At 66.3% G+C, this 54,669-nt stretch carries 60 protein-coding genes and 2 tRNA genes (2 of these 62 running past the window's edge); 38 read left to right on the forward strand and 24 right to left on the reverse strand.

Translation table 11 applies throughout. The features are described 5' to 3' along the window. Nucleotides 1-180, forward strand: the 3' end of a protein-coding gene (locus I7X12_RS04345) for a LolA family protein (RefSeq protein WP_198062645.1). Its footprint begins 879 nt before the window's first position; the window shows 180 of its 1,059 coding nt (coding positions 880-1,059); its start codon lies beyond the left edge, outside the window; its stop codon occupies nt 178-180. Between the two features lie 141 nt (nt 181-321). Then, nucleotides 322-1,512 carry a LolA family protein gene (locus I7X12_RS04350; protein ID WP_198062646.1) on the forward strand — a complete coding sequence of 397 codons (1,191 nt, stop codon included), beginning with the start codon at nt 322-324 and terminating at the stop codon, nt 1,510-1,512. A gap of 40 nt (nt 1,513-1,552) precedes the next feature. Here I7X12_RS04350 and I7X12_RS04355 read toward each other — a convergent pair whose 3' ends face one another. From I7X12_RS04355 to I7X12_RS04370, 4 genes are all read right to left on the reverse strand, one after another. Beyond that, entirely contained in the window at nt 1,553-1,864 is a 312-nt protein-coding gene (locus I7X12_RS04355; protein WP_198063784.1) for a DUF7521 family protein, read from the reverse strand. Then, nucleotides 1,861-2,214, reverse strand: a complete 354-nt coding sequence (locus I7X12_RS04360) for an ArsR/SmtB family transcription factor (RefSeq protein ID WP_198062647.1) — start codon at nt 2,212-2,214, stop codon at nt 1,861-1,863. The genes I7X12_RS04355 and I7X12_RS04360 overlap by 4 nt, the downstream gene beginning before the upstream one ends. A 91-nt stretch (nt 2,215-2,305) precedes the next feature. Beyond that, entirely contained in the window at nt 2,306-2,674 is a 369-nt protein-coding gene (locus I7X12_RS04365; protein ID WP_198062648.1) for a DUF7521 family protein, read from the reverse strand. Then, on the reverse strand, nt 2,671-3,015 hold the full coding sequence (locus tag I7X12_RS04370) for an ArsR/SmtB family transcription factor (protein ID WP_198062649.1): 345 nt from the start codon (nt 3,013-3,015) through the stop codon (nt 2,671-2,673). The genes I7X12_RS04365 and I7X12_RS04370 overlap by 4 nt, the downstream gene beginning before the upstream one ends. A gap of 103 nt (nt 3,016-3,118) precedes the next feature. On the opposite strand from I7X12_RS04370, the gene I7X12_RS04375 reads away from it, so the two are divergent. After that, a complete protein-coding gene (locus tag I7X12_RS04375; RefSeq protein ID WP_198062650.1) occupies nt 3,119-3,277 on the forward strand; it encodes a hypothetical protein in 159 nt (52 codons plus the stop codon). Nucleotides 3,278-3,296: 19 nt separating this feature from the next. Here the strand turns inward: I7X12_RS04375 and I7X12_RS04380 are convergent, their stop codons facing one another. After that, nucleotides 3,297-4,172 (reverse strand): CbiX/SirB N-terminal domain-containing protein, encoded by an 876-nt coding sequence (locus I7X12_RS04380; RefSeq protein WP_198062651.1) that lies wholly within the window; start codon nt 4,170-4,172, stop codon nt 3,297-3,299. A gap of 112 nt (nt 4,173-4,284) precedes the next feature. Between I7X12_RS04380 and I7X12_RS04385 the strand changes: the two genes are divergently transcribed. The 5 genes from I7X12_RS04385 (at nt 4,285) to I7X12_RS04405 (ending at nt 8,144) form a co-directional block, all read left to right on the forward strand. Beyond that, complete coding sequence (locus I7X12_RS04385) at nt 4,285-4,839, forward strand: NUDIX domain-containing protein (RefSeq protein WP_198062652.1); 555 nt, start codon at nt 4,285-4,287, stop codon at nt 4,837-4,839. 59 nt (nt 4,840-4,898) lie between these two features. Beyond that, the gene (locus I7X12_RS04390) at nt 4,899-5,372 is read left to right on the forward strand and encodes a DUF7523 family protein (RefSeq protein ID WP_198062653.1); all 474 of its coding nucleotides are present in this window, start codon (nt 4,899-4,901) and stop codon (nt 5,370-5,372) included. A gap of 57 nt (nt 5,373-5,429) precedes the next feature. Further along, on the forward strand, nt 5,430-5,723 hold the full coding sequence (locus tag I7X12_RS04395) for a DUF433 domain-containing protein (RefSeq protein WP_198062654.1): 294 nt from the start codon (nt 5,430-5,432) through the stop codon (nt 5,721-5,723). A gap of 207 nt (nt 5,724-5,930) precedes the next feature. After that, nucleotides 5,931-7,415, forward strand: coding sequence for a cysteine--tRNA ligase (cysS, locus tag I7X12_RS04400; RefSeq protein ID WP_198062655.1), 1,485 nt, complete (start codon nt 5,931-5,933; stop codon nt 7,413-7,415). An 81-nt stretch (nt 7,416-7,496) separates the two neighbouring features. Beyond that, on the forward strand, nt 7,497-8,144 hold the full coding sequence (locus tag I7X12_RS04405; RefSeq protein ID WP_198062656.1) for a DUF6517 family protein: 648 nt from the start codon (nt 7,497-7,499) through the stop codon (nt 8,142-8,144). A gap of 42 nt (nt 8,145-8,186) precedes the next feature. On the opposite strand, the gene I7X12_RS04410 is transcribed toward I7X12_RS04405, so the two are convergent. Next, complete coding sequence (locus tag I7X12_RS04410; RefSeq protein ID WP_198062657.1) at nt 8,187-8,360, reverse strand: hypothetical protein; 174 nt, start codon at nt 8,358-8,360, stop codon at nt 8,187-8,189. A 122-nt stretch (nt 8,361-8,482) separates the two neighbouring features. On the opposite strand from I7X12_RS04410, the gene I7X12_RS04415 reads away from it, so the two are divergent. The 5 genes from I7X12_RS04415 to I7X12_RS04435 all read left to right on the forward strand — a co-directional run bounded on the left by I7X12_RS04415 (nt 8,483) and on the right by I7X12_RS04435 (nt 11,171). After that, a complete protein-coding gene (locus tag I7X12_RS04415) occupies nt 8,483-8,653 on the forward strand; it encodes a hypothetical protein (RefSeq protein ID WP_198062658.1) in 171 nt (56 codons plus the stop codon). Then, nucleotides 8,650-9,627: a magnesium/cobalt transporter CorA gene (corA, locus tag I7X12_RS04420; protein ID WP_198062659.1), complete on the forward strand. Its 978-nt coding sequence runs from the start codon at nt 8,650-8,652 to the stop codon at nt 9,625-9,627. The genes I7X12_RS04415 and corA overlap by 4 nt, the downstream gene beginning before the upstream one ends. A gap of 129 nt (nt 9,628-9,756) precedes the next feature. After that, nucleotides 9,757-10,338, forward strand: a complete 582-nt coding sequence (locus I7X12_RS04425) for an FxsA family protein (protein ID WP_198062660.1) — start codon at nt 9,757-9,759, stop codon at nt 10,336-10,338. A gap of 122 nt (nt 10,339-10,460) precedes the next feature. Then, nucleotides 10,461-10,534, forward strand: a tRNA-Ile gene (locus I7X12_RS04430). A gap of 424 nt (nt 10,535-10,958) precedes the next feature. Continuing rightward, on the forward strand, nt 10,959-11,171 hold the full coding sequence (locus I7X12_RS04435; protein WP_198062661.1) for a hypothetical protein: 213 nt from the start codon (nt 10,959-10,961) through the stop codon (nt 11,169-11,171). Nucleotides 11,172-12,068: 897 nt separating this feature from the next. Here the strand turns inward: I7X12_RS04435 and I7X12_RS04440 are convergent. Then, nucleotides 12,069-12,578 (reverse strand): hypothetical protein, encoded by a 510-nt coding sequence (locus I7X12_RS04440; RefSeq protein ID WP_198062662.1) that lies wholly within the window; start codon nt 12,576-12,578, stop codon nt 12,069-12,071. A gap of 152 nt (nt 12,579-12,730) precedes the next feature. Here I7X12_RS04440 and I7X12_RS20840 point away from each other — a divergent pair, with 152 nt between their 5' ends. After that, on the forward strand, nt 12,731-12,925 hold the full coding sequence (locus I7X12_RS20840; RefSeq protein WP_198062663.1) for a helix-turn-helix domain-containing protein: 195 nt from the start codon (nt 12,731-12,733) through the stop codon (nt 12,923-12,925). 13 nt (nt 12,926-12,938) lie between these two features. Here the strand turns inward: I7X12_RS20840 and I7X12_RS04450 are convergent, their stop codons facing one another. After that, entirely contained in the window at nt 12,939-13,235 is a 297-nt protein-coding gene (locus I7X12_RS04450) for a hypothetical protein (RefSeq protein ID WP_198062664.1), read from the reverse strand. A gap of 445 nt (nt 13,236-13,680) precedes the next feature. On the opposite strand from I7X12_RS04450, the gene I7X12_RS04455 reads away from it, so the two are divergent. After that, nucleotides 13,681-14,052: a hypothetical protein gene (locus tag I7X12_RS04455; protein ID WP_198062665.1), complete on the forward strand. Its 372-nt coding sequence runs from the start codon at nt 13,681-13,683 to the stop codon at nt 14,050-14,052. Between the two features lie 112 nt (nt 14,053-14,164). Here the strand turns inward: I7X12_RS04455 and I7X12_RS04460 are convergent, their stop codons facing one another. Genes I7X12_RS04460 through I7X12_RS04475 form a run of 4 tightly spaced genes read right to left on the reverse strand, consistent with a single transcriptional unit; the run spans nt 14,165 to nt 16,416 of the window. Continuing rightward, nucleotides 14,165-15,631, reverse strand: coding sequence for a hypothetical protein (locus I7X12_RS04460; RefSeq protein WP_198062666.1), 1,467 nt, complete (start codon nt 15,629-15,631; stop codon nt 14,165-14,167). Further along, nucleotides 15,628-15,936 (reverse strand): hypothetical protein, encoded by a 309-nt coding sequence (locus tag I7X12_RS04465; protein WP_198062667.1) that lies wholly within the window; start codon nt 15,934-15,936, stop codon nt 15,628-15,630. Before I7X12_RS04465 ends, I7X12_RS04460 begins: the two co-directional genes overlap by 4 nt. After that, on the reverse strand, nt 15,929-16,255 hold the full coding sequence (locus I7X12_RS04470; protein WP_198062668.1) for a hypothetical protein: 327 nt from the start codon (nt 16,253-16,255) through the stop codon (nt 15,929-15,931). Before I7X12_RS04470 ends, I7X12_RS04465 begins: the two co-directional genes overlap by 8 nt. After that, entirely contained in the window at nt 16,252-16,416 is a 165-nt protein-coding gene (locus I7X12_RS04475; RefSeq protein ID WP_198062669.1) for a hypothetical protein, read from the reverse strand. The genes I7X12_RS04470 and I7X12_RS04475 overlap by 4 nt, the downstream gene beginning before the upstream one ends. 437 nt (nt 16,417-16,853) lie before the next feature. Between I7X12_RS04475 and I7X12_RS04480 the strand changes: the two genes are divergently transcribed. After that, nucleotides 16,854-17,015, forward strand: coding sequence for a hypothetical protein (locus I7X12_RS04480; RefSeq protein WP_198062670.1), 162 nt, complete (start codon nt 16,854-16,856; stop codon nt 17,013-17,015). A gap of 1,570 nt (nt 17,016-18,585) precedes the next feature. On the opposite strand, the gene I7X12_RS04485 is transcribed toward I7X12_RS04480, so the two are convergent. The 3 genes from I7X12_RS04485 to I7X12_RS04495 form a co-directional block, all read right to left on the reverse strand. After that, on the reverse strand, nt 18,586-19,596 hold the full coding sequence (locus tag I7X12_RS04485; RefSeq protein WP_198062671.1) for a tyrosine-type recombinase/integrase: 1,011 nt from the start codon (nt 19,594-19,596) through the stop codon (nt 18,586-18,588). Nucleotides 19,597-19,907: 311 nt separating this feature from the next. Continuing rightward, entirely contained in the window at nt 19,908-20,453 is a 546-nt protein-coding gene (locus tag I7X12_RS04490) for a type IV pilin (protein ID WP_198062672.1), read from the reverse strand. Between the two features lie 215 nt (nt 20,454-20,668). After that, on the reverse strand, nt 20,669-21,217 hold the full coding sequence (locus I7X12_RS04495) for a type IV pilin (RefSeq protein WP_198062673.1): 549 nt from the start codon (nt 21,215-21,217) through the stop codon (nt 20,669-20,671). Between the two features lie 439 nt (nt 21,218-21,656). Here I7X12_RS04495 and I7X12_RS04500 point away from each other — a divergent pair, with 439 nt between their 5' ends. From I7X12_RS04500 to I7X12_RS04510, 3 genes are all read left to right on the forward strand, one after another. Further along, nucleotides 21,657-22,355, forward strand: coding sequence for a hypothetical protein (locus I7X12_RS04500; protein WP_198062674.1), 699 nt, complete (start codon nt 21,657-21,659; stop codon nt 22,353-22,355). A gap of 90 nt (nt 22,356-22,445) precedes the next feature. Then, complete coding sequence (locus I7X12_RS04505) at nt 22,446-22,691, forward strand: DUF7120 family protein (RefSeq protein ID WP_006885692.1); 246 nt, start codon at nt 22,446-22,448, stop codon at nt 22,689-22,691. A 204-nt stretch (nt 22,692-22,895) separates the two neighbouring features. After that, a tRNA-Val gene (locus I7X12_RS04510) sits at nt 22,896-22,970 on the forward strand. 179 nt (nt 22,971-23,149) lie between these two features. On the opposite strand, the gene I7X12_RS04515 is transcribed toward I7X12_RS04510, so the two are convergent. Beyond that, nucleotides 23,150-24,097, reverse strand: coding sequence for a nucleoside hydrolase (locus tag I7X12_RS04515; protein ID WP_198062675.1), 948 nt, complete (start codon nt 24,095-24,097; stop codon nt 23,150-23,152). Nucleotides 24,098-24,854: 757 nt separating this feature from the next. On the opposite strand from I7X12_RS04515, the gene I7X12_RS04520 reads away from it, so the two are divergent. The 3 genes from I7X12_RS04520 to I7X12_RS04530 all read left to right on the forward strand — a co-directional run bounded on the left by I7X12_RS04520 (nt 24,855) and on the right by I7X12_RS04530 (nt 27,217). Further along, nucleotides 24,855-25,073: a hypothetical protein gene (locus I7X12_RS04520; protein ID WP_198062676.1), complete on the forward strand. Its 219-nt coding sequence runs from the start codon at nt 24,855-24,857 to the stop codon at nt 25,071-25,073. 250 nt (nt 25,074-25,323) lie between these two features. Next, nucleotides 25,324-25,647: a hypothetical protein gene (locus I7X12_RS04525; protein WP_198062677.1), complete on the forward strand. Its 324-nt coding sequence runs from the start codon at nt 25,324-25,326 to the stop codon at nt 25,645-25,647. 292 nt (nt 25,648-25,939) lie between these two features. After that, complete coding sequence (locus I7X12_RS04530; RefSeq protein WP_198062678.1) at nt 25,940-27,217, forward strand: RNA-guided endonuclease TnpB family protein; 1,278 nt, start codon at nt 25,940-25,942, stop codon at nt 27,215-27,217. Between the two features lie 187 nt (nt 27,218-27,404). On the opposite strand, the gene I7X12_RS04535 is transcribed toward I7X12_RS04530, so the two are convergent. Continuing rightward, complete coding sequence (locus I7X12_RS04535; protein ID WP_198062679.1) at nt 27,405-29,282, reverse strand: acyl-CoA carboxylase subunit beta; 1,878 nt, start codon at nt 29,280-29,282, stop codon at nt 27,405-27,407. A gap of 112 nt (nt 29,283-29,394) precedes the next feature. Between I7X12_RS04535 and I7X12_RS04540 the strand changes: the two genes are divergently transcribed. Beyond that, nucleotides 29,395-31,839 carry a hypothetical protein gene (locus tag I7X12_RS04540; RefSeq protein ID WP_198062680.1) on the forward strand — a complete coding sequence of 815 codons (2,445 nt, stop codon included), beginning with the start codon at nt 29,395-29,397 and terminating at the stop codon, nt 31,837-31,839. Nucleotides 31,840-31,869: 30 nt separating this feature from the next. On the opposite strand, the gene I7X12_RS04545 is transcribed toward I7X12_RS04540, so the two are convergent. Continuing rightward, nucleotides 31,870-32,787, reverse strand: coding sequence for a class 1 fructose-bisphosphatase (locus I7X12_RS04545; RefSeq protein ID WP_198062681.1), 918 nt, complete (start codon nt 32,785-32,787; stop codon nt 31,870-31,872). Then, nucleotides 32,784-33,590, reverse strand: a complete 807-nt coding sequence (locus I7X12_RS04550) for a class I fructose-bisphosphate aldolase (RefSeq protein WP_198062682.1) — start codon at nt 33,588-33,590, stop codon at nt 32,784-32,786. The genes I7X12_RS04545 and I7X12_RS04550 overlap by 4 nt, the downstream gene beginning before the upstream one ends. Nucleotides 33,591-33,862: 272 nt before the next feature. On the opposite strand from I7X12_RS04550, the gene I7X12_RS04555 reads away from it, so the two are divergent. Further along, nucleotides 33,863-34,723 carry a 3-hydroxyacyl-CoA dehydrogenase family protein gene (locus I7X12_RS04555; RefSeq protein WP_198062683.1) on the forward strand — a complete coding sequence of 287 codons (861 nt, stop codon included), beginning with the start codon at nt 33,863-33,865 and terminating at the stop codon, nt 34,721-34,723. An 84-nt stretch (nt 34,724-34,807) separates the two neighbouring features. After that, nucleotides 34,808-36,160, forward strand: a complete 1,353-nt coding sequence (locus tag I7X12_RS04560) for a hypothetical protein (RefSeq protein ID WP_198062684.1) — start codon at nt 34,808-34,810, stop codon at nt 36,158-36,160. 230 nt (nt 36,161-36,390) lie between these two features. On the opposite strand, the gene I7X12_RS04565 is transcribed toward I7X12_RS04560, so the two are convergent. Continuing rightward, entirely contained in the window at nt 36,391-37,383 is a 993-nt protein-coding gene (locus I7X12_RS04565) for an aldo/keto reductase (protein ID WP_198062685.1), read from the reverse strand. A gap of 127 nt (nt 37,384-37,510) precedes the next feature. Between I7X12_RS04565 and I7X12_RS04570 the strand changes: the two genes are divergently transcribed. The 4 genes from I7X12_RS04570 to I7X12_RS04585 all read left to right on the forward strand — a co-directional run bounded on the left by I7X12_RS04570 (nt 37,511) and on the right by I7X12_RS04585 (nt 40,623). After that, nucleotides 37,511-38,404, forward strand: coding sequence for a winged helix-turn-helix domain-containing protein (locus I7X12_RS04570; RefSeq protein ID WP_198062686.1), 894 nt, complete (start codon nt 37,511-37,513; stop codon nt 38,402-38,404). 51 nt (nt 38,405-38,455) lie between these two features. Next, nucleotides 38,456-39,622 carry an acyl-CoA dehydrogenase family protein gene (locus I7X12_RS04575; RefSeq protein ID WP_198062687.1) on the forward strand — a complete coding sequence of 389 codons (1,167 nt, stop codon included), beginning with the start codon at nt 38,456-38,458 and terminating at the stop codon, nt 39,620-39,622. Between the two features lie 70 nt (nt 39,623-39,692). Further along, nucleotides 39,693-39,965 carry a type II toxin-antitoxin system HicB family antitoxin gene (locus tag I7X12_RS04580; protein WP_198062688.1) on the forward strand — a complete coding sequence of 91 codons (273 nt, stop codon included), beginning with the start codon at nt 39,693-39,695 and terminating at the stop codon, nt 39,963-39,965. A gap of 175 nt (nt 39,966-40,140) precedes the next feature. Further along, nucleotides 40,141-40,623, forward strand: coding sequence for a hypothetical protein (locus tag I7X12_RS04585; RefSeq protein WP_198062689.1), 483 nt, complete (start codon nt 40,141-40,143; stop codon nt 40,621-40,623). A 32-nt stretch (nt 40,624-40,655) separates the two neighbouring features. On the opposite strand, the gene I7X12_RS04590 is transcribed toward I7X12_RS04585, so the two are convergent. From I7X12_RS04590 to I7X12_RS04605, 4 genes are all read right to left on the reverse strand, one after another. Next, complete coding sequence (locus I7X12_RS04590; protein WP_198062690.1) at nt 40,656-41,081, reverse strand: universal stress protein; 426 nt, start codon at nt 41,079-41,081, stop codon at nt 40,656-40,658. Nucleotides 41,082-41,163: 82 nt separating this feature from the next. Continuing rightward, complete coding sequence (locus tag I7X12_RS04595) at nt 41,164-42,327, reverse strand: inorganic phosphate transporter (protein WP_198062691.1); 1,164 nt, start codon at nt 42,325-42,327, stop codon at nt 41,164-41,166. Between the two features lie 131 nt (nt 42,328-42,458). Beyond that, on the reverse strand, nt 42,459-42,749 hold the full coding sequence (locus tag I7X12_RS04600; protein WP_198062692.1) for a DUF5789 family protein: 291 nt from the start codon (nt 42,747-42,749) through the stop codon (nt 42,459-42,461). A gap of 69 nt (nt 42,750-42,818) precedes the next feature. Continuing rightward, the gene (locus tag I7X12_RS04605; protein ID WP_198062693.1) at nt 42,819-43,904 is read right to left on the reverse strand and encodes a tubulin/FtsZ family protein; all 1,086 of its coding nucleotides are present in this window, start codon (nt 43,902-43,904) and stop codon (nt 42,819-42,821) included. Nucleotides 43,905-43,984: 80 nt separating this feature from the next. On the opposite strand from I7X12_RS04605, the gene I7X12_RS04610 reads away from it, so the two are divergent. The 9 genes from I7X12_RS04610 to I7X12_RS04650 form a co-directional block, all read left to right on the forward strand. After that, a complete protein-coding gene (locus I7X12_RS04610; RefSeq protein WP_198062694.1) occupies nt 43,985-44,680 on the forward strand; it encodes a DUF7310 family coiled-coil domain-containing protein in 696 nt (231 codons plus the stop codon). A gap of 6 nt (nt 44,681-44,686) precedes the next feature. Continuing rightward, the gene (locus tag I7X12_RS04615; RefSeq protein WP_198062695.1) at nt 44,687-45,172 is read left to right on the forward strand and encodes a DUF7311 family protein; all 486 of its coding nucleotides are present in this window, start codon (nt 44,687-44,689) and stop codon (nt 45,170-45,172) included. Nucleotides 45,173-45,736: 564 nt separating this feature from the next. Continuing rightward, a complete protein-coding gene (locus I7X12_RS04620; protein WP_198062696.1) occupies nt 45,737-47,701 on the forward strand; it encodes an ATPase, T2SS/T4P/T4SS family in 1,965 nt (654 codons plus the stop codon). After that, nucleotides 47,698-49,485: a type II secretion system protein gene (locus I7X12_RS04625; RefSeq protein WP_198062697.1), complete on the forward strand. Its 1,788-nt coding sequence runs from the start codon at nt 47,698-47,700 to the stop codon at nt 49,483-49,485. Before I7X12_RS04620 ends, I7X12_RS04625 begins: the two co-directional genes overlap by 4 nt. Before the next feature lie 34 nt (nt 49,486-49,519). Beyond that, nucleotides 49,520-49,996: a DUF7283 family protein gene (locus I7X12_RS04630; protein WP_198062698.1), complete on the forward strand. Its 477-nt coding sequence runs from the start codon at nt 49,520-49,522 to the stop codon at nt 49,994-49,996. Beyond that, complete coding sequence (locus I7X12_RS04635) at nt 49,974-50,366, forward strand: DUF7285 family protein (protein ID WP_198062699.1); 393 nt, start codon at nt 49,974-49,976, stop codon at nt 50,364-50,366. The genes I7X12_RS04630 and I7X12_RS04635 overlap by 23 nt, the downstream gene beginning before the upstream one ends. Further along, nucleotides 50,357-51,244 (forward strand): DUF7284 family protein, encoded by an 888-nt coding sequence (locus tag I7X12_RS04640; protein ID WP_198062700.1) that lies wholly within the window; start codon nt 50,357-50,359, stop codon nt 51,242-51,244. Before I7X12_RS04635 ends, I7X12_RS04640 begins: the two co-directional genes overlap by 10 nt. Then, on the forward strand, nt 51,241-54,360 hold the full coding sequence (locus I7X12_RS04645; protein ID WP_198062701.1) for a DUF7286 family protein: 3,120 nt from the start codon (nt 51,241-51,243) through the stop codon (nt 54,358-54,360). The genes I7X12_RS04640 and I7X12_RS04645 overlap by 4 nt, the downstream gene beginning before the upstream one ends. 84 nt (nt 54,361-54,444) lie before the next feature. Continuing rightward, nucleotides 54,445-54,669 carry the 5' portion of a DUF5791 family protein gene (locus I7X12_RS04650; RefSeq protein WP_198062702.1) on the forward strand. It continues 198 nt past the right edge of the window, so 225 of the gene's 423 nt are visible here — the first part of the coding sequence; the start codon lies at nt 54,445-54,447; its stop codon lies beyond the right edge, outside the window.

Here is a 54,669-nt window from a genome sequence, read left to right on the forward strand (position 1 = left end):
GCGGGGCCGCCCTCCGACCGCGGCGAGTCCGTTTCCGTCGGCGACCACGACGGCCGATACGTCTCCATCGGCGAGACCGGCAGCGTTCAGTGGACCTGCGACGACGGTCGTCTGAGCGTCACCGGCGACGTCGACCGCGGGACGCTGCTGACGGTCGCCGAGTCGATCGGTTGCCCCTGACGCCCCGGCTACCCGGCGTCGGCGCCCCGTGACCGTCACCACCGCCCCTCGGATCGACCCGACGACCATCGACCCGGTCCCCACTGGCGCCAGTTGCCCTCCCGAACGTTTTACCACCGGACGTGCGGATAGCCCGATACGATGCGTACGCCCTCCATCTCCGAGCGCTCCGTCCACCGTCTCGCGCTGCTGGCAGTCGTCGCGCTCGCGGCGGTGTCGGCGGGGTGCGCCGTGACGGGCGGTGGCGACGGTCTCCCCGACGGAGCAGCGGTCGAACAGCGACTCGAATCACTGGACGCGCTCGAGGCGACGGTCGTCTACGACCTGAACGGCAGCAGCGACGTGAACGCTTCGCGCAGCCACACGATCGCTCGCCTCGACACCGGCGAATCGAGAAGCCGAGTCGTATCCGGGTCGGACGAGACGCTGACGGTCTCGAACGGCTCTCGGACCTGGCTGTACAACCGGTCGGCGAACCGGGTTCGGATCCTCGACCTGAACACCTCGGCAGAGAGTCGGAACAGTTCGTTCGAGTCCTACGTGACCGTCTTCGAACGATTACGGGCGAGTGCTACCGACGAGTCGACGCCGGCCGAGATCTCTCAGCTGCCGGTCGTCCCTGCGGCCGGCGGAGGCGGTTCTTCGCCGGTCGCCGGGTCGCTGTCGTTCTACGGTAACGTCTCGCTGACGTACAACGGCACCGAGACCGTGGCCGGTCGGGAGACCTACGCAGTCACGATCGAACCACTGAGAAACGACTCCGCTATCGGCACCGTCGAGCTGTGGTTCGACACCGAGTGGTACTATCCGATCCGGTCCACGACTTCGGTATCAGTCGGCGACGACCGGACCGTCGTTACGACTACCTACCGCAACGTCACGTTCAACCCGGACGTCCCACCGGGCACCTTCGAGTTCGACCCACCGGCGAACGCGACCGTCGTCGAGTCGACCTACGAGAGTCGGTCCTTCGAGTCCCGCGAGTCGCTCGCGGCGGCGACCGACATCGAGGTTCCCGACCCGAACGTTCCGGCACGGTACCGCTTCGAGAGCGGGAGTCTGACCACTTACCGCGGCAACGAGACGGTCTCGATCCGGTACACGAACGGCTCGGCGATGCTGCTGGTCAGCAAAGAGCCGGACGCTATTCCGCCGACGCCGGCGAACGAGAGCGGCGAACGCGTCGACATCGCGGGTCGCGAGGGACGGATTAGCGAGGTGCTCGACGAGCGGCTGCTCACCTGGCGCTGCGAGGGAGTGACGTACAGGGTTGTCGGCCCCGCGTCGCGCGAGACGCTCGTCGAGATCGCCGTCTCGATGACCTGCGAGTGACGGGGGTCCGGTGAGCGTTCCGACCACGAGTGCCAGTGGCCTACGGTCGGCTGTACAGCGAGTAGGTGATGAACGCGAGGCCGGCGAACTGGAGGAGCCTGACCACGAGTCTGAGCGGGTCGCCGACCGCGGCCGGGAGGACCTGCAACCGGAGCAGGAGCGTCCCGAAGAAGGCGAGCGAGAACGACACGGCGGTCAGCAGGACGAGACCGACCGAGAGGTAGCGCATCGATCGGCTGTCGTTGCGACGAAAGCCCCGGTAGGCCTGGTAGCCGACGACGAGGCCCAGTACGGTGGAGCCGAGCGAGACCAGCACTGCGCCGAACTGCGCGGCAGTGTACCCCCAGATCATAGGTCCTGCCACATCCTGGTGAAGCGGTCGGCGACGTCTTCCTCGGACGCCGGACGGCGGTCCAGTTCGACCGACCACTCGCCGTCTTCGAAGGTGACGTTGACGCCTCTGAGTCGAGAGGCGTAGACGCTGTAGTGGTGGCCGCCGGGGTCGAACTCCGTCTGTTCCTCGACGAGGTCGTGTTCTTTCAGACGGTCGACGCGCCGATATATCGTCGACTCGGACGCGTCGCACCGGTCGCTGAGCGTATCTACTGGCATGGGTTTGGCACTCGTGGCTGCGAGGATCGCGCGGGCGTACTCGTCTTCGAGGAGCGCGAGTAACTCCGCCTCGTCGCGATCGTCGCTCACACCGGCCCGTGGACCGTCGGCGGCTTAAAAACCCGCCGTCGGTCGCAGAGTCTGGGACCGTGCCGGAGTCGCCCCGTCGGTATCCCGTCGCTCACCGCCGGGGCATCCACAGCCCGTAGAGGATGCAACAGAGGCCGACGATCGTCGCGAGGTCGGCGGCCAGCGCGAGCGCGGTGCGGACGGTCGACCGCAGTCCGGGTGCGAACGTCGCGACCGCGTCGAGGGCGGCGAACCCGCCGAACAGGACGCCCGGCGTCCAGAACGCGAGGAAGAAGCCCGCGGCGACGAACAGCATGGGGAGGCTCTCGTTGCGGCGGTACCCGCGGTAGGCGACGTAGCCGACGGCGAACCCGAGGATCGCGATGACGGCGGTCGTGATCCCTGGGATCAGCCCCTCGGCGGTCGCCGCGAAGTGCAGCGGTGCGACCGGTTCGGGCGCATCGGGCAGTGGAACGCTCATCTCAGGTCCTCCACGAACTCGGTGAACCGGTCGGCCATCCGCCCGCGGCGGGTGAGCCGTATCTCGAACCCGTCCTCCGTGAGGTCGACGACGGCGCGGTCGAGGGTCGCCGTGTACACCTTGTAGTGGTGGCCGTCCTCGCCGGCGCGGGTCTGCTCGGCGACCAGCTCTTCCTCGCGCAGTGTCTCCAGTCGGCGGTAGACCGTCGGGCCGGACACCGAACAGCGCTCGGCGAGTTCCGTCGCCGAGAGCGCCTCTGCGGCCGTGGCTTCGAGGATCGTCCGAGCGCAGTCGTCGCCCAGCAGCGACGCCACGGTGTCGATATCGGTGTCCTCATCCACACGTAATCACCGTCCGCTCGGAGCGTCAAACCGGGCGTTGGACTTCACTCGGTGAAGCCGCGGCTACCATCTTAATTGGTTCGGCGCGGTAGGGTCGAGTGCAATGGTCGCAATCGACGAAACCACCCTCGGCCTCGCGTTCGCCGTGCTCGGCGTCGTGTTCTCGATCGCGTGGATCGCGCTCGGGCTGTACGGCATCAACTCCCTCCGGGAGATCCGAGCGGCGCTCGCCGACGACGACACGGACGGCAACGGTTCCTGACCGGTCGGCCTCGCCCTGCTCAGTCGTCGGCCGGCTCCGCGCTTCCGGTCTCCGCTCGCACGCGCTCGACGGCGTCGGCCACGTCGGCGCCCGCGTCGGCGGCCCGTTCGAGCACCACGTCGGCCATCAGCGGCTCGGTCCCCACCGCGCCGGAGTACCAGATCCGGTGGCCGTCGACCTCGGCGGGCGTGTCCCACCCCTCGCGGTAATCCTCCGTGAGCCCCATGTCCTCGGGGATGTCCTCCTGGGTGTGGTAGCCGTCGGCGACGAACAGGGGCACGACGACCACGTCCTCGCTGTCGAAGAAGTCGGTCACGTCGTCGACCTCGGGGTCCTCGTCCATGAACAGCGCCTCTACCTCGTCGAACCGGTCCATCTCGCGGATGCGGTCGGCGTGGTACTCGATAGCTTTCGCGGAGTTCTCGTTGCGCTCGGTGCCGTGACCGACGACGGCGAGGCCGAACCCCTCGCCAACGTCGGGGTCGCCGGTCACCGACTCGGCGCGGCGGACGATCACGTCGCTCATCGCCTCGTGGGTGCCGACGGGGCCGCAGTAGTGGACCGTCTTGTCCACGTCGGTCGGTCGGAGCGTCGCGTGAGTGGCGCTGGTACCGTCGGAATCCCAGGCATCGGGGTCCCAGCCGTCGAGGCGCAGCTCCCGCGGAATGACGTCCTCGGTGAAATACCCCTCGGAGATGAACAGGGGGACGACGTACACCTCGTCGCTCTCGACGGTCCGCAGGACCTCGCGGAAGGAGGGTTCCTCCTTCCAGAAGCCCTCGCGGACCTCGTCGAAGGCGCCAGTCGCGCGGATGGTGTCTGCGTGGTCGAACGTCGGCGCGCTCGACCCCGCGTTGAGGTGCGAGCCGTGGGCGACGATGACGAGCGCTTCCATACCCGCGCCTTGGGAAACCCGCATCTTAGGGGTGTCGTTGGTAGTCGCCGACCCTCGACCGAGGAATGACAGTTCGAAAACAATATTGCGGTTCGGCTGATGTATCGAGCCGATGTCGGAAGACGACACTGCTGTCACCGCTCCGGACCCGGAGACGGTCGCGGCCCGCGACGGCGTCACGGTCGACGAACGGACGCGAGCGTTCCCGGACGAGCAGTTCGACGCGCTCCGCGACCGATACGAGCGGATCGACGGGGTCGTGCTGGTCGGCGTCACTCGCGACGACGGCGCGGTCCTCCTCCAGGGAGGAGACAACTGGTCCCCGCCCGGCGGCGAGGTGGACCCGGGCCAGGACTGGGCGAGCGCCGCCGAGTCGGCCGTCGGGGCACTGACCGGCGTCGAGGTCACCGTCGAAGCGGCCGAACTCGTCGAATACAACGAGTTTCACCGGGAGGGGGACAGCGACGACTCGTTTCGAGCGCCGGTGGTCCACTTCGGCGCGTCGCTGGCCGGCGACGCCGACTCGTTTCGCGAGGACCCGACCGTCGCCGACGACTGGGACCACCCCGCGTTCAACCCCGAGGCGGTCGACCTCGCCTGGTTCGATGCGGTGCCGGCCGACGCCGACCCGAGCCACGAGGACCACATCGCCCTGTACTTCGACTGACCGGCGCGTCCGGCCGCCGTCCCGGTGACTTTTTGATCGTCGTCCGCATCCAGACGCGCATGACACTCGCCGCGGACACCCGCGCGGCCGTCCGGCGCCACCCGTTCCTGTACGACGCGCTCCGGGCGGGCGTGGTCAACTACAGCGCCGCCGCCCGCTTTCTCGACGTCGACGGCGAGGCCGATCCGGTCGTCGCCGCCCTGCGCCGCTTCGCCGAGGACCTCCCCGACTACGACCGCCCCGGCGACTCGCCGCCGGTGAGCATGCAGAGCGGCCTCGGCGAGGGCGACCCCGCCGACGCCCTGCTGGCGGTCGGCGATCTCGCGCTCGTCCCCGACGAGGGGTCGCTGACGGCGATCACCGCCGGCGGCGAGGCCGACGCCGCGGCGCTCCGGGAGGTGCTCGGTCGGTTGGAAACTGCCGGGGTGGCCGTCGAGGCCGCGGCGGTCGGCGGCGGGTCGCTGGTCGTGGTGGTCGGCCGTCGCGACGGGGCGGACGCGGTGCGCGCGGTCGAGGACGCGCTGGCGGTGTAAGTTCGTCGAGCGAACGGGGCCGACAATTCAACTCGGAAGACGACCGATCAGATAGTAATGGCTACACAGGCGCGCTGGATCGTCGACGACGAGGAGTCGGCCGTTCACGACGAACCGCACATCGCGGACAGCCGGATCACGGTACGTGCGGTCCACGAATGGGTCGAAAACGGCGACCTCGACCCGGAGACGGTCGCCGGTCGGCACAATCTCGACATCGCCGCGGTCTATCACGCGCTCGCGTACTACCACGAACACCCCGAGCGGATGCGCGAAGTCGAACGCGACCGCGAGCGGACTATCGAGGCGAATCGCGGGCGGGCGGTCACCGGCCCCGACGACCTCGAATGACCGTCCCGGTGCTCGCCGATGAGAACGTCGACCACCGAGTCGTCCACCGGCTCGAACACTACGGGGTCGACGTCCCGGATGGCCACGTTTTTTACATGGGCGAAAACTGGCTCTAACCCACCACCGACGCCCTCGCGGCGTAGGTACGCGGCATCGCCCGCCGCCCATCCGCCAGCTTGAAACGCCGGGCCGCGTAGACTCCCGGTAATGACGCTCCAGCTTTCGAACACGCTCACGGGCGAGCGCGAGGCGTTCGAGCCGGTCGACGACGAGCAGGTCACCCTCTACCTCTGCGGTCTGACGACCTCGGACCCGGCCCACGTCGGCCACGCCCGAACGTGGACCCACACCGACGTGGTCCACCGGTGGCTGGAGTACCTCGGCTACGACGTGCGCCACGTCGAGAACTTCACCGACGTGAACGAGAAGATCGTCGCCCGCGTCGGCGAGGTCGGCGACGACGAGGAGAGCGTCGCTCGCCACTACACCGAGTCCTTCATCGAGGACATGCGCGCGCTGAACCTCAAACGAGCCGACGTCTATCCGCGGGTTTCCGAGCACGTCGACGAGATCTTCGCGATGGTCGAGACGCTGGTCGAGGCGGGCTACGCCTACGAGTCCGACGGGTCGGTGTACTTCGACGTGACCGCCGACGACGACTACGGCAAGCTCTCCAACCAGGACGTCGAGGCGTCGGAGGTCCAGGGCGACGAAGCCGAACTCGCCGAGAAGCGCCACCCCGCCGACTTCGCGCTGTGGAAGGCCGGCGGCGTCGACCCCGACGATATCGCCCAACACCGCCACGACGAGGCGGCTCCCGCCGAAGCGGCCGCCGAACAAGCGCAGACCTGGGACTCGCCGTGGGGCGAAGGCCGCCCGGGTTGGCACATCGAGTGCTCGGCGATGTCGACGACCCACCTCGGCGAGACCTTCGACATCCACGTCGCCGGCTCCGACCTTGTCTTTCCCCACAACGAAAACGAGATCGCACAGGCCGAGTGCGCGACGGGCCGGGAGTTCTCGCGCTACTGGCTCCACACCGGGATGGTCCAGGTCGAAGACGAGAAGATGTCCTCCAGCCTGCGGAACTTCACGACCGCCCGCGGGGCCATCGAGGAGTTCGGTGTCGACACCCTCCGGACCTTCTTCGTCTCCACCGTCTACTCGGCGGACCCGACGTTCTCCGAGGAGACGCTCGCCGAGGCCGAGGAGCGCTGGGAGCAGCTCGAACGCGGCTACGAACGAGCGGTCGAGGCCGCCGACAGCGTCGACGCCTACTCGGACGCCCCGGATTCGGACCTCGCGGCAGCAGTCGACGCCGCCCGCGCGGACTTCGAAGCGGCTATGAACGACGATCTGAACACCCGCGAGGCGATGGCGGCGCTGCTCGAACTCGCGTCGGCGGTCAACGCCCACGTCGACGAGCGCGACCGCTACGACTTCCCGGGACTCAAGCGGGCCATCGACGCCTTCGAGGAGCTCGGTGGGGACGTGTTCGGTCTCTCGTTCGGGACGGCCGACGGCGGCGAGGTACGGGTCGCCGAGGACCTGGCCGAACTCGTCCTCGACCTGCGCGAACGCGAGCGCGAGGCGGGCAACTACGAGCGCGCCGACGAACTCCGCGACCGCCTCGACCACATCGGCGTCGCGGTCGAAGACGGCGACGACGGTCCGACCTACCGGTTCGAGTAGCTGCCGTCCGCTCCGGACCCGATCCGTCGCACCGTGGCCCGTGCCGGCGGGTTTATCCCCCGTCGCGATAACGTCGGTGACATGTTACGGTCACGTGAGGTCGGTATCGGAGTCGCGCTCGTTCTCTTGCTGGCGACCGCCGGTTGCGTCGGCTTTCTGACGGGGGACGCGCCGCTCGGGTTCGCCGCGAACGCGACCGAGGTCGACGACGCGACGCTCGAGGAGACCGAGTACCGGCTCGCGCACAGCGCCTCGCCCAATAGCACGCAGAACGTCACCGTCGGGGGCCAGACTCGCCAGGTCGTCGTCTCCAGCGAACTCCGGCGGTACAACCGCACCGTCGCGCTGGCCGAGGGCATCGAGGGCGAGTTCGCGCGTGCGACCGTCTTCACGTCGCCCGCCGCGACGGTCGCGGGGACCTCGGTCAACCCCATCGGGTCGCTCTCCGACGAGGGGCTCGTCCGCCGGTTCGTCGGCGCCTCTTCGGGCCTCGCGAACGTCGAGTTCCGGTCGAACCGCTCGGTCGAATTCCTCGGCGAGTCCCGGACGGTCTCGGAGTACGCCGCCACCCGGTCGATGGGTGGCGTACGGACGAACGCGACGATCCACCTCGCGACGGTCGAACACGACGGCGACTTCGTGACCGTCGTCGCCGTCCACCCGGAAGCGGTCGACGAGCGCTCGCGAGTCGACGCGCTGCTGGCCGGCCTCCGGCATCCGCCGGCCTGACGGGCTCGGCGACGGTCGCGTCCGGTTCCTGTCGAACCGCGATTAGCCGCCGCCGCCGGCGACGCCGCTGCCGATCGCGGCGCCGCAGTCGGCACAGCCGACCACGTAGAAGCGCTTGGAGGAGCGGAACAGTCCGGCCATCTTCGCGTCCATGTCGACGAACTCGACGTCTTCCTTCGCGGCGAGTTCGGTCTCGCATTCAGGGCAGTGGACCATACACTCGCCCACTCCGCGGGGTTCGGTAAGTGTCTTGTCCCGCCCGCGGGGGGGTGCAGTGGGGCGGCGGCCGAGTGCTGCGGTCGAATACGCTTTTGTCGCTCGCGGTCGTCCGAGGGTGCATGAGGGCGGCATTCTCGCTCGGCCTGGCGCTCACGGCGGTCGGCACCGCTGGGTACGCGGTCGGCGTCGCGGCGCCCTACCCGGGCCGGTCGCTGTCCGTAACCGCGGTCATGGTGGGGGTTACGCTCGCGGCGATCGGACGGGCAAAACTCCCGGAGGACGAGCCGTGACGACGGCGCTCGTCTACCGCGCCGAGGAGGTCACCGAGTACGACGACCTCGACGCGGCCCGCGCCGCCGACGGGACGACCTGGGTCCACGTCGCCGACGCCGACCGCGTCGAGATGGAGCGAGTCGCCGATGCGTTCGATATCCACCCGCTCTCGGTCGAGGACGTGTGCAACGGTGTCCGCCCCAAAGCCGAGGAGTACGACGACTACACGCTCGTCGTCGTCAAGCGCGCCACCCTCCGTGGCGGCGAGACCACCTTCGACGAGGAGATCCGGGACGTGCCGGTCGGCGTCTTCGTCGGCCCCGACTGGCTAGTCACCCTCTCGGCCGGTCCCGTGGACCCGGTCGACCGCGTCCGGCAGGCCGTCCGCTCGGGCGACGAGCGGCTGCTCCACCGCGGGGCCGACTTCACCGCCTATCGCGTCCTCGACGTGGTCGTCGACGAGTACTTCGCCCTGCTCGACGAGATCGAGGACGATATCGAGACCGTCGAGGACGCCGTGACCACCTCGACGAACATCGAGACGCTCGAAGCCATCAACAGCGTCCGCCGCGAGCTGCTCTCCTTTCGCAAGCTCGCCTGGCCCACCCGCGAGGCCGTCGGCGTCCTCGCCAGAGGCGACCCCGCCCAGATCGACGAGGAGACCGAGAAGTACTTCCGCGACGTGTACGACCACCTCGTCCAGCTGGTCGACCTGACCGAGACCTACCGTGACCTGGCCTCGGGCGCGCGAGACATCTACCTCAATACCCTCTCCCAGTCCACCAACGAGGTGATGAAGGTGCTCACCGTCGTCGCGACTATCTTCATCCCCCTCACCTTCGTCGTCGGCGTCTACGGCATGAACTTCGGGTCGAGCCCCTACAACATGCCCGAACTCGCCTGGCCCTACGCCTACCCCGCCGTCATGGTCGGCATGTTGCTGGTCGCGCTCGTCATGCTCTCGTACTTCCGCGGTCAGGACTACATCTGAGTGATTGCACTCCGAGGAGAAGCATTCGCCCGCGGCTCGCTCGCGGCAGTCACTCCCGAGAGACGTCACGCCGAAGGCGGGGGCGACCCCGCTCGAAAAGTGTTTGAGTCGTCGGAGACAAGTCGGGGTATGCTCCGGTATCTGGGGTTGCTGTTGCTGGTGCCGCTGCTGGACTCGCTGTTTCTCGTCTTCGTCGCGACACAGATCGGTGCCCCGCTGACGATCCTCCTCGTCGTCCTGACCGCCCTCCTCGGACTGTTGCTCGTCCGCGCCGAGAGCCGCCACACCATCCGCGAGATACAGCGGAAACTCGCCGTCGGCGAACTCCCGACGAACGAACTGTTGGACGGCGCTTTCCTGCTCGTCGCGGGCGCGCTGACGCTGACGCCCGGCCTGGTCACGGACGCGATCGGCATCCTGCTGCTCGTCCCGTTCACCCGCGCACCCGTCCGCTGGTTCGTCCGCGAGAAGATACTCGTCCCCTACATGGACAAGAAAAGCGGCGGGTTCGCCACCGGCAACGTCTACATCGGCGGGTTCCCCTTCGGCGGCGAGGGTGGCCCGAACGTCGGCGGCCAGGGGCCCAACGTCGGTGGGCAGGGTCCCGGTCCCGCCGGCCCCTCCGACGGCGACGCCTACGACCTCGACGAGGACGCGTACGACATCGACTTCGAGGACCGCGACGGCGACGACCGCCGCGGGTTCGACTGACTGGCGACCCCGTCGACGACACCCTGTGGACCCGTACCACAGAACCGCCACACGGCGCGGCTATCGACGCCGAAGGGTAACTGTTAAAGTCCCCCGTCGGAAAGGTATGGATGCGTTCGACCGGGCCAATAGCTCAGTTAGGTTGAGCGCTCGGCTGATAACCGGGAGGTCCGCGGTTCAAATCCGCGTTGGCCCACTCAGTTTCCTCCTATCGCGCAATGACCAGACGTGAGTGTACTCACTTAAAGGTTCGTCCGCGGTTCGATTTCATTCCATCTACGAATGAGCGAGGTGGGGCGACGTATTGCGATTTGACGAAATCGAACTGACGAGAGAGTTACCGCTATTTTCAGCCGAGATTAGTCAACCCCCTCATTCCTATCCGCCACTCCAGAGAAAATAGAGGAATGACAGCAGAGGGACGGTCGGATGGTTGGCCGCAGTCGGGTCTGCGGTCAGTCTCTCAGCACCGCCCGACTGACCCGCCTGCCCTTTGTGCGGCTCAACACACCGCGACCGTTCACAGTCTAACGACAGTGAGGGGGATGGGGGCATTGCTATCCATGTAATCATCTGATTGTTCCCAAACTTATTACTCAAGCAAAGGTAGTATTCTGACTATGGGCGTAGTTCGGGCCGCATCGAAGCTTGCCGTGGTGATGGGTATACTCTGGCTGGTAGCAATCATCTTTCAAGGAGAGGTTTCGAGGGCTGAGCAGGCTGCGTTAACCGTCACTACAATAATTGAGACGATTTCAGCACTCCCAAAACAAACTCTCGTCGCGTTATCCATCATAGGATTCTTCGGTTTCATACTGTGGTCCGAAGAATGAGGTAGTGAACATTGCCCTGCCTGATTGATGAGGGCAACCGCCTGTCGCCAATAGTGAGTCGATAAACGAATCGTTGTACAACGTACTGTTGTAAAAGATATACTCTCCCCCAACAATCACCATCAAGGAACGGATCGGGATTGGTTCCTTGACGGATTTGTGCCCACTGTGTTGTTCCAACAATGGGGCTTCCAACGTCGACCACTCGTCTCGGGGTTGGTTCCCCAAGGCACCCATCTATGGATGTAGTACATCAGTCCCAATCACGGGACCATCCCTCCACGATCACCAGTCTAAGGAGGGCGAGGCAGTTGGCTTTTTCAATTGCCGTTTCTGCCAAGTGTCTGAGTGGTTCGTTCTGTCGGCTTGACCTATAGTATGTTCTGAGGATTTGTAAAACCGTCGTTCACGTCGTCCGCTCGAACAAATCGATGAATACAGCAATCACGATAATCGCTTCGAGAATCATCATTTGGTTGTTCACCACCTACGGACCCGTCTCCACGCAAGATAATAAACAGACGCTTCGGATTACATCCGTTCGACAGGGAAGAAGTCGGTGTATAGATTGTCCGTTACGTCGTCTCTGTGGATCGTCATGGTTGAGCCGTCCCCTACCACTCGGAGATTGATGAGTGTTCGTGAGATGGCTGTAACGGACAACATGGTTCCATCAGGTGCATAGTATAGCGTGTCTCCGTGGGTCACATCGTCGCGCTCGTAATCAATCGAGTATTCATCACGGTGGATGGATGGGAGGTGCATGAGTCAGTACACCTCGTAGGCGTCAGGATCGGCTCCACAGTCGCAACCCTCACCGTGCATGGGATCCTCGCAGTATCCTTCTCCCCCGTCTCCGATGTCCCCGCAGGTGGGCGAGGGGTGTTCGAGGGCCATTCAGATCCCCTCCTCGAAGGTAGCACCGTCACGGTAGCAGTCGAAACACGGGCATCCATCAGGAAGTTCATTACACTCGTTACAGTCGTCGTCCGACTGTTCCCCGTCCGCCATCGTCTCCGTTGCCCGACTCCCGCCGTCGGCGATGGGCGATTGTTCGTTGGCGAACCGTGGGCCTTCGCCATCGGTGTGTTCCCCTATCTGTGGGTCGACGGCGTCTCGTTCAACCCAGGAGGGAACCGTCTGTTCGCCCATTGCGAAAGCGACTCGGCGAACGTGCTTACAACGGTCAATGTCGTCCCTGTATTCGTAATCAGGACAGTCACAGATGTCCCGACGGGCATCGACTCTGTAACTACTTCCCGACTCAGAAACTACTTCGAACACGTCCCCGCCCATCGGGAGAACAGTCATGCACTCCGTGAGGGCTCGAACGGTCCTATCGTCTATCGTCTCTACACCCTCGGCCGTGACGACACCGTCAAGTGCCGTCGTTGCAAACTCGGACATGGGTTGTGGTCCAACCCATCGGCGTCCGTGTTGGCGCACGGGCGCTTTCTGCGAGACGCAATACGCCGATGAGTTACATCAACCAACGAAGGGCATCCACTTAATCCTGTCGCATGTAAGGATTCAAGTACCCACAAGGCGAACAAAGAGGTATGCCCGAACACCATGATGACAGTGAATACGTCGATGCAATCCGAGATGGAAACCACGCGACAACGGATATAGCGGACTACGTCGGTGTGAAACGACAGTCTGCGTATGAACGACTGCACGCTATGGAAGAACGTGAATTAGTCGAGAAAGAAACGGTCGGTAATTCGCTATATTGGACAGTCGACGAGGACTAAAAGCGTCTTCTGCTTACTCGCCCGTGGGGGTTCGGGGATCGAAGCGTCCCCGAACCATCGAGGCGGAGATACCGACCATGTCTCGGCGAAGAAGGTACTTCTGACCAAATTCGTCTGCGAAGGTGACGATCCCGTCGTCAATGTCTATGCACTCGGCGAGCGTCCCATTCGTTCCGTCAATCAGGAACCATTCGCCGACAAGCTCTTGATTGTCCATGAACCGAGACGGATAGAGCTGTTCGACGGCGTCCGTCGAGAGTCGGCTGTCGTCGATACCATTCGTGTCGTCAGTGTTCGCTTTCGTCGCCATTGCAATTCTACAAGGAACCCGCAAGTAAATAGTAGCAAGTGAACAAGTGGATACTATCCCCTACACTAACTTTAGAATATGCACACAGCGATGTAGGATATAATAAAGGCGTACTCTTGTGAAGGCGAGTTACCCACGTATGTCGGGCGAAACTCAACTAACATCTACTGCCTTCGAGGGAAATGCAGTGTGTGCATGGCATACGAGCGCGCGTTGGTTGACGCCGTCGTCCGACAGTGAGATGGGCGATAGTGGTCCGTAGAGACATACCCTGCCAAAGATAGGTCTTGGAACGGTCCATATCGGACATGGGGGAGGGGATCGCTATCGGTCCGAGCGACGACTATAACTCGCCAAATATGCGATATACGCCGATGATTCCGTCGAAAATCGGTCAATTTCCCGTGGGAGAAGTTTATTGTGTAATGATACGACTGTATCGTATATGCCCGACGTGTTATTAGACTGTTCGCGGTCGGAGGCGAGAGAGCGGTGTGCGAGAGCGGTACGACAAACAGAGGGTTTGTCGAAAGCGAAAGAAACCGACTATCAAGTGGTTGGGAAGACGGGTTTGAGCTTTCCCCGAGTGCTGTGGTCCTGGGGCGAGAAAGTGTATGTCGACATCAAGGAGATGGAGTCGGGGCAGATCGGTATCAACGTGAGAGGCGAAAAGAACGTCCCTGTCAATATCGGCGCGAACCCCGAGAAGTTTCGACGGCGAGTCTTGGACGAACTGAGTCGGTCCGAGAGACAGGACAAGAAGATGGTTGGAGGGATGGATATGACACGGGCATCGGAATTAGAGGGCGAGTCGTAACATCCCCTAATCAAAGATGTGAGAGGGGACAAGCCGTCGACCCCCAAATTCCGATTTAGAAAAAAGGTATTTCAGAGTTAATTAGAAACGCCCAATTCCGACAAGAGTAGTGCTATTCCCCGTTGCCCTTCATTTCGATCATCTGCTTGCCCTTCACACGAAGGTCGTCCATCGTACACTCGACACCGCATCGGATGAGCGTCTTTGGATGGTCGTCGTTGCCGACAGTCGGTGAGACGACTTTGTGGACGACTTCTTCAATTTCGTACGTTACTGACGGGACATCGGTATCCAATCTGCCATTACACGCGGGCTGTGCTTCGATGATGCCGTATGGACGTGCGAGCGGTGTCGGCATTGAGATGATTTCCCCACCCGTCGTCCCATCGATACGATTCTTGAGTCGTCGCTTTGCCTCTTGCTCGGCAACTTTCAACGACGGTGCATCGGTTTTGACAAACTCGGGTGCGTCGTTCGACCCCGCACGGTCTGCTAATGCCCCGTGTTCGACCACGACTTCGGGGATAGTAGTCCCGACAGCAATTGCATTGTTTGGGAAGGTTGGTTCGTCGGACGTGACTTCGCGCTCTTTCGATTGTTCACCACGGACACCAAGGGTGTGTTGGGGTGAGATTTGGAACATGGCGTTGTTTTTGAGAACACGGCTATCCTCAATGGTTCCACTCTCACCGAGCCCAATTGTCCCCAATCGCGGTTGCTCGATGTGTTGATCGTAGACGATTGTCGGCGTGTCCGTTTGAGAATTGTATTCGACCCACCACGACGATTGGGTCTTTTTACAGATCCAATCGAGTACGTCGACGCAACTATGTTTATAGTCGTAGAATGCTTTTGGAGCGGCTTTCTCAACGGTTTCCGTGACATTCCCCCACGACCTGAACTCGGACTGTACTTCTGCAAGTCCTTGTTCGACGACTGTGTCGTCAAGTGGTGTACTATCAAAAGCGGTGTCTTCGGAAACGGTCTGTTGCTGATCTTGTGCCATTCCTGCTTGGACAATTCCTAATCCCGCAGGAACGGACCATTGCCCATTCGTTGCCTTCACATCGAACTGTGGAAGTCCGCCGTGCGATTGGAGCTGATCTGCGACCCTATCGAAAACGTTCTTAACAGAGTGTTCGTACGAAAATTCATCGTCAAAACTCACATCAGAGAAGATGTTTGCCCAATCAGTGACGAGGATGCGGAAAGCACCTCTCAGCGGACTCGATCCTGCTGAGAAGATGGGGCCGTGGTGGATGGTGACGTATTGGTTCGTTATATCACATTGTAGGTCGATGCGGACAGGATCGTTTCCAAAGGATCGAAGCCCGTCTGAAGATGCATCGTCGGTTATTGCTCCGAGTACATCTTCACCACCCCATTCGTAGGGGATTTGGACCTCTGTGACCTTCACAAGGTCAGACGTGCCGTGTTTCGCAATCGTTGATTCGAGAGCGGGTGTATCTCCCTCTTTTCCATTGACGACAGGGACCTCTGTCCCATCGACAGTGACACGAACAGTGGGACGACAGTCAGACGGATAGGCCGATGTGCCGCGAATAGATGAACTACTCATTCGCTCACCTCTCCCGTATCGATGACTTCGCCACTCTCGATTCGAGCTTCCCAACTGCCATCGGCGTCGATCAATATCGAAACGTCATCGTGGTCATAGTCTTCTTCGAACTGTTCCTCGTCGGTTTCGTCAGTCTCGCTATCGTTAGTCATATTCTCCATAGAATCGCGTTCCTCGGTTGGTTCTCCACTCGAAGTGTGGGGGTTGGCCGTCTCGGAACCGTCTCCGTCGTCGGATTGTTGGTTCGCCGTTGCTCCCGAATCCGTGGGCGGACTGCTATCCGACGACTGTTCGCTTTCAGTCATCGTCTTCGCCTCCCGTCACAGCACTCAGACCCCAATCGTCGGCCCTACCCCCATCGTCACCTTCGTTCGCAAAGTCCTCAGGCGTGGCGACAAAGGACATCTTGAGCGAAATTTCCGTCCGTCGACCGTTCTTATCCTCTAAGTATCGCGCCCTCGGTCGATCGACTCGTACCTTCTTCGCTTGCGGCTTCAGAAACGTCTCGCCGTCGTGAATTACTGCGATCGTCGTCGGCTCTGCCGATAGCACCGTTTCGACATCGGAAACGGACAATCCGTCCATCGACCGACTTGCAAGGTCGGAAGGGTCTGTGTCGGTCATTCGTATTCCTCGGTTAGATCAACATCGATGTCCGCCTCATCGAGCAATTCAGGAATGATTTCGTCGTACGTTGCGTTGGGCGAGCAATCGAGCCACTGTCGCGCCCTGTCGAGACGTGCTGCCGTCTTCGGTCCAATCGTGATCGAGATGAATCCAGACATTTCGTTAAATTCCGTAATCACTGTCGTCGGTCTGTTCGTCGCCCGATACCACAGATTCGTCGGGCGAGTGCTGTTCGACAACCGCTCCGTCGTCCAATTTCTCCCTCGCCATTCCCCATCGGCGAAGTGCAAGCATCGCCCCACTCACCGCCGTCGAATCATCCATTCTTGATTGAATATCGCCGTCGTCGGTTTCACCACTATCCGTCCCACCGTTCCCCCAAGCACGGGCGGAGGCTTGCCCCTGTGAAACACGTTCAAACATCATTAAGTTATCATACTACGAGACTTGGACTCCGTCGATTCTATGACTCTCAGGAGTCTCCACTCTCTACAGGAGTTGGGACTAACAGATTCGACGCATTCGCCACATCTCCGAACCGAGGGATACCGTCATCGCCCATTCGCCAGATCCCCCGTCCGTAATGGAGGTCCCAATGGAAATCCTCCTCGTGAACCGCTACGGTCGATGGGATATTGAGAATGCGATGAGTCTCATGATGGACTACAGTCGAACCGTCTGCAAACACCTCGTACGGATCAGCTCCATCCGCAATCGCAGACAGTCGATGCTCATGGACGATCACGTCCCCGTCTGAGAGGTAGGTGTACTGTCCGTCCGTCCACCGTTGGATGTCTGGTCCGACTCTCGATGGCGGCTCGATATCGTGCTTATCAAGCCAATAAGCGATCGTAGAACGAGATACATCGAAGCGTTCCCCAATCTCTCGTTGAGCCAACTTCTCCTCGTGATACAGCCGCTGTAGTACATCAAATCTCTTATAATCGCATTGTTGATCGCAGTCTGTACTCTCTCCGTGCCCATCTTTGGGCGAACCGTCACCTGACATATTTCCTCTACGAACACAATCCTTATCAGGTGGGACAACGAAGGTAGAGTTGGAACCCACTCCTTCACTCTCCTATCTTCACCGAACGAGCAGTCAATTCTATATCAATTTGCTCGCTCGACGAAGGACTCGGATCGCGCTCGTATGTATTGCATGGGCTGCGGGGCTCAAAAAACTATTGATCGAAGACAGGTCAGAAAATATGTTGGTTAGACGAATTGGACAAACGTGAAATCAAGAAGGACCCAATAGATGCTCCCATCAGACTTGGTATTGAATTGTACGTAGCGCCCATCGAGAGAGTCATCATTGGGTCAGAGGATGTTCCACTCTCGGAGAGCATTCGATGTTGAGCATTCCTATGCTACAGCACAGAATTGGCCCGCAAATTGGCTCACGATATCGTATCAAAGTCATGATTCCAATACCATAGGCTCGACTCGGGTTCAACCGTGAACAACCATCTCCCAACTCCCGATTGCGGTGCTGTGGATGATCTCCGTCACAGAGACAACTCACCAATTACCGTTTCTTCCACTGTTTTCAAACAGTGTGGCGATTCACCGCAGTCGACGTTTCTGAGTGTCGAGGGCGGTTTGCTGTTTGAACCGCCCGAGACAGGAAGAAACGAGACAAGGTGAATCGCAATATCTCTCCACTCCATAGATTATGTTTTGTAAAGTGTGAAAACTTTTGTAGCTAATCTGAAAAACTACCGTGATCGGAGTTTGAGACTAAGTTGTCTGTATGTGCTATTCTGATGGATTCATTTGCGGAAGATGATGGAAGACACTCGTTGGTCAATCAAGTCCTCTGTGATGGCTGTATGGTGGCTCAAATTAGATTCTGATGGCAACTGTGTCCCTACGCTTCGACCGACGGTTGTATTCGACGGTTCACTAAGCCGACTGTCTTGGCTATTTGAGACACTGCACTATGAGTTGCCTGTATGACCGACGTGAGTGAGTGGAAAATATTTGCGAGATGAATCCCCTTAACCCACCTCATCGTCCCTGTGAGAACAGGAGTAATGGCCGAAAATCAACCCTCACGAACGGAGCTTGGGACGAGTTTCCCCATCGTCCGTGAACCAAGTCGGTGCGTCGGTACTGTGAAGCGAGGATCGAGTGACCTTCGAGTACCAATCCCACTTCGATTCGTTGATGTTGACCCCTTTGAGTTTCTGCGTCATAGTTGCTACTATTGTGGACGTTCGTCGAATAACCTTTGTTCAATACAGTCGATTCGTTGACTACTATTATTGACAGGAATCGTATGAATAAGTGTTGCCGAGGGCGGATCGGCAGTCGGTTATCGTCTATTCGAAGTAGTCGCGTCGATCCTCTTGTTTTTCCTCCTCAGTGCGAACGTCGTAGTGTTTGTCCATAATCTGTTGACTTACGTTACAGCGGTCGGAAATATACTTATCTGGAATCTCGTCTTTCCGATAGTCGATGATGGTTCGTTTGCGGATGGCGTGAGGACTCACAATCGACGGACAGCCACTTGGAACGTTGGTATAGCCTGCTGCATCACATTCCGCTTCGAGGCGATTGTGCGGACAATCAGCGCCGATTTGGCACGGTTGCGTCCATCGATATACGATGCGTCGAAGCGTAGATTTCGATGGCCTCGTCGTTTCCCCTGCGATGAGCGGTTGTCGTCCGTGGTCGTCTGTTACTGATGGCCGAACGTTGTCGATGTAATCGGCGATGACCGTCGTGATGTGGTCCGATAGAGAGACGGGACGTTCACCACTGTATCCGTTTTTCAACGTCGTTCCTGCGTCGGGACGATGCTCGAACCACAGTCGTTGCTCGTCACGGTCGAAGTCCTCGATGTCGAGTGAGTGGGCACCACCTAATCGAACGCCAACGCCATAGAGAATTGTCCACAGCACGTGATCGCGAGAGGCATATTCGAATTGATTGAGATAGTGGTCTATCTGTTCTGCGTGATCCTTGGGGAGTACCTCATCGCGTTCCTCACCCCCATTCAATGCGGGGACATCGATTCGTTCCGAGAGGTTTTGTTCGACGGCGTCGATGTCTTCGAGGAAGCTTACCCACACTCGCACCGTCGTTAGTTGAGTATGGAGTGAGGTAACTGAGAGGTCTCCGTCCTTCCGTCGCCACTTGCGATATTCGAGTAACTTCCGACCATCGAGGTCGGCAGTCGTTCCGACATCATCTCGACCATCCGCCCATCGGATCACATGCTTCAGTCGATACTCGTGTGAACGGACGGTGTTTTCCGTCACTTCGTCGCTGCGATGTTCGAGGTACAATTCTACAGCCTTGTCGACGGGCATCGGTTCGATCTGTGACATGGGTTACGACGCGCGATAGGAGAATTTTGGACGCTTGGGTGGTCGAGAGACCTAAACACCCGCGGTTCAAATCCGCGTTGGCCCACTATTTTGCTGCGAGCACTACGCGAGCAGCAAATAGTATCCCGAGCGGATTCGAACGAGAGAAGTCGCAGCCCGCACAGAGAGCGAAGCGACCGAGCAGGACCGTCTTCGCGTTGTTCAAATCCGCGTTGGCCCACTCAGTTTCTACACACTCGTCAGCCGACGGAGAGGCGTCGATCGGTTCGTAGGGGTCGGCGTCAAGTCGTCGCGCGGAAGAGAGTCAACGGTCAGGCGCCGGGACCGTCGGCGGTGTAGACGATCGAGGACGACTCGTCGTGCGGTGAGCGATACACCAGTAGTAGTTCGTAGTCGCGGTCGACGGGAACGTTGATCGAGTCTTCGGTGACGATCTGACTGTCCTCGCCGGAAGTGCGGTCGGCGGGCCAGAATCCGGTCTCGTTGACGTGGAGCCGCACGGTCTCGCCGTCCTCGTAGAACTCGTCCTGTACGTCCAGCGAGTCCGACGACTGGACGTTTCCGTGGGCGGTGTCGGAGGCGTTGAAGCCCGACCCGCGGACGTACAGCGCGTCGAAGCGGATCGAGTCGCCGCCCTGGTGGGCGATCGTCGCGTACCCCGATCCGGCGTGGTCGGGTGTCGGCGTGTAGCGGTCCTCGAAGGTCGTCGTCGGTGTCTGCGGCCCGGTCTGGTTCCCGTACCCGAGGACGAGCGACGCGATGACGGCCGCGAGGATGACCGTGATCGCGACCATCAGTACGACGCCGATGACCGGCGACACCGCGTCGTCGTCCGAGAGAAGCCCGTTGATGTGCATGGTTCGACCAGCACTCGCGTGTCTGCGCAGTGCTACCCGGATACTTCTCGGTTACCGGAATAAGTGTACCACGCCGTTCTCGCACGTACTGGCCGCTCAGACGACATTTATCGGGTTCAAGCAGAACTTGGAGCTCCGTCGCGGTGGCGCGAGTGATTCTCGTCGATGAGACTCGCGGCTACGCGGTGTGATAAAACGGAAAGAGGGCGGCCGGATTAGGCGTCGGGGCCTTCCTGCTCGTTCAGCGTCGAGGAGGTGTCGCCCTCCTGGGCCTGGTAGACGACGCTGATGTCGTACGTCGAGTTCACGGAGACGTACGCTCGGTCACCGGAGACGACCGCGCTGTCGTCTCCACTCGCGGTCCCGTTCCAGATTCCGTTCTCGACGGATGCGTTCATGTGGTCGATACTGCTGGCGCTCGCGTTCTCCTTCAGCCACCCGCGCCAAGTACTTACAGTCCCAGCATCCTCATACAGGTCGAAGAAGTTGCTCCCACGGATATAGAGCTCATCGTCGCTGACCGAGTCTCCGCCGTCGTGCGAAACCGTAAGCACACCGACGTTGTCTTGGTCGGACCACTCGTTGACCTGCTCGTAGTCGAACCCGATAGTTGCGGTCGGTGCGCCTTGCTGTGCCTGATTCCCGAGACCGAGGACGAACGACGCGATGACGGCCGCGAGGATAACCGTGATCGCGACCATCAGGATGACGCCGATAACCGGCGACACCGCGTCGTCGTCGTCGAAGAGTTGCTTGATATCCATTGTGTTCACCGCATCTCTTCTGGCGCGCTGACACGCACACCCCTGCGAGATGCTATCGGGTAGTTTCGGCTTACCCACATAAACCCGGGGTTGCGTTTTCCCTGAACTGCCCGTTCAACCGGAGATTTCGCCGTTCAAGTCCGGGTTGAACGGCAGTAACGCATTCTGAAAATAGCCTCGAGAACCGCTAAAACTGCCGACATGGGCGTATGGCGACCATTTGCCCGTGAAATAACGTCTGGCTGACTAGAACCACGTCCAGTCGAGTTCGACCGACCTGTGCCGGCGACGACCAGCCGACTTCGGCCGCGTGCGGGTCCCGGTCGACCGGGCGCCGGTAGTGTGGCCCTACCCGCGCGGGCGACGTGGGGGCTCGCACCCGCCGGGTCGTGTGGTAGTGGTCGACACATATTTGTAATGGAAGACGGTATCTGGCCCCATGGCTCGAACACGTCGTGCAGTCCTGGCAATGGGTGCAGCAAGTCTCTCGGCGCTCGCAGGGTGTGGGAACGGTGGCTCCGGCGGTGGTGGCGGTGGTGGCGGTGGCGGCGGTGGCGGTGGGGGCGGTGGTGGCGGCGGCGATGGCGGTGGCGGCGGTAACTCGGGACCGTTCCCCGACAACACCGACGTTACCGATATCTTCGAGGAGATCGAGGAGACCATCGAGATCCCCGCGGGAGAACACCAGGCGTACGAGCTCGAATTCCCGAACGGTGGGGCACTCAGCTACGAGTTCACCGTGACGAACGGTCCCGCTATCGACGTACTGATGGTCCGTGACGGTGAGTTCAGCTACTTCGAGCAAGGATATCAGGTGAACTATAACTCCGCCCACACGATCCAGGAGAACATGGAAGGGTCCTCGTCGGCCGGTATCAGCTCCGGGACCTACTTCCTGACCTTCGACAACTCCGAGATGGGGCGTGCCCAGCCGCCGACGCCCGAACCGACGCCGACGCCGACGGCGACGCCGGAGCCGACCGAGTCGATGAGCGGGAACTCGACGGCGACGGAGTCGATGGGAACCGAGTCGATGGGCACCGACTCGACGAGTGGTGGGTCGGAGTCGACCGACTCCTCGAGCGGCGACAGTGGCGGGACCGCCACGGTCGAGCTGTCGATCACCGCCGGGCAGTAAGCGAGCGACACCACCCAGCCGGCGGGTCCGATCCGCGCCGGGAGCCCAAATACTCAAATCACTTCACTCCCGAGTGTAAACTGACAACCCATGCCCACCGTCGAAGTATCACTTCCGGAGGACGTATTCACGAAGCTCGAACGCATGACCGAAGAAGAGTTCGTCAGCCGCGAGGCCGCCGTCGAGGAGTTACTCTCGATGGGACTGGACGCCTACACCCGCGACACCGGCGAGGAAGTCGCCGAAACCGACATGGCCGACGAGTTCGCCGACGACATGTGGGACACCGCCGAAGACCCGGGGATGCGCGAAGAGGACGACGACTTCTCGTTCTGAGGACAGCGACGGTGTCACCCGGCTCCGGTCGACACCGGTCGCGCCCACCCGACCCGATCACCGGCCGGTACCGCCCGCTCCCGTCCGACCCGATCACCGACTGGTCCCGGGTGCCCTCCCGCGAATCCACCCCCGTGCTCGCGGGCCGTCTTCGAAACCTTCAATTGTCCCCCTCCTCAACTTGAGAGTGTAGCAGGCAAGCGCGGGTTGGTGGTCTAGGTTGGTTATGACACCTCCTTGACATGGAGGAGGCCGGCGGTTCAAATCCGCCCCAACCCATTTCTGATTTCTCGTAACGACGAGCGGCGCGAGGACTCCGTCGGATCGAGGTGGGCCGACGGATACGAACCCTAGCGGTCCTGCGCACCGAAGCGAGCACGTCTGGTTCCGGTTCGAATCCGCCCCGACCCACGTCTGCCGAAGCAAGTTCGTGAGCGGCGCGTCGGCCGTCGGGACCGTCACTCGAAAACGGCGTCGGGGTCACGCTCGCGCAGCATCTCCAGCATCACGTCGGCGAACCGCTCGGCGTCGGCTGCTTCGACGACACGAGTATCGGCGGGTTCGCCGGACGCGCCATCGAAGTCGACGCTTGTGTACCCGCGGGTGAGCCCCTCGCGTTCGTCCACCTCGACGGCGTACGAGTCGACTCGCCGACGGAGTTCCGGATACGCGAGCAGTGCGGCGGTCAGGCCGTCGGGCTGGGTGATCCCGTCGAGTCCGTCGGCTTCGCCCCGTTCGCGGACGACGTTCGTCACTTCGCGAAAGAAGTCGGCGAGGTCGGTGTCGATCGCGTCGATCTCCTCGAGGGTGTCGGAGGCGAGTGCGGTCCGCAGACAGAGCCCCCAGTCGACGAGCGTCAGCTCGAAGGCGTCGAACACGCGCTTTGCGGCGTCGGGGTCGGCCCAGACGTTGAACTCGGCGGCGGGCGTGACGTTGCCGCGGGACTCGACCGCGCCGCCCATCACCCACACCTCGTCGACAAGATCCGGGAGCGACTCCTCGCGGGCGTGCGCGAGCGCGAGATTCGTGAGCGGGCCGATACAGAGCAGCGTGACCTCGCCGGGCGACTCGCGACACCGGGCGACGATCTCCTCGGGGGCGAATCCCTCGGCGGAGTCGATGCCGGTCTCGGGACGGAGGTCGCCGCCCAGCCCGCCCTCGCCGTGGATCTCTGTGGCGTGCTCGTGGGACTTGATCAACGGCGAGCGAGCCCCCTCGTAGACGGGAACGTCGGTCGCGTCGACGAGCGAAAGCGTGTATTTGGCGTTCTCGACCTGCCGATCGAAGGAGACGTTGCCGGCGACGACGGTGACGGCCTCGACGGAGAGCCGGTCGGTCAGGACCGCGAGTGCCAGCGCCTGTGTGTCGTCGCCGGCCGTGTCCGTGTCCACGATGACGCGTCGCATACCCCGACATCGAACCCCGGACGTAAGCCCCTGCGGGTCGGTGGCGATGGCTGTTCGGTCGTGACCGCACGGCGTGTCGCGAGTTGCACGCGATGAAAGCCCTCGACCCGCTCGCTCGGAACCGACTCTACCGCACTCGACGGCACGCGATGAAAGCCCTCGACTCGCTCGCTCACGGGTCGCTCCGCTCGCCGGAAGACTCGCTCCGCTTGTCTTCCGAGCCTGCGTTCACTTCGTTCGCGCAGACCCCGTTCGCGTTGACGAGGCCTCCCTTCGGTCGGCCTCGCTCTCGCGGTCGCTGACCGACATATCCGCGCTCTCCGCACCGCCTGCTCACGGCAAAGCCGTTCGCTTCGAGACGCTACGCGCCTCGCACCGCGCGGATAGCGGTCGATCAGGCGACTGAACTGCACGCGAGCAGGGCGGTCGGCTCCGCCGACCGCCGCAAGCCGTGGCGGCTTCGCCGCCACGCGCGCCTCGCCCGTTCAGTCCACCAGGACCGCACCGCGACAGCGACCGCACCGCGACAGCAACACCACCACAGCACCGCAGACGGCCACGAGCCTCCCCAGCCGATTCGCTCCTATCGTCGCTCATCCCTCGCGCGGCTACGGTCGGCGCGCACGAGAGCGCGCCCCAGCGCGCGCCGACCGCACCCGATCGCTATCCTTCCGACCCGGACCGTTTCGCGAGTGTGTTCGCCGACCGGACCCGAGGGATGTATCACGGGGGACGGTCAATACCGGACCGAGAACCGATGGCAGACGACACAGACCCGACGGTTCCGGTGGTGTGTTCGGAGTGCGAGACCGAGACGGCGGTCCCTATCGACGACGTGGCCGAGGCGGTCGAGCGTCACAACGATGGGCTTCACGACGGCGAACAGGTCGCCGGCGTCGACCCGGCGCTGGCCGACCAGGTCCGCGACCTGGTCGCCGAAGATCTGGGCCTGCTCGACGACCCCGCGGACGACTGACCGACCGGCCGATACGTTCAGCGAGATCGCCGCTTCGAGCGATTAATTCGCCGTAATTCGGCTTTATCGGGATTGATGGAGTTCCCCTTTCTTGGAGCGCCCGTGTGTTCGGTCGCGTAGACGCCTCCGGCGTCCCGGAGACCATCATGTCACGCACACACGACCGCGCGAGCGTGCGGCTGCGGCCGACGAGTCCGCTCGCCGACCGGATAGAGCGACCACCAGTCACGGCCCGGGAGGTGACGGGCCCGTGACTCCTGGGCTGGGGCGGTGTCGTCACTGCGGTCGGTTGGTCCCAGCGACGGCGATCTGTCGGGCCTGTGGCTACGACGCCGACCCGGAGCGCAACCGTCGCGCCAGGTTCGTCTGGGGACTGGTCGGAGCCCTACTGACGCTGACGGTCGTCGGTGCGCCGGTGGGACTCCCGTGTCTCCTGAAGGCGCGTGGCCACCACCGCGCGATGACCGGGCGAGTCGTCGCCGAGGAGACCCGACCCTCGCCGACGGTCGCCGCAGGCCGGGCGATCGGACGGCGGCTGAACGGGGCCGGCGGGCGTCGCGGAGGGGGCGGTTGACGTGCCGATGCGCTGTCGGAACTGCGGGTCTCGCGGGCCGGTGATCGGCCGGGACCGCGACTGGAAAGTCCTCAGCGACGCCGCCACCCCCCGGCGACTCTACAGGCGGAGCAGACCGAGTGCCTCGGGGTCGTCCGAGACGGTGAAGCCGTCTTGTGAGGACAAGATACATTCGGCCTCTCGAACCACTTGACCCCGAGGATGAAGGCCGTACGCTCGGATAAACGTGTTCCACTTTCACTGTGGATGGCTAATATTGAAGCATAACGGACTGCTACGCCGAGATGGAGAAATGACACACGAGCAGGCTCTCGTGAAGACGCTGGATTTCCAACTCGACATCCAGAGTGACAACGAGGGCCTGTTGAAAGACGCCGCGCTCGAATCGCGGTGGGCGTACAACGAAACCATCCGCCTCGCTAAGCAAGGCGTTGACTGGGACGCCATCCCCGACCGAGTAGCCGACGACGCCAACCTCGTGAAGAACACGACACAGCGCGTCGTCGCCAAAGCACTCGGTGCGATGGAGAACTACTACGAGTACGACGACTTCGGCCAACCGAGCCACACCAAGGACGGCACGTACCCGCTTCGTGCGAACTACGAGGAAGGGTACAACCTGTCGCTCACCGACGACGGCGACGTGGCGTTCCGAATCAGCGCGAAGCCCTACAAGCACGTCAAAGGCGCCCTCGATGGTGACGACGCTCATCTGGACATTCTCAAGACCGCGCTCGAAAGCGACGAGTGGAAGATTGGGACGGCAGAAGCCCTGTTCCACAACGGCAACCCCGAGTTGCACGTCAACGTCACCAACACCGAGCAGACTGTCCGTGACAAGCAGGACTCACGAACAGTCGTCGGCGTGGACGTGAACGAAGATAACGTGGCTCTGACCGCGCTCTCCGAGGATGGCGTCGAAGACACATTAGTCATCGACTTCCCCGAACTCAAGTTCGAGCGCCACCGCTACTTCACGATGCGAAAGCGGGTCCAGAACGCGGGGAAAGACAGCATCCACGACACATTGGAAGGACGTGAGGAACGGTTCGTCCGCGACCGACTCCACAAGGTGAGTCGTCACATCGTGGAGTGGAGCCGTCAGTTCGAGAAGCCGTGCATCGTCTTTGAAGACCTCAAAGAGATGCGCGACAGTATCGACTACGGCACGCGGATGAACCGACGCTTGCACCACCTCCCGTTCCGCGCCCTCCAGTACTACACGTCGTACAAAGCATCGTTCGAGGGCATCCCGACTACGTGGATTGACCCGTACAAGACGAGTCAACGGTGCCCGATGTGCGGGCACGCCGAACGAGCGAACCGCAATAAGAAACGGTTCAATTGCAAGGACTGTGATCATCAGGACCACAGCGACCGTGGTGCAAGCGTCACCATCACCGTGAAAGGCATCAAGAAGCATCAGGACTGGAATGTGCCTGCTCTCAACAGCCTTCCCGTTGTTCGGAAGGTGCGACGGCAGGCATCGGGGGCCGTGGACGCCCCGACCGTGACCCACGACGCCGTTCGAGGCTATCAGACCGATGGTATCGTGGGAGTATCCGACTAATCCACGGGAAGCCTCGGGGTCGCCGGAAGACTCCGTCTTCCGGGATGAAGAGAGAGCACAGCTCTCTCGAACCACTTGACCCCGAGGCAGTTCACGAGTGTCGCCACTGTGGCCACCGCCAGCGCCGTCTCGACGCCCGGGTCTAACGGTCACACGGCGCGATCGGCCGGAGTGAGGGCCCGACCGCTCACAGCACGGTCCCGTGTTTCTTGTCCGGTCGCTCCTTCTCGACGGACTCGTAGAACTCGAACCGGGCGGCCAGTTGCGCGCGCAGGTCGCTCGGCGGGACGATCTCGTCGATGACGACCTCGCTGGCCATCCGATGGACGTCGATGTCCTCGCGGTAGGCCTCCCGGAGCTCCCGCTCGCGGCGTTCGCGCTCCTCGGGGTCGTCGATGTCGGCGAGCTTGTTCGCGTAGACGGCGTTGATCGCCGCCTCGGGCCCCATGATGGCGATCTCGCCCGACGGGAGGCCGATGGTCGACTCGGGGTCGTAGGCGGGGCCGGACATGGCGTAGATGCCGGCGCCGTAGGCCTTCCGGACGACGACGCACTGTTTCGGCACCGTCGCCGCGGAGGTGGCGTAGATCATCTTCTTACCCGCTTCGAGGATGCCCTCTTTCTCGACGTCGGAGCCAGCCATGAAGCCGGGCGTGTCACAGAGATAGAGCAGCGGCACGTCGAAGGCGTCGCACTTCCAGACGAACTCGGCGGCCTTGCGGGCGGCGTCGGGGAAGATCGCCCCCGCGCGGTGGGCTGGCTGGTTGGCGACCACGCCGACCGGCCGGCCGTCGATCCTGGCGAAGCCGGTGAGGATCTCCGGGCCGTACTCCGGCTGGAGTTCGAAGAAGGAGTCGGCGTCGACGACCCGCTCGATCACCCGTTCCATGCCGTAGCCCTTGTTGGGTTCTCCGGGGACGACGCCGTCGATGCCGTCGGGCGACTTCGCGGGCGGTCGCCCGGCGGTCTGGGGTGGCGTCTCGTCGCTGTTGTCCGGGAGATACGATAGCAGCTGCGCCACGAGGTCGCGCGCGTGGTGTTCGTCCTCGGCGACGAGATCCGCCGAACCCGAGTGGCGAGTGTGTACGTCGGGACCGCCCAGCTCGTCTAAGTCGATCTGCTCGCCGGTGACCATCTCGACCATCCGCGGGCTGGCGATGGCCATCGCCGACATGTCCCGGACCATGACCGTGAAGTCGGCGAAGACGGGGGTGTAGGCGGCGCCGGCGATACAGGGGCCGTAGAGGACGCAGATCTGCGGGACGCGACCGGAGAGCATCGAGTGGTTGTAGTAGTACTTGCCGATGCCCTCTCGGTTGGCGAAGAAGCCGGTCTGCTGGTCGATGCGTCCGCCCGACGAGTCCATCAGGTAGAGCACGGGCCGACCGGTCTTCAGCGCGCGCTGTTGCATCCGGAGGAACTTCTCGACGCCGTGTTCGGCCATCGACCCCGCCTTCACGGTGAAGTCGTTCGCCATGAAGTGCAGGTCCCGTCCCGCGAACTCCGCGGCGCCGGTGATCAGCCCGTCGGCGGGCAGTCGGTCGCCGTCGCCGGTCCCGCCGTCGTCCCCATCGCCGTCGTCCGCCTCCTCGGTTTCGGGCGAGTCGGCGTGCCACGCGTCGAAGTTGGCGAACGTCCCGTCCTCGAAGCGCAGCCCCGAGGGGTCGGCGGTCCGGTCGTAGTCGGCACCGGTGGCCTCCCCGGGCACCGGGTCGGTGTCGCCGAACCACAGTTCGAGGCGGTCGCGGACGAACAGCTTCCCCTGTTCGGCCAGCCGCTCGCGGTACTTTTCCGGGCCGCCCCGCCGGATGTCGGCGATCTCCTCGCGGAGCGCCTGCTCGCGGGCGGTCGGGCCGGGGCCCTCGTCGGCCGCGTCTCCCGCCGACTCGCCACCGGGGACGGAGCCGGCGGATCCGTCGCCGTCGAACTCGTGGACGACGGCCGGTTCGTCGGCGTCGCCGACGTACACCTCGACCCGACCGTCCCCCGGGACCGTCCGTTCGAGCGCAGAGGCGATCGCTTCGGCCTCCTCGACGCTCGCGTCCTGGGCGATTCGAACTCGCATACCTCACCCGTCGCACGCTGGCGGTAAAATAGGCACCCCGCCGAAGGTGGAACTTTCAAAGTTGATAGCCTCGGGCGACCGGTTAAGTAGATGAACGGCGAACGTCGCGCCAATGCGCCTCCGGTGGGTCTCCGTCCTCGTTCTCTTGATTCTCGCGTCGGTCGCGGCGCCGGCGCTCGCCGGCGCGGCCAGCGAGAAGCCCGCCGTCGACGTCACGGTCCGCTCGACGGACGTGTCGAGCGGGGACACCTACGAGTCGGGATCCGACGTCGAGATCACGGTGAACGCGAGCGTCGGGGACGCCGCGCCCGCCGGGACGACGCTGTCGGAGGTGGTCGTCCGGGTCAACGGCGACCTCGCGACGTCGATCCCGGCGAACGGCACGAGCCTCTCGGAGACGGTCAGGCCGGATCTGCGCGACGGGAGCAACTCGATTCGGGTCATCGTCACCGACGACGCGGGCAACGTCAACGCCACGTCGTTCACGGTCCTGAAAGACGCCGAACCGCCGCATATCTTCCTGACGAGTCCGTACGAGACGGCGCCGTGGAAGCCGATACCCAACGGGTCGGCCAACGACACCCGGGCCACGATCGCCGGCACCATCATCGAGGAGACCTCGGTCACGGAGCTGCGGATCATCCGGTGGTACGACGACCAGCGGACGACCGAGACCCTGCGGAACGTCGAGGAGAACTTCTCCGTGGACCTGCTGTTGGGGCCGGCGGGGGACAACGGGACGCTCAACCGGATTCGACTGACCGCCACCGACGAGTTCGGTAACTTCAGGGACTACGAGTTCTTCGTCGAGGTGACCGACGGAGCCGAGCCGGAGCTGCGTCTGCGCCCGTTTCCGAACGAGACCGCCGAGAACAGGATCTTCCTGGCGGGGACGGTCACCGACGACGTGAGCGTAGGCGGGGTCAACGTCACGGTCCGGGACCCCACGGGGAACGTGACCGGGAGGTACCAGGCCAGCCCGTCGTACTCCGGCCCGTTCGACGACGACCGGTACTCGCTGGCGTTCAACGACTCGATCTACCCGCTGTACACCGGGACCTACGAGGTGACGGTCACGGCGACCGACACCGCCGGCAAGTCGGTCTCGGAGACGGTCACGTTCGAGCGGGTCTCGAAGGGCGACGTCGCCCCGACCGTCGCCGTCGACCGGAGCCGGACCGTCGTCGTCGGCACGGAGCGGCTGTTTCTCAGCGGCGTCGCGTTCCAGGGCGTCACCGAGCGGGTGGTCGTCGAGACCCGGAACGCGACGACCGGCGATACCGTCGACTACCAGGTCGTCCACGCCGGCAGCCGACGCGAACGCGTCGAGTTCGACCGCGAGGTAGCGATCGCACCCGGGCGCACGACGGTGATCGTCCGGGCGACCGACGCGAAGGGCGAGGAGCACACCGAGCGATTCAGGGTCAACGGGACGACCAGGGGGACGTTCGTCGACGAGGGCGACGACTCCGGCGGCGAGTCCCGGTGGCCCGCGGTCACCGTCGAACCGCTTCGAGACGGCCGGCCCGGGACGGCGAGTTCGTCGGTCAGCGTCAGGCGCGCGAGTGCCGACACGACCGTCGCCGTGCCCGACGGGAACGCCTCGGAGGTGGTCGCGACGGCGAACGTCTCGGTCGAGCGGCTGCGGCTCGACGTGGCCGCCGACACGAACCTCACGGCGACGGTCGTCGCGCGCGAGCGGGCCGACGGCGCACTCGCCGGGCCGGACGGCTCGCGGGTCGGCGCGACCGTCACCGTCCAGCACTCCGTGGCCGAGGGGGCCCTCGACGGGGTGACCTACGACCTGGTGGTGCGTCGGTCGTATCTCGACGCCCACGGGCTCGACCCGGCGAACCTCTCGGTCTACCGGCTATCGAAGGGCAACTGGTCGTCGGTCGAGACGACCGCGACCGGATCGAACGGGTCCAGCGTCCGGTACGCCGTCGACTCGCCGGGGCTGTCGGTGTTCTCGCTGGCGACCGAGCCGGGCGTGGTCGACGGCGGCGAGGCGGGCGGGACCACCGACGGGACCGACGGCGTCGCGGGTAACGGCACGGTCGCGAACGGCACCGACGGCGGTGCGGGCAACGGGACGAGCGACGCGGCGGCCGCCCCGGAGCCGGACGTCGTCGTCACCAACCTCACGGTCAACCGGACCGCCGTGGCCGTCAACGAGTCCGTCCTCGTCAACGTCTCGCTGGAGAACAGAGGCGACGCGGCGGCCACCTACACCGCCGACCTCCGGGCGATTCACGAGGGGAACACCTCACAGGTGGCCAACCGGACGGCGGTGCTCCCGCCCGGCGAGAACCGGTCGCTCGAACTCACGGCCGCCTTCGCCGAGAGCGGCAACCACACGTTGGCGGTCGACGGCACCGAAGCGGGACCGGTCGTCGTCGGCGGTGGCGGCGGCCTGTTCTCGTTCCTCTCGGTGCTGTCGTTCCTCCCGCTCCGACTCATCGGGATGGCGCTCGGTGGCTTGATCGGCCTCGGACTCGTCGTGGTCCTCCTCCGATTCGTCCTCGGAAAGGTCGGTGGCGATAGCGCGGACGGGTGAGAATAGCGGCCCGTCTCTCCGACGGCCGAGTTACGACAGCGTCGCTTCCACGCGGTCGACCAGTTCATCGTTCCCGAGGTAGACGGGGCTGCGCGCGTGGAGCCGGTCGGGGTCGCTCTCGAACAGATCGCCGTAGCCGGCGGAGGCGCGACCGCCCGCGGCCTCGACGACGAAGCCGACGGGGGCGCACTCGAAGCAGTAGCGGAGCTTGCCCTCCGGTGCGTCGGCGAGCTCGGGGTAAGCGAAGACGCCACCGTGGGTGAGCACCTGCATCACGTCGGCGATAAAGGCGCCGCCGTAGCGGAGCTTCAGCCGGTCGGCCTCCAGATCCTCGACGGCGGCGGTGACGCCGTCGGTCCAGTCGGGACGGCGGCCGCCGAAGGCGTAGACCGTGGGGTCGTCGGGCAGCGTGAGGTCCTCGCGGAGGAGCTTGCGGCCCTCGCCATCCTCGTCGGCGCTCTCCCCGGCACCGTCCTCGATCAGGTACTCGTCGACGGTCTCGCCGTCGGAGACGACCATCGTCGTGTTGGGGCCGTAGAGGACGAACGCGGCGGCGACGAGGTGGTCGCCGCCCGTCGGGACCGGTTCGTCGTAGACGCTGACGATGGTGCCCATCGGGTTGTTCGACGTGAGATTCGAGGAGCCGTCGAGCGGGTCCAGCGCGAGGTGGTACTCGCCGCCGTCGTCGGCCTCCCGAGCGGACTCCCGCTCCTCGGAGGCGTAGCTCCCGACCGAATCGAGCGCGAGCAGGCGCTCGCAGAACAGCTCGTCGGCGTACTCGTCGGCGGCTCGGACCTTCTCGCCGCTGGGGTTGTGCCCCTCGACGTACGCTCGGCGCTCGGGTAGCGCCTCGCGGACCTCCGCGGCTGTGTCACGGACCACGTCGAAGACGGCGTCGACGGTCGGGTGGCCGACCCAGTCGGCCGAAGGTGGGAGTTGCTGGCTCATGGTTTGGGGGTGGCCGCGTCGAGGGCCTCCTCGACCGAGGCCTCCTCGTAGATGACTTCCTCCAGCGCGTCGAGCAAGGCGATCGGATCCTCGCGCTGCCAGACGTTGCGGCCGACGGCGAGGCCGGCGCCGCCGGCGTCGATGACGCTCTTGACGCTCTCGAGGAACTCGCGGTCGCTCGTCTTCGACCCGCCGGACATGAGCACCTTCGTCGGACCTGCCATCCGGGTGACCGTCTCCATGGCCTCCTTGCTACCGGGGTACTTGACCTTGGCAATGTCGGCGCCGAGCTCCAGTCCGAGGCGGGCGGCGTAGGCGATGGTCTCCTCGCTCGTGTCGTTCTTGACGGCCTGGCCGCGGGCGTACGACCACATCACGACCGGCAGGTCGTACTCTCGGGCTTTCTCCTGGACCTCGCGGAACTCCTCGAACATCTCGACCTCGCCGTTGACGCCGGGGTAGACGGTGAAACCGATCGCCTCTGCACCGAGTTCCTCGGCGGCGTATTCGACGGAACAGTTGATTGCGCTGTCGGGCTCGCCCATCCAGAGGTTGGAAGTGCCGTTGAGCTTGGCGAGCAGCGATACGTCGTCCTCGTAGGACGGGTAGTACGCTTCCGCGATCCCCTTCCCGACGGCCAGCGACGTGACGGCTGGGTGTGTGGCGACATCGAAGACGTGTTCCGGGTCCGCGCTCTCGGGCTGGGGGTCGAAGTCGACCGGCCCGTGTTCGATACCGTGGTCGTACGCCAAAACGAGTGCCTTCCCGTCCCGCGTCACCGGAGCGTCTGCGATGGGGCGCATTACGAACAATCGTACACGGACCGAACGTATATATCTTCTTTCTGACATTATTTACTACCGGCCGAGTAAACGATTCGAGCATGCGTGACCTTCCCAATCGCTCGGGCGGCCGAAATCGGCCGATTCGAAGTAACCGGGAGGTTCGGTCGGTCGAGGCGGCGAGTACCTGAGTAGTGCTCGACATGTATCGTGGCCGCCGATCGAGGGGGTGTCTGCCGAACCCGATCACCGGTCGGGAGTAGGCTTACGCCGCCGGCGGGCGCAGGTGGGGTATGCGCGAACTCGAAGCGGTCGACACCGTCGGCGTCGTCGGCGCCGGTACCATGGGGAGCGGCATCGCGCAGGTCGCAACCCAGTCGGGCTACGACGTGGTGCTCCGGGACGTGGAAGACCATCTCGTCGAGGGGGGAATCGAGACCCTCGTCGGCGGACTCGACCGCCTCGTCGAGAAGGAGACCATCTCGAAGGGCGAAGCCGAGCGGATGCGCGAACGCGTGACGGGGACGACGGATCTGGACGACCTGGCCGAGGCGGATCTCGTGATCGAGGCCGTCGTCGAGGACGTCGACGTGAAACGCGACGTGTTCGCCGACCTGGACGAGGTGACCGACGACGACGTGGTCCTCGCCACCAACACCAGCACGCTCTCGATCACGACCATCGCCACCGCCACCGACCGGCCGGCCAGCGTGGTCGGGCTCCATTTCATGAATCCCGTTCCCGTCATGGAGGGCGTGGAGGTGGTCGTCGGCGAGAAGACCGACTCCGCCGTGGTGGAGTTCGCTCACGACTTCGCCGAAGCGCTCGGCAAGGAGACCTGGGAGGCCGACGACAAGCCCGGGTTCGTCACCAACCGGATCCTGATGCCGTGGATCAACGAGGGGATCCGCGCCTACGACGAAGGCGTCGCCGCCAAGGCCGACGTCGACCGCGGGATGGAACTCGGGACGAACGTCCCGATGGGCCCGCTCGAACTCGCCGACCACATCGGCCTCGACGTGTGTCTCCACGCCACCGAGACGCTCCACGCGGAACTGGGCGACCGCTACCGGCCCGCGTACCTCCTCAAACGCAAGGTCGAAGCCGGCGACCTCGGCAAGAAGACCGGGACGGGCTTCTACGAGTACGATTAGGGACCGGCGGCCGAGCACGAGACGGTGAAACGACCGTCTGACCCTCCGGAACCCACTTGGGACCGGCGGGTGAGGGGTCGAGTGATGACAGCCAGCCGCCCGACCATCCTCGTCGCGGTCGCCGCCCTCCTGGTCTGCTCGCCGCTCGCGGCGGTCGCGGTCGGCCCTGCGAGCGCCGCGCCACCGCCCGAAGCCGTCTGTGGCGTCTGTGGCCCCGGTCTCGCCGACGCCGCCGAGGGCGCGGGCGTTCCGCTCACAGTCGAGCACGGCGCGGCGACGATCCGCGTCCGCGCGGACGGGAGCGGCCACTGGGACGCCCGCGTCCGGATCGACGACGGCGCGGCCGAACGACTGGCCGCCAACGCGACGCTGCGCGAGCGCGTCGTCCGCGCGAGCCTCGACCGTCGCACCGTCGTCGACGACCCCCGAGACCTCCACACGAGCGTCGAGAACGGTACGCTCGTCGTCACCTTCGCCCAGTCCGGCGTGGCCCACGAGAGCCTCGGCGGCGTCGTCCTCGTCGACTCGCTCGACCCGCGAACTCGACGGGCCGGGCTCGACCTCGACGCCGACGAACTCCGGATCGAGGGGCCCAACGGCACGGTCGTGAGCCGCGCGCCGGCGAGCGCGAGCGTCGAGGGCGGCGCGGCCGTCTGGCGGTCCGACGACGACACGCCGGGGCTCCACGGCGACACCCGGCTGGCGTTTGCACGCTCGGACGACTACGGGGCACGCGCGCTGACGACCGTCGGGTTCGTCGCCTTCGGCGTCAGTCTCGCGGAGCCGAGCGCGCTCGTCCTGGGCGTCCTCCCGGCTCTCGGACTCGGCGCGCTGTTGCTGGCGCTGGGACGCTGGGGTGACGAGCTCCCGGCCGTCGGTTCGTCACGACTCGGAACAGTGCTCGCCGGCGGCAGTGCCGTCGCGGCCGTACTCGCGATGGCGTCGCTCGTCGGCCTCGACCTGCTCGCGCCCGCCGTCGCCGAGACGGTGCTGGTCTTCGCCATGCTGTACGCGGCCGTCGCGAGACTCGCTGCCGACGCGGACTCCGTCTCCCCACGCGCCGCGCTCGGGTGGACGCTCCTGGGGGCCCTGTCCGCGGCCACGATCGCGAGCACCGCCTCGATCGTCGCCCTCCAGACCGCGCTGCTGTCGATCCCCGCCGTGCTCTGGTTCCCGCTCGGCCGCGCCAGCGGGCGGGACCGGACGGTGACCGCCGTCGTCGCGCTGGCGCTGCTGGCGGCACCGTTCGGCGCCGCCCTCCTCTACGCGCCGTCGATGTCGCCGGTGTGGGGACTGCTCGTGTCCGCCGTCACCACCGTCCCGTGGGCCGCCGCGACCGTCGCGTTCGGCGTCCCGCTGTACCTGCTGGGTCGCGGACCGGACGCCGGCGGCCCGCCGGCCGACGACGAACGGCAAGTTCCCGCGAGCGCCGACTGAGCGCGCGGCGGAGAAACTCCGAGCAACGAACCCGCCGTTTTCGGGTGGAGATCCGACCGACAGCGTCGGGACTCGCTGGCTGTGATCTCCGGCTGAAACGCACCTACGGAGCGCTCCCGAGCGCTCCCGACCGGACGGGAGACGACGGCGACGGGCTCCCGCAAGAAGATTTCGGAGTCGTGCGGTCGCGACGGCGCGGTCGGCGAGGGCGCCGCGGTGGCGGCGGCCAGTTACCAGCGGTGGTGGACGTAGTCGGCGACGTGTTGCTCGTAGATGTCGCGGACGGCGCCGTGGGTCTGGTGCGAGAGCGGATCGAGGTCGGCGGCGTCGTCGTTCTCGGCGACGTGGTCGGGCGTGGTGGAACCGGGGATGACCGTCGAGACGGCGTCGTGGTCGAGGATCCAGCGGAGGGTGAACTGCGCCATCGTCGCCTCGTCGGGGACGAACGGTCGCAGGTCGTCGACGGCGGCCAGGCCGTCCTCGAAGGGGACGCCAGCGAACGTCTCGCCGCCCTTGCGGCCGACCCCGGCTTCGACGCCGTCCTCGGCAGCGGTCCGACGGTGGTCGTGCTCACCGAAGTCCTCCGGTCCCTCGAAAGCGTCGGCGAGCAGCCCCGACGCGAGCGGGACGCGGACGATGATCCCGACGTCCGCGTTCGCGGCGCGTTCGAAGAAGCGCTCGGCCGGCCGCTGGCGCAGTGGATTGAAGATGATCTGCACCGACTCGACCACGTCGTACTCGATGGCCTTGTCGGCCTCCTCGACCTTCTCGACGCTGACACCCCCGTGGTCGATCAGGCCCTCCTCCTTGAGGTCTTCCAGCACCCGGAAGTTCTCCGGGTCGTAGAACGCCTCGGTCTCCGGGCAGTGCAGCTGGACGAGATCCAGCGAGTCGACGCCGAGCCGGTCGAGCGAGCCGTCGACCGACGAGCGAAGCCCTTCCTCGGAGTGGCCGCCGTCCTCGTCCGGTGCGGCCTTGGTCGGGACGTAGATCGTTCGGTCGGGGTCCCGTTCGTCGAGCACCTCGTGGATGAGCCGCTCGGCGCGGCCGTCGCCGTACACCTCGGCGGTGTCGACGAAGTTGACGCCGTCGTCCAGCGCCGTGGCGATGGCTTCCTTGGCCTGCTCGTCGGTCACCTCGTCCCACGACGGGCCGACGTTCCAGGTACCGAGGCCGATCTCCGTCACGTCCCAGCCGGTGGAACCGAACTCGCGTGTGTCCATACCCGACGTCTGGGCCGCTCGGGCGAAAAAGGTGGTCGATCCGGTCGATCGTTCCCCTTCACCGCCGGTCGGCGGGGCGTCAGGGCTCCCCCAGAGCTATGTCGATGCCACTCGGAACGGAACGAGTATGCCCGACGACGAGTCGCCGCCGGCAGACGCCGCGGCCGAGGACGCCTTCGCACTCATCGGCAACGAGACGCGCGCGGCGATCCTCCGCGCGCTCGGCCAACGACCCCACGAGGGCGTTTCCTTCTCCGAGCTACGCGAGGCCGTCGATCCCGGCATGGACAGCGGCCAGTTCAACTACCACCTCTCGCAGCTGACCGGCGAGTTCGTCGACCGCGGCGAGGACGGCTACACGATGCGCGCCGAGGGACTCACCCTCTACCGGCTCATCCGCGCGGGCAGCGTCAACCGCCGCGTCTCGCTCGAACCCTTCGAGACCGGCCTCGACTGCTACTTCTGCGGGACACCCGTCGAAGGACGCTACGACGAGGGCAACTTCGAGCTTCGCTGTCCGGGCTGTGACCACGTGTACGCTCACACGCAGTTGCCGCCGAGCGCCGTCGAAACCGGCGACAGGGGCGACCTCCTCGAACGCGTCGACCAGTACAACCGCCACGACATGCTCGCCTACGCCCGCGGCGTCTGCCCGATCTGCGCCAGCGCCCTCGAGTTCGAGTTCGTCGCCGGCGACGAGGTCTGGACCGAGGGGAGCGGTCGCCTCGACGTGTTTCTCGGCTGCCACTGCGACCACTGCGGAAGCTCCCAGTACATGTCGGTCGGCCTCGCGCACCTCTATCACCCCGCGGTCGTCTCCTTCTTCCACGACCACGGCGTCGACGTGACCACTCGCCCCCACTGGGAGCTGGAGTGGGCCATGACCGACGAGTATCTCACCGTCCGCTCGACCGACCCCTGGGAGGTCGCCCTCTCGATCCCCTGCGAGGGCGAGACCCTCGAACTCGTCGTCGACGAGGCCCTGTCGGTCGACGCGACGCGAACCGCTGGCTCGGAGTGATGGATCAGCCGCTGGCGAACAATCAAGGGGCGAGCCGCGGTACGAACTCACATGGACTTCGCCCTCACACAGGAACAGCGCCAGATCCGCGACATGGTCGCGGACTTCGTGGACGAGGAAGTCGTGCCGCGGGCGGCCGAGATCGACGAGACTGACGAGTTCCCGGCCGACCTGATCGAGGAGATGGCCGAACTGGGCCTGCTGGGCATGCCGATCCCCGAGGAGTACGGCGGCGCCGGCCTCGACTATCACGCCTATCCCGAGGCGCTCGTCGAGATCTCCCGTGGTTCGGGCGGCCTCGGCACGGTCGTCGCCGCACACGTCTCGCTGGCCTGTAACATGGTCTACGAGTTCGGGAACGAGGCCCAGCGCGAGCAGTACCTCGTCCCGATGGCCGAGGGCGAGGAGATCGGCGCGTTCGCGCTCTCGGAGCCCGGCGCGGGCAGCGACGTGCCCGCGATGGGGACCACCGCGGAACCGGTCGGCGGCGACGCCGGTGGCGGCGGCGAACCCGATCGCTACGTCCTCGACGGCGAGAAACTGTGGATCTCCAACGGATCCGTCGCCGACACCGTGGTCGTCTTCGCCAAGACCGACCCGGCGGCCGACGGCGGCGGTATCTCGTCGTTTATCATCCGCCCCGAGACGGACGACGGGTTCTACGTCGAGGGCACCGAGGACAAACTCGGCGACAAGGGCTGTCCGACTGCCGAGTTGCGCTTCGACGAGATGGAGATCCCCGCCGAGCGGCGGCTCGGCGAGGAGGGCGCCGGCTTCGTCCAGGCGCTCAAGACGCTCAACGGTGGACGAATCACTATCGCCGCCCGCTCGATCGGCGCGCAGGCCGCGCTGGACGACGCGCTCGAATACGCCGCCGAGCGCGAGCAGTTCGACCAGCCCATCTCGGAGTTCCAGGCCATCCAGCACAAACTCGCGGACATGGACACGAAGATACAGGCGGCTCGCTATCTCATGCACGCTGCGGCCGACAAGAAGATGCGGGGCGACCGTTACGTCAAGGAGGCCGCCCAGGCGAAGCTGTACGCCTCGGAGATGGCTCGGGAAGTGTGCAACGAGGCGATCCAGATCCACGGCGGCTACGGCTACACGAAGGACTTCGCCGTCGAGCGCTACTACCGCGACGCGAAGCTGAACGAAATTTACGAGGGCACCAGCGAGGTGCTCCGGAACACGATCGCCGACCAGCTGTTGGACTGAGTTCGGTTCTCGCGACCCGCACGCCCTTCGGCCCCGAAGCGTTTTCACCGACAGGGGGCCACGTTCGGATATGGCACGCGCCGACACCGGGGCGGGCGAGGAACCCAGAGAGGTCCGGCTCGTCGAGAACCCAGACGGGCAGTGGACCGCTCGCGACCTGCAGGTCGAGGTGTCCGCGCAGGGCGCGACGCGGTCGGCCGCACTGGAGAGTCTGGACGCCGTCGTCGAAGCCGTGGCCGGTAACGGCGGCCACGAGCCCACCGACGACGGACTGCGTGACCTCGGTGTCGACCCCCATACTGCCCAGACACAGGACGACGACCTTCCCGACGTGCTGCAGTGAGGGCGGCTCCCACTCACCGCCGGCGGCGGTCAGTTCGATCTCGGGCCGTAACTAATCCGTCCGCGCCTCGTAGGTGCGACCGGATACCCATGCGCTTGGAGGGGAGAGTCGGCCGACGGGGGAATCGGAAGGAGACCGGACCAGCGCAGAGCGACCGCGGGGGTAGCCGGCCGCGATGGTGAACCCCGCACGCGCCGACGCGCTCGTCGACCTGGCGTACGGCGGGCTGATCGCCGTCTCGATCGTGTTGATCGCGACGGTGAACACGAACGTCGGTGTCGCCTTCGGCGTCGGCGTCTTCGCCGCGTACGTCGTCCACGTCGTCTGGAAGATGGCCCGGTTCGACCCCGACTGGATGACCCGTACCGTCAGAGAGACCGTCGAGGAGACGATGGAGGAGACCGTCGAAGACACCGTGGAGGAGACCGTCGAAGCGACGATGGAGGAGTCGGTCGAAGAGTCTGTCGAGCAGACGGTCGAGGACACCGTCGAGGAATCGGTGGGAGAATCGATGGCGGAGACCGTCGAGCGGGCGGTCGGCGAGCAGCTCGACGAGGTCCAGGCACAGGTCGAGTCGCTCGACGAACGCGTCGATAGGGAGGGGCAACCGGAGGAGGTCGGCGACGCGAACGAGGAGCCCGAGGACAGCCGCGCCTGACCCGGGCGGCCGTATCGGCTCGCCGCCGGCCGCTATCGGACGACGACCACGGGAACCGGCGACCGGCGGAACACCTTCTCGGCGACGTTGCCGACGAACAGCCGTTCGGCGACGGTCCCACCGTGGCTGCCGATGACGACCGTGTCGTACTCCCCGGCGCGGTTGATGATCGCCCGCACCGGATGGCCCAGGGCGACCTCGGTTTCGAGCGCGACGGCGCCCTCGGATTCGTCGGCGATCGCCTCGGCACGCTCGAAGACCGGCTCGGAGTGTTCGCGCGCTGCGGCGTCCACGTCGTCGGCGAGCGCGATCCCGGTCGCTTCCCCCCACAGCGGCGACGGTTCGCCGACGACGTGCAAGACCGTGAACGCGGCGTCGGGATACACCTCGACGGCGTATTCGAGCGCTCGTTCGCTCATCTCCGACCCGTCCATCGGCACGAGGACGCGAGAGATCATGGTCTCCCTACGAGCAGGACGCGTAAAAACCGGAGGTGTCGTTCGGGCGATCGGTCGTGTCCACGACCCAGCGGTGGGTCGCTCAGGCGACCGGGACCAGCGTGAAGAAGACGTAGGCCAGCAGGGTCGACATCGTCGGCCCGATTATCCACATCGAGACGTACTTGACGATGGCGCGGGGGTTGAACAGGTCGCCCGCGTCGAGCACCGCCTCGGGTTCGGCCTCGCCGATCGGTGCCGTCGGGGCCTCGGGTTCGGCCGTCAGCGCACCGGGTTCGATCTCGCGGTCGAGGTCGCCCGCAAGCGCGTCCCGTGCGGCGATGGGGCGAGTCGCCCGTCCCCAGCCGAGGCCGACGATGGTCATCACCGACGCCATGACGAGGCTGATCGGGATGCCGATGTAGGAGAGGGCGGTCGTGACCGTCGAGGCGGTGATCATGACGACGAGCGCAGCCAGCAACGGGATGTCCGAGAGTTCGGAGCCGACCGACTCCATCGTCCGGCGTGCGATCGTGAACCCGCCGAGGCCGATCGCGACGGTCGCGATCGCGATCGCCAGGTCGGGTTCGAGCGCGCGGCTGCTGACCAGCGGCGCGACGGCGTTGGGGACGTTGCTCGCGCCCGCCGAGAAGGCCATGTAACAGCCGATGACGAGCACGACCAGCGTCCCGACGAGTTCGCCGCGACTCGTGTTCGGACCGAGTCCGGGCCGGGGGACCGCGCCGCTGCGGTCGAGCGCGAGCGTCGGTCCCTCGGAGACCTCGATCCGGACGCGGCGGTTGAGTTCGGGGTAGACGTACCGGCCGACGGTCGCCCCGATCCAGAACCCGACGACCGGCGTCACGATCCACCACGAGACGATCCACCCGATCGTCTCGAAATTGGCCGTGTCGGTCGCGAGGCCCAGGCCCGCGATGGCGCCGACCGTCGTCATCGACGTCGGGACGGGCACGCCGAACACGTTGGCGACGAGGATACCGAACCCGATGAAAAAGAGGACCGCCACCCCCGCGCCGAGCGAGATCTCCGTCGTGACGATCCCGCCGCTGAGCGTGTCCATGACGTTCCGACCGACCGTCCACCCGCCTAAAAACACGAACAGCGTCATCAGCCCGGCGGCCGTGACCTTCCGGAGGATCCGGGCGCCGACCGCCGGCCCCCACGCGATTCCCGTCGACGATCCCCCGATATTGAATCCGACGAACACCGACGCGATCACCCCCACGAGCAGCACGGTCCGGACCATCGTCTGGGAGAAAAGCGCGCGACGACAACGTAATTATGCGCTCGCTACGGCCGGTAGGCCCCGCGTCTCGACGTCGGGGCACGACCGTGTGGCGCGACGGCGATCCGGGAGCGACGACGAGATGGGAGGGCTCACTCCTCGGCCGTGGGGATCGGACCGGTGCCGACGACCGCGCGGACAGCCTCGGTGAACTCCTGGCGCGTCTCGAAGTAGGGCGTGTCGACCTCGTCCATCACGTCGGCCAGGTTTCGAGGACCGTCGGGGGTGCGGATCGTGCTGTCGCCCTCGCGCTCGACGATGTCGCTGTGGGCGGCGCCCCAGTTCAGGCGCGAGGTGACGCGCGCGAGGGGCGCACCCTCGACCGGTTCGCCCTCGCCGAGCTCGACCGCGGGTTCCTCCGCTTCGGAGTCGTCGTCAGCCATACCCGTGGATTCCCAGGCCCCGCGATTAGAGCTTTCGCTTCCAGACGGCGGGAGACGTAGACGAGGGAGTCAGAACAGGTCGTCGAGTTCCTCGTTGAGGAACGCTTCCTTGGCCTCGCCGCGCCCGTCGTTTTTCGACTCGTGAGCCTCCTTGGCCCGTTGCATGAACTCGTCGATACGGTTGGAGCGTTCGACGCCACCCAGCAGGACCAGCGCGGCGATGCGCTCGGAGTCGAGCGGGAAGTCCCCGCCGCGGACCTGCATGCTGCCGGTCTCCTCCTCGATCCACGAGCGGGCGCGCTCGACGCCCTTCCGGGAGATGCGCTCGGGCTGGCCGGCGACGACGAGCAGCCCCGTCTCCGCCTCGACGACGTTCGGGACGCTCGTCCCCGTCAGGAGGGCGTTGCGCGTGGTCGAGGTGATCGCGTTGACGTTCTCGCCGGCGTCCTCGCTGGCGGCGGCGCTGGCGTAGCCCAACACGGCCATGCCGCCGGGGCGGAGGGTGTTGATGATCTCCGAGGAGTCGACGACGCTCTCGGCGACCTCGTCGACGGCGTCGATCTCGCCGGAGGCAAAGAGGAGGCCGAGTCGCTGTGCGATGTTGTCGTTGATCTCGGCGAAGCCCTCTTCCATGGACTCGCCGGCGGTGCGCCAGGCGTCGTTGTCGATCAGCAACAGGGAGTCGGCCTCGCGCGCGACGGTCTTGAGCGACCGGCCGGCGTTGGCCTGGTAGATGGCGCCCTCGTCGCGGCCGGGGAGGATGCCGGTGACGTAGACGGGGATATCGTGGATGCGCTTGAGTTCGCGGGCGAGGGCGGGCGCGCCGCCGGAGCCGGTGCCGCCGCCGAGACCGGCGACGATGACGACGGCCTCGGCGTCGGTGGAGAGCTTCGCGTCGAGGCCGTCCATCACTTCCGTCGCCTCGTCTTGCATGATCTCCGCGCCGAGTTCGTTGTCGCCGCCGACCCCGTGGCCCTTCACGCGGTCGCGCCCGACGAGCATCGTATCGATATCGAGATTCTGCAGGTCCGCCTCGGCGGTGTTGACCGCCATCGCCCCCTGAACGGCGCCAAAGCCCATATCGTAATCGTACTCGGCCAGTCGCTGGGTCACCTTGCCCCCGGCCTGGCCGACACCAATCAGGACGACTTTCATATCACTACCCTCGGAGTAGTGGTTATTCAACGTTGGGTCCGACCGAGGGTTCAAGTGCGGTGACGGGACCACCGCGGCCCATGTCCGAGCGAGACCTCGACGCGCGACTCGACGCCGTCGAACGCGCGCTGACCGACGGCGACGCCGACCTGCGAGAGCTGCGCGAGGCCGGCGCCGTCACCGACGACCTCCAGACGCTCGAGGAGCGCCTCGACACCGTCGAGTCCCGACTGGACGAACTCGAAGCCGGGCTGGAAGCCGTCCGCGGCTACGCGGGCAACGTCCGCGCCGTCAACCGCGAGGTCGAACGCCGCGCCAGCGCCGCCCTCGCGAAGGCCGAGACCGTCGAAGCCGCCGTCGACCGCGGCGGGTCACACCGGGATCGACCCGACGAGCGCGCTCACGACCAGGCACCCGACCGCACCCACCGCGTCGATCGCCCCGACGGCGCGCACGCGAAGCGAACGGACCGAGCGTCGACGGGATCGACCGGGAGGAGGCTCGATCCATCGTCGACGGGTCGGAACGAAGCGACGAGCGCGGATCGCGATCCGACCGGGGCGGACGCACCCGACCACCGCGGCGGTAACCGGCACACCGGTCGCGGCAGGCCCGACGACCCCGGTGGCGGTACCGACCGTCGGAACCACGACCGCGCGAACCGCGACGACGACCGGTCTCGGCGAGACGGGTCGCCGGACTCGTCCCAGGAGTCGGACTCGGACTCGGACAGCGGGACCGAACAGTTCATCGAGCGCGTCCGCGACGCGCTGTAGGCCGTGGTGAGAGTCGCGTTCACCGTCGTCCTGCTCGTGGCGGTCGCCGGGGTCGCCGTGCCGGCGGTCGAGTACGCGGGCGTCCAGCGGAGCGACACCGCCGTCCGCGACGCGGTCGACCGCATCGTTTCGGAGGCGCGATCGCTCGCGACCGGAAACAGCGTTCTCCCGCCGGACGCCGGTCCCGCACGGCGGTCGGTCACCGTCGAGTTCCCCACCGACGGGTTGGTTAGCGCCGGAGTCGAGCGGTTCCGCGTCGGTCGGTTGGATCGGCCCGGGAGTTCGGTGACGCCGTCGCGTTCGAGCGAGCGCGCCGACCCGGCCGCCACCGGGTTTACCTGGCGTGTCGGCGGCGGGACCGAACACACCGTGGTCGTCGACGGCGTCCGGATCCGGACGGCACCGACCGAGCGGCTCCGGGTCGGCGGTGAGACGCGGCTGACCCTGACGCTGGTCGCCGTCGACGGCCGGGCGGTCGTCCGGGTCCGATAGTAGTCAGTGTGTGTTGCGAATGTATCGCGAGTTTCTGGTTGTGCTGGGGCGTAACGAAGTCGAGTGACAGCAACCGCACTCACCGGGGACAGCAACCGATGAAAGCCCTCGGCGCGCTCGCTCACGGGTCGCTTCGCTCGCCGGAAGACTCGCTCCGCTCGTCTTCCGAGCCTGCGCTCACTTCGTTCGCGCAGACCCCGTTCGCGTTGACGAGGTCTCCCTGCGGTCGACCTCGCTCTCGCGGTCGCTGAGCGGGATATCCTCGCGGCCTCCGGCCGCTTCGGATAGGACCCGCTCAGACGACTGAAGTAGACGCGAGCGCGCCTCGCCCTTTCAGTCCACCAGGACCGGAACAAGAGACCGCCCCGCACAGCACCGCAGATAGCCACGAGCCTCCCCAACCGATTCGCTCACTCCGTTCGCTCATCCCTCGCACGATGCTGTCGCGACACGAGAGTCGCGACAGCGCGCGCCACCGCAGTTGCTCACTCCCTCACCTGCACTGAACACGCCGTCCGGGTCCGGCGCGAAGGTTGAAATACGAGCGAGCGACCACCGCCGGTCATGAACGCACTGCTGTCGCGACTCCGCGGGGGCGGCGACGAAGACGCTTGCGAGTGTCGCCCCGCTTTCGAGGGGGACCGACTGGTCGTCGACGCGAGCGACTGCCCCGACGGCGGCCGCCTGGCGTCGTCGGCCGACTGTCGCGAGACGGTCGTCGAAGCGCTCACCGACCGCGACGCCGAGACGGTCGTGACGCGCGCGGACGGAACGGTTCGAGCGTACGAGGACGAGGCGGCGGCGCTGCTGACGGCGGCCGGTCGGTTCGCCGACGCCGCCGCGTTCCACGACGAGCGCCTCGCCGCGAGGGCGCGCCGTGACCCGCTCGCGGCTGCACGGGAAGCGACCGGCCGGGCCGGCCCCGTCGAACGGGTCGCCACCGAGACGGGGCTGGCCGAGGGCGCGGCGCGAGCGGAGGGGTACGACGACGTGCTCCGACCGTTCGTCGGGCCGACGGTCAGCCGTTCCAGAGTGGCTGCGCGGCCGCCGAGCGACGCCCGCCTGCGCGACCGGCAGGCGCTCGACGGCGGCGGACTCGTGCGGATCTACGAGCGACCCACCGACGCGCTGGCGACCTACCACCTCGAACCGGTCGAAGCGCGCTTCGACGAGGCGACGGCAGCGACGCTCTCGGCCGCCTACGACCGACTCGCCGGCGGCGAGGTCGGTGGCGCCGGACTCACGGATACCGAGGTCGCGGACGCCGAGCGGGCACCGGGCCGCGCCGCCCGGGCGGTCGCCGACGAGGACGACCCCGTGGAAGATATCGCGGCCGTCCTGCACAAACACGCCCGCGGATACGGCGTCGTTGCGGATCTCTTCACCGACCCGCGTGTCTCCGACGTGTTCGCCACGGCACCGGTCGCGGCGCGGCCGCTGCGGGTCCGTGTCGACGGCGAGGCGATGCGGACGAACGTCAGACTCACCGACGAGGGCGCCGCGGCGCTGGCCTCTCGGTTCCGTCGCGAAAGCGGGCGGGCCTTCTCCGGGGCCGACCCGACGCTGGACGCCGCCGTCGCGACCGGCGACCGCCGGGTGCGCGTGGCCGCCGTGACCGACCCCGTCAGCGACGGTGTCGCCTTCGCCTTCCGCGCGGGCGACCGTGCGGCCTGGACGCTGCCGGCGCTTGTCGCCAACGGGACGATGCCCGCCGACGCCGCCGCCCTGCTGTCCGTTGCGGTCGAACGGGGCGCTGCCAGCCTCGTCGCCGGCCCGCGCGGCGCCGGGAAGACGACCTGTCTGAGCGCGCTGCTGTGGGAGATCCCCGTCGAGACCCGTGCGGTCGTCATCGAGGACACGCCCGAACTCCCGGTCGACGCGCTCCAGTCGGGCGGCCGCGACGTGCAGGCGCTCCGGAGTTCGCTCGACGACGCCGGGACGAGCCCGACGGAGGCGCTCCGGACGGCGCTCAGACTCGGCAGCGGCGCGCTCGTCGTCGGCGAGATCCGGGGCGAGGAGGCCGGGACGCTCTACGAGGCGATGCGCGTCGGCGCCAACGACGGCGCCGTCCTCGGGACGATCCACGGCGACGGCGGCGCGGCCGTCCGCGAGCGCGTCGTCGCCGACCTAGGGGTCCCCGAGAGCTCGTTCGCCGCGACGGATGTCCTGGTCACGCTCGAAGCCGCCGAGCGCGAGGACGGTACCCAGCGTCGCGTCCGCGCGATCGAGGAGGTCGAACGGACCGGCGGCGGCCGTGGAGACGCCGGCGACGAGCGGGGGTCCGGCGGCGCCGAGACCGTCGAGTTCGTTTCGCTCTACGAGCGCGACGGCGACGGGCTGGGGTCGACCGACCGGATCGAACGGGGCAACAGCCGGCTGGTCGCCGCGCTGGCGCGGCCCGGAGAGAGCTACGCCGATCTCAGAGCGGAACTGTCGGCGCGGACGGAGTGGCTCGACGGCCTCGCCACGACCGGCCGGACAGACCCCGAAACGGTCGAGCGAGCGCGCGTCGAGCGGGTAGAAGCGTGACGACCGACGCCCGAGGTGCAGACGAGCGGGAACCGCGAATCTCGCGGACACCGGCGGACCGGGCTGGCGCGACCCGGGAGAGCGACGGCCGATTCGTCGCGGCCGTCGAAGCGCTCGCGATCGCAGCACCGTGGGACCCCAGGCAGGACCCGGAACTCGCGCGGGCGGTCGAGTTCCTCGGCTGGGACCTCGACGCGGAGACGGTCCTGCGAGCGGGCGACGGCGCCGGTATCGCCGCGGCGGTCGCGGTCGCCGTACCGCTGGCACTGGTCCTGGGAGCGCCGTCGGTGGCCGTGGCCGCGGGGCTACTGGTCGGACTCGGCGTCGCGGCCGTCGCGCGATACGTCCCCCGCGGGCTGGCGACTGCCCGGCGGACCCGCGCACTCGGGACGGCGCCGGAACTCGTCAGCAGCGTCGTCCTGCGGATGCGACTGGCGCCGACGACCGAGACGGCGGCCGCGTTCGCCGCCGAGACGGGCGACGGACGCCTCGCTCGGAGTCTGGGGGCGCACGTGCGGCGAGCGCGCGGGACCGGTCGTTCGGGGCTGTCGTCGTTCGCCGACGAGTGGGCCGAGTGGTTCCCGGCGCTGCGGCGCGCGCTCACGCTCGTCGAGTCGGCGGGCTCGGCCGAACCGGAGGAGCGCGAGCGGGCGTTAGACAGCGCGCTCGACGTGACGCTAGCGGGGACTCGCGAATCGATGGCCGAGTTCGCGGCCGGGATCCAGGGACCTGCGACCGCACTGTACGCGTTCGGCGTGTTGCTCCCGCTGGCGCTGGTCGCCCTTCTCCCGACTGCCGGTACCGTGGGTCTGGAGGTTCCGTTGGCGGCCGTCGTCGTCGGCTACGACCTGGTCTTGCCCACGGCGCTACTGGTCGCCAGCGCGTGGCTGCTCGCGCGCCGACCCGTCGCGTTCCCACCGACACCGGTCCCCCGATCGCATCCCGAGGTGCCGGACAACCGGTGGCCCGCCCTCGTCGCGGGGGCGGCAGCGGGTGGGGGTGCCTGGCTCGTCGTCACCCGGCTCGCGTCGTCGTGGACGGCGCTCGTGGCGACACCCGCCGTCGGGGTCGGCGTCGCACTGGTCGTCATCTACCGACCGATGACCGCCGTCCGCGACCACGTCGCGGCCGTCGAATCGGGCCTGCCCGACGCGCTGTATCTGGTCGGTCGCGAGGTCGACCGCGGTCGGTCGGTCGAAGTCGCGTCGGACGACGCGGTCGAGCTGCTGGACTCGGCGGCCGGCGAGGTGTTCGCCGACGCCGTCCGCCAGCAGCGACAGGTTCGGGCGGGCGTCCGCGAATCGTTCCTCGGCGAGCACGGGGCGCTCGCGACGGTGCCGAGCGAGCGCGCCCGAGCCACCGCGGAGTTGCTCGCCGTCGCCGCCTCCGAAGGGCGTCCGGCGGGACCGGCCATCGTCGCGATGGCCGACCACCTCGACGACCTGCAGAGCGTCGAGCGAACGATCCGCCGCGACCTGGAACGGGTCACGTCGACGCTCGCGAACACGGCGGCGGTGTTCGGCCCGCTCGTCGGCGGCGCGACCGTCACGCTCGCCGAGCAGATGAGCAGCGACGGCCCGCTGACGACCGCCGTGTCGCCTGCGGCCCTCGGTCTCGCCGTCGGCGCGTACGTGCTGGCGCTCGCCGTGATCCTGACGACGCTCGCGACTGGGCTCGAACGGGGTCTCGACCGTTCGCTGGTCGGCTACCGCGTCGGCCGCGCACTCTGTCTGGCGAGCACCGTCTTCGTCGCCGGCCTCGTCGGGACGGGGTGGCTCGTCTGAACCTTTTTATTCGAACGGGCGACCAGGCCGTCTCGTGTACGACACCGCCGTCGAATCGACGTACGTCTGGCTCGGGCTCGCGATCGTGAGCGTCGGGATCCTGGGCTTCGCGCTCCGGGTCCCGACCGCGCCGCCACCCGACGCCAAGCCCGTCGCTCGCACGATCGACAGCGTCGCTGCTAGCCCCCACGAGGCGACGGCTCGGCAGCCGGTCGACGCTCGACGGATCCGGATCGGCGCCCACCGGGTCGGTCTGCGCGGCTCCGGCGGCGACGCCCACGCGTCGCTCGCGTACGGCCCCGTGATACCGGTGGCGGCCGGCGACGGCGATCGGCTCCGACGCGTCCTCCGCGGCGTCCCCCCGGAGCGCGTCTTCCGGAGCGAGTCGACGTTCGCGCGAGTCCTCGATCGGGCGCAGACGCGGGAGCCGTCCTGGCAACCGGCACCGGAGACGCTGATCGTCAGACGAGTGAGCTGGAGGGACGCGAATGCGACGCTCGTCGGGGCGTGAGGCCCAGACCGAGCCGCTGGCGGCGGTCGTCGCGGTAGTCGTCGTCGCACTCGCACTGTCGGTCTACGTCGGTGCGTTAGAGGCGAGCCTCCCCGGACCGGTCGACCGGAACCACGCCGAGACCGCCGCCGACCGGATCGAGCGCGCACTGACCGTCGGCGGCGTCGCCCGACCCGACCGCCTCGCCACCGCACTCGACCGCGGTCCCGACGGCTACCGGGTCAACGCCACGCTCACCGTCGGAGACCGGACCGAACGGGTTGGCCCGACCTCCCCCGAGGCGGTGGACACCGCGCGTCGACGGGTGAGCGTCCGCATCGGTCCGGGTCGCGTCGAACCGGGTCGACTGGAGGTGCGCGTGTGGACGTGAGAGCGTCGAGCACGGCGTTCGACACCGTGCTCTTCGTCCTGCTGGTCGGGATCGCCGTCGGGACGCTCGCGGGTGTCGGCGACCGCCGCGCGCCCGACGGGAACCGCGTCGCCGAGGAGACTGGAGACCTGCTGGCGACGACCACGGCCGAGGTGACCTACACCCGCTCGGCGCGAGTCCCCTCGTCGGCGCTGCTCGACGGCGACGACACCGTAACGGTCACCGTCACTCGGGCGGCGAGCGGTACGCGGGCGGAGTTGCTCGCGGCGGCCGCGGTGGCCGACCCGTCGCTCGGCGGCGCCTCGCTCACCGGGACCGGCGAGAACCTGCGAGCGGGAAGCCGGAGCGCGACCCGACGCGTCCTGCACACGCGGGAAGCGAACGCACAGGTCGCAGTGACCTGGCGCCCGTATCCGAACGCGACGCTGCGCTCGTCGTTCACCGTCGGCGACGCGCCGCCCCGTGACGCGGACGTATCGGTCGCCACCGTCGCGGCAGCGAGTGGGATGGCGAACGTCTCGGCCGCAGCGAGACGGGCAGCGCGGACGAACGGCTTCGGTGGCGTCGCGAACGTGTTGGCCGACGTCGTCGTCGCGGACCTGTTCCCGCCGAGCGAGACCCGGGACGCCCTCTACAGCGAGGGGCCCGACCGAGCACTGGTCGCCCACCGCTACCGGCGTGCGGCGACCGTGCTGGGCGTCGATACGCCAGCACCGTTCACACCCGAGACGGTGGCGCGGGCGAACCGCCGGCTGTCCGAATCACTCGCCGAGCGGCTCGCGAGGGACCTGAACCGACGGTACGACTCACCGACGGAAGCCGCGTCGGCGGTGCGAGCGCATCGAGTCCGGGTCGTCGTCAGGACGTGGTCGGAGTGAGCCGGAACGGATTCGAACTCGGCACGCGCGGCCGCGTCCCGTTCGCGCTCGTCGGCGTCCTGCTGGTGCTATCGAGCGCGCTGTTCGCCAGCGCGGTCGACCGCCCGCAGCCGACGCCAGAGCCGGCGGTCGATCTGGCCGTCGAACGGACGACTGCCGACGCGCGCGCCGCCGTTCGGACGGCGGTCGCCGAGGCGGGCGTCGCCGCGGCCAGCGACCCCGTCCTGACACCAGCGAGCAACCGGTGGGGGGCGCTGCTCGACTCCGACACGGCGTTCAGAGACGTGCTAAAACTCCGGATCTACCTCGCCGCGCAGGAGCGGCTGCGGACTGTCGTGCGTACCCATCGCGGGGTGCGGGCGAACGCGTCGCTGGCACCGGCGCGGACGCCCGAAGCGCTTCGAGCGGCGATGGACCGGGTGAACGTCGAGCGAGCGGGTCCCGAGCGGACGAAGCTCCGAGTCGACCTCTCGAACGTCACCGTCGAGGCGGCCCGCGAGGGACGGACTGTCGGCACCGAGGACGTCTCGTTCTCGGTGGTCGTCCCGACACCGGTGCTGGCGGTCCACGAGCGCGTCGAAACGTTCCAGGAGCGGCTCGAACGCGGCGTCTCGAAGCCGGGGCTCGGTCAGCGGCTGACCGCCCGGCTCTACGCGGTGGCCTGGGCGCGCGGCTACGCCCAGTACGGGGGCGCGCCGATCGAGAACGTAGTCGCGAACCGCCACGTCGAGCTGACGACGAACGGGGGGATACTCGACGAGCAGCGGTCGGTCTTCGGCGCGAGCGACCCGGACGGTCGCGACGCGCTCGAAACTGCGGTCGCCCGCGTCGGTCTCCAGGAGGTGCTCGCGACCCACGGTCCCAGCAAGGACTCGACGGCGACGCTCCTCCGTCAGGGTATCCGGGCCGCCGGTGGACCCTCCGAGAGCGCGGGCGTTCCGCGGCTCACCTCGGGAGGGACCGACGCGCCGCCGCCGAACGAGACGGTGACCGTCTCCGTCGGACGCTCTGCGGATAGAGCGTTCCGAGCGTTCGTTCGAGACGGAGCGATCAACGGGACGATCGACGCGGTGTACGGCGCCGAGATCCGGACGCTCGCGGCGACCGAGCGGGTCACCGGCGGGACGCCCGACCGGCCGGGTCCGCCCGCGGGCGACGACTGGCAGTTCCGCGTCGAGACGACCGACACCGACGTGGTCGACGTGTCGAACGCGACGGGCGGGCCGACCGTCTCGGACCCGTCTGGGTATCACCGGCTGGAGACGTACTCCCGGACCGTCCGGTTGCGACACGAGCGGCGGGCGATCTGGCACCACAACGGGTCGCTCGACGCGACGACGCGGACGACCACGGAGACGAAGCGTGTTCGGGTCGCCGTCGTCGGTCGTCACGCACCGACGCCGCACGCTCCGGACCATCCCATCCCGTCCGTCCACGAGCGAGGCGGCCGGTTCGGCGGGCCGAACCTCGCCGACGTGCCACCGAAAGTCCGGGAGGCGGGCGAGTTCGCGGGCGGCTCGGACGCGCTTGCTGGACGCGCGGCGCGTGGGACGCTCTCGGAGACATCGACGCGGATCGACGGCGAGTGGCCCGGGGAGCTGCCGCAGTGGATCTACCGGGACCTGATCGAGTTACGCCGGTCCGTCCGCGGGGCGTCGGTCTCGGTCGCCCGCGGCCGGATGGGGACGTACGAGGCGACGCCGGCCGCGAAACTGGTCAGACAGCTACGCGAACGGCGAAGCGAACTCGTCGACGCGCCAGCGACCTACGACAGCGTCGCCGCGAAGGCCCGTGCGGCCGTTCGCGGCCGCTACCTCGCGTCCGTGATCGACCGAGTGGAACGCCGGGCGGAGCAGCGGTCGGACCGGGAGAGTGCGTTCGAGAGCGCGATCGGGGCCGTCGGCGGCCCGTCGCTGTCGCGGCTGCGGTCGAGTTACGACGCGCGGCGGGCCGACGAACGCGACGCCGGACCAGGTGGGGGTGAGGGGCCGCCCCTCGAATACTCCGTCGACGGCGCGCCGCCGTATCTGACGCTCGCGAAGGTGACGCCGGGGCAGGTGACAGCCGTCGATAACGAAACGCACCCGCTGACCGCCCGGAACGTGAACTACTTCAGTATCCCCTACGCCGACGCGACGGACGTGGCGCTGAGCGCGCTCCTGCCCGGTGAGACGAGCCGGCAGCGGCGTCTCTCGACGGCCGCGCGGGCGCTCCGGGCGGCCAACCGGACGCTCGAGTACCGACCGAACGCCACCGTCAGGGAACGCCGCGACCGCTTGCTGACGGAACTGAACGACACCGTCGAGGAGGTCGAGGCGGACCTTGCAGACGAACTGGAAACGGCGGGCGTCGGCAACGCTTCGACCGACCACGAGGCCCTCGTCGAGGCGGGGCTCGGCCGGTGGTCGGCGCTCGACGCGCGGGCGCTCGCGATGGCGAACGGGTCGGTCGTCGACCCGATCGTCGCCGCCGCGGTCCGTCGGACTGCCGGCGAGTGGACGACGCGGCGGCGCGACTGGGTGCGGCTGCAGTTGCGGACGGGGCTATACGACGCCCTGGAGTCGAAGCGCGGGAAGGTCTCGGGGCCGGCGGTGACGACCCTCACTGCCGGGGTGAAGGACGCGGTCGGGGAGGCAGTCAGATCGAAGGTCTCGGCCGTGGCGGCCGAGCGGCTCAACGAGTCGGTGACCGAGATCCCGGCCGGGCTGCCGGTAGCGCCACCCTTCACGAACTGGTGGGTGACGACGAACGTCTGGTCGGTGACTGTTCGGGGCCAGTACGCCCGCTTTGCCGTCGAGGTGCCGCGCCGGACGCCCGCCGTGGGCGACGCGTCGCTGCAGTACGTCCGCGACGGCGGGAACGCGACGCTGGATCTGGACGGCGACGGGAGAGAAGAAGTGCTCGGTCGGTCGTCGAAGGTGACGTTCACGTCGCGGACGGCGGTGGCGGTGGTCGTCCCGCCCGGTGGCACCGGCGTCGGCGACGTCGACGGCAACTCGATCGAGCAGTCGAAGGGATGGCCCAAGCCCGGGCCGAACCCGCGCGAGCGGCCGTGGACCGGCGAGACGTATCCGCTCTCGATAAACGGGTCCGAGGCCGACGGGGGGAGCGGGTAGCTCGGGCCGAGAGCGACGATCGAACTCGGACCGGAGACCGACCGAGAGTGACACTGACTTGTAGGCCGACCGCGAAAGGCGGGTATGCTCAGAGGCGAGTTCGAGTCGGCGGGCGAGCAGTCGCCCGAGGAGGTACGGCAAGCGTACGGCGAAGTACTGGCCGAGACGGTCGAGTCGGTGGGAGTCGACACGGTCGTCACGCGGTCGGGCGTCGACCGGGAGGTCGTCGGGTCGATCGCCGCCGGTGACCAGCCAGAACTGACGCTCGAGGCGGCCGCGTCGGTGCTGGCCGCCGACCCCGACCGTCCG

The sequence above is a fragment of the Halosimplex litoreum genome (genome assembly GCF_016065055.1).
Lineage (GTDB): Archaea > Halobacteriota > Halobacteria > Halobacteriales > Haloarculaceae > Halosimplex > Halosimplex litoreum.

What these genes read in the sequence shown, in the direction of transcription:
- I7X12_RS04350 (WP_198062646.1), top strand. Translation starts at nt 322, where the DNA reads ATGCGTACGCCCTCCATCTCCGAGCGCTCCGTCCACCGTCTCGCGCTG.
- I7X12_RS04355 (WP_198063784.1), bottom strand. Translation starts at nt 1,864, where the DNA reads ATGATCTGGGGGTACACTGCCGCGCAGTTCGGCGCAGTGCTGGTCTCG.
- I7X12_RS04365 (WP_198062648.1), bottom strand. Translation starts at nt 2,674, where the DNA reads ATGAGCGTTCCACTGCCCGATGCGCCCGAACCGGTCGCACCGCTGCAC.
- I7X12_RS04375 (WP_198062650.1), top strand. Translation starts at nt 3,119, where the DNA reads ATGGTCGCAATCGACGAAACCACCCTCGGCCTCGCGTTCGCCGTGCTC.
- I7X12_RS04380 (WP_198062651.1), bottom strand. Translation starts at nt 4,172, where the DNA reads ATGGAAGCGCTCGTCATCGTCGCCCACGGCTCGCACCTCAACGCGGGG.
- I7X12_RS04385 (WP_198062652.1), top strand. Translation starts at nt 4,285, where the DNA reads ATGTCGGAAGACGACACTGCTGTCACCGCTCCGGACCCGGAGACGGTC.
- I7X12_RS04390 (WP_198062653.1), top strand. Translation starts at nt 4,899, where the DNA reads ATGACACTCGCCGCGGACACCCGCGCGGCCGTCCGGCGCCACCCGTTC.
- I7X12_RS04395 (WP_198062654.1), top strand. Translation starts at nt 5,430, where the DNA reads ATGGCTACACAGGCGCGCTGGATCGTCGACGACGAGGAGTCGGCCGTT.
- cysS (WP_198062655.1), top strand. Translation starts at nt 5,931, where the DNA reads ATGACGCTCCAGCTTTCGAACACGCTCACGGGCGAGCGCGAGGCGTTC.
- I7X12_RS04405 (WP_198062656.1), top strand. Translation starts at nt 7,497, where the DNA reads ATGTTACGGTCACGTGAGGTCGGTATCGGAGTCGCGCTCGTTCTCTTG.
- I7X12_RS04410 (WP_198062657.1), bottom strand. Translation starts at nt 8,360, where the DNA reads ATGGTCCACTGCCCTGAATGCGAGACCGAACTCGCCGCGAAGGAAGAC.
- I7X12_RS04415 (WP_198062658.1), top strand. Translation starts at nt 8,483, where the DNA reads ATGAGGGCGGCATTCTCGCTCGGCCTGGCGCTCACGGCGGTCGGCACC.
- I7X12_RS04425 (WP_198062660.1), top strand. Translation starts at nt 9,757, where the DNA reads ATGCTCCGGTATCTGGGGTTGCTGTTGCTGGTGCCGCTGCTGGACTCG.
- I7X12_RS04435 (WP_198062661.1), top strand. Translation starts at nt 10,959, where the DNA reads ATGGGCGTAGTTCGGGCCGCATCGAAGCTTGCCGTGGTGATGGGTATA.
- I7X12_RS04440 (WP_198062662.1), bottom strand. Translation starts at nt 12,578, where the DNA reads ATGTCCGAGTTTGCAACGACGGCACTTGACGGTGTCGTCACGGCCGAG.
- I7X12_RS20840 (WP_198062663.1), top strand. Translation starts at nt 12,731, where the DNA reads ATGCCCGAACACCATGATGACAGTGAATACGTCGATGCAATCCGAGAT.
- I7X12_RS04450 (WP_198062664.1), bottom strand. Translation starts at nt 13,235, where the DNA reads ATGGCGACGAAAGCGAACACTGACGACACGAATGGTATCGACGACAGC.
- I7X12_RS04455 (WP_198062665.1), top strand. Translation starts at nt 13,681, where the DNA reads ATGCCCGACGTGTTATTAGACTGTTCGCGGTCGGAGGCGAGAGAGCGG.
- I7X12_RS04460 (WP_198062666.1), bottom strand. Translation starts at nt 15,631, where the DNA reads ATGAGTAGTTCATCTATTCGCGGCACATCGGCCTATCCGTCTGACTGT.
- I7X12_RS04465 (WP_198062667.1), bottom strand. Translation starts at nt 15,936, where the DNA reads ATGACTGAAAGCGAACAGTCGTCGGATAGCAGTCCGCCCACGGATTCG.
- I7X12_RS04470 (WP_198062668.1), bottom strand. Translation starts at nt 16,255, where the DNA reads ATGACCGACACAGACCCTTCCGACCTTGCAAGTCGGTCGATGGACGGA.
- I7X12_RS04475 (WP_198062669.1), bottom strand. Translation starts at nt 16,416, where the DNA reads ATGTCTGGATTCATCTCGATCACGATTGGACCGAAGACGGCAGCACGT.
- I7X12_RS04480 (WP_198062670.1), top strand. Translation starts at nt 16,854, where the DNA reads ATGGAAATCCTCCTCGTGAACCGCTACGGTCGATGGGATATTGAGAAT.
- I7X12_RS04485 (WP_198062671.1), bottom strand. Translation starts at nt 19,596, where the DNA reads ATGTCACAGATCGAACCGATGCCCGTCGACAAGGCTGTAGAATTGTAC.
- I7X12_RS04490 (WP_198062672.1), bottom strand. Translation starts at nt 20,453, where the DNA reads ATGCACATCAACGGGCTTCTCTCGGACGACGACGCGGTGTCGCCGGTC.
- I7X12_RS04495 (WP_198062673.1), bottom strand. Translation starts at nt 21,217, where the DNA reads ATGGATATCAAGCAACTCTTCGACGACGACGACGCGGTGTCGCCGGTT.
- I7X12_RS04500 (WP_198062674.1), top strand. Translation starts at nt 21,657, where the DNA reads ATGGCTCGAACACGTCGTGCAGTCCTGGCAATGGGTGCAGCAAGTCTC.
- I7X12_RS04505 (WP_006885692.1), top strand. Translation starts at nt 22,446, where the DNA reads ATGCCCACCGTCGAAGTATCACTTCCGGAGGACGTATTCACGAAGCTC.
- I7X12_RS04515 (WP_198062675.1), bottom strand. Translation starts at nt 24,097, where the DNA reads ATGCGACGCGTCATCGTGGACACGGACACGGCCGGCGACGACACACAG.
- I7X12_RS04520 (WP_198062676.1), top strand. Translation starts at nt 24,855, where the DNA reads ATGGCAGACGACACAGACCCGACGGTTCCGGTGGTGTGTTCGGAGTGC.
- I7X12_RS04530 (WP_198062678.1), top strand. Translation starts at nt 25,940, where the DNA reads ATGACACACGAGCAGGCTCTCGTGAAGACGCTGGATTTCCAACTCGAC.
- I7X12_RS04535 (WP_198062679.1), bottom strand. Translation starts at nt 29,282, where the DNA reads ATGCGAGTTCGAATCGCCCAGGACGCGAGCGTCGAGGAGGCCGAAGCG.
- I7X12_RS04540 (WP_198062680.1), top strand. Translation starts at nt 29,395, where the DNA reads ATGCGCCTCCGGTGGGTCTCCGTCCTCGTTCTCTTGATTCTCGCGTCG.
- I7X12_RS04545 (WP_198062681.1), bottom strand. Translation starts at nt 32,787, where the DNA reads ATGAGCCAGCAACTCCCACCTTCGGCCGACTGGGTCGGCCACCCGACC.
- I7X12_RS04550 (WP_198062682.1), bottom strand. Translation starts at nt 33,590, where the DNA reads ATGCGCCCCATCGCAGACGCTCCGGTGACGCGGGACGGGAAGGCACTC.
- I7X12_RS04555 (WP_198062683.1), top strand. Translation starts at nt 33,863, where the DNA reads ATGCGCGAACTCGAAGCGGTCGACACCGTCGGCGTCGTCGGCGCCGGT.
- I7X12_RS04560 (WP_198062684.1), top strand. Translation starts at nt 34,808, where the DNA reads ATGACAGCCAGCCGCCCGACCATCCTCGTCGCGGTCGCCGCCCTCCTG.
- I7X12_RS04565 (WP_198062685.1), bottom strand. Translation starts at nt 37,383, where the DNA reads ATGGACACACGCGAGTTCGGTTCCACCGGCTGGGACGTGACGGAGATC.
- I7X12_RS04570 (WP_198062686.1), top strand. Translation starts at nt 37,511, where the DNA reads ATGCCCGACGACGAGTCGCCGCCGGCAGACGCCGCGGCCGAGGACGCC.
- I7X12_RS04575 (WP_198062687.1), top strand. Translation starts at nt 38,456, where the DNA reads ATGGACTTCGCCCTCACACAGGAACAGCGCCAGATCCGCGACATGGTC.
- I7X12_RS04580 (WP_198062688.1), top strand. Translation starts at nt 39,693, where the DNA reads ATGGCACGCGCCGACACCGGGGCGGGCGAGGAACCCAGAGAGGTCCGG.
- I7X12_RS04585 (WP_198062689.1), top strand. Translation starts at nt 40,141, where the DNA reads ATGGTGAACCCCGCACGCGCCGACGCGCTCGTCGACCTGGCGTACGGC.
- I7X12_RS04590 (WP_198062690.1), bottom strand. Translation starts at nt 41,081, where the DNA reads ATGATCTCTCGCGTCCTCGTGCCGATGGACGGGTCGGAGATGAGCGAA.
- I7X12_RS04595 (WP_198062691.1), bottom strand. Translation starts at nt 42,327, where the DNA reads ATGGTCCGGACCGTGCTGCTCGTGGGGGTGATCGCGTCGGTGTTCGTC.
- I7X12_RS04600 (WP_198062692.1), bottom strand. Translation starts at nt 42,749, where the DNA reads ATGGCTGACGACGACTCCGAAGCGGAGGAACCCGCGGTCGAGCTCGGC.
- I7X12_RS04605 (WP_198062693.1), bottom strand. Translation starts at nt 43,904, where the DNA reads ATGAAAGTCGTCCTGATTGGTGTCGGCCAGGCCGGGGGCAAGGTGACC.
- I7X12_RS04610 (WP_198062694.1), top strand. Translation starts at nt 43,985, where the DNA reads ATGTCCGAGCGAGACCTCGACGCGCGACTCGACGCCGTCGAACGCGCG.
- I7X12_RS04620 (WP_198062696.1), top strand. Translation starts at nt 45,737, where the DNA reads ATGAACGCACTGCTGTCGCGACTCCGCGGGGGCGGCGACGAAGACGCT.
- I7X12_RS04635 (WP_198062699.1), top strand. Translation starts at nt 49,974, where the DNA reads ATGCGACGCTCGTCGGGGCGTGAGGCCCAGACCGAGCCGCTGGCGGCG.